General features: G+C 62.4%; 46 protein-coding genes and 4 tRNA genes (1 of these 50 running past the window's edge). 6 read left to right on the top strand and 44 right to left on the bottom strand.

The genetic code is table 11. The features are described from left to right. Positions 1 to 229: 229 nt before the first annotated feature. Both thrS and ACESUZ_RS03475 read right to left on the bottom strand, forming a co-directional pair. Positions 230 to 1,993 carry a threonine--tRNA ligase gene (gene thrS / locus ACESUZ_RS03470; protein ID WP_373198482.1) on the bottom strand — a complete coding sequence of 588 codons (1,764 nt, stop codon included), beginning with the start codon at positions 1,991 to 1,993 and terminating at the stop codon, positions 230 to 232. Between the two features lie 238 nt (positions 1,994 to 2,231). Beyond that, the gene (locus tag ACESUZ_RS03475) at positions 2,232 to 2,663 is read right to left on the bottom strand and encodes a double zinc ribbon domain-containing protein (RefSeq protein WP_055251579.1); all 432 of its coding nucleotides are present in this window, start codon (positions 2,661 to 2,663) and stop codon (positions 2,232 to 2,234) included. 887 nt (positions 2,664 to 3,550) lie between these two features. Here ACESUZ_RS03475 and ACESUZ_RS03480 point away from each other — a divergent pair. The 4 genes from ACESUZ_RS03480 (at position 3,551) to ACESUZ_RS03495 (ending at position 8,149) form a co-directional block, all read left to right on the top strand. Next, complete coding sequence (locus ACESUZ_RS03480) at positions 3,551 to 5,032, top strand: NAD(P)/FAD-dependent oxidoreductase (protein ID WP_373198484.1); 1,482 nt, start codon at positions 3,551 to 3,553, stop codon at positions 5,030 to 5,032. 1 nt (position 5,033) lies between these two features. Then, positions 5,034 to 6,419, top strand: coding sequence for an NAD(P)/FAD-dependent oxidoreductase (locus ACESUZ_RS03485; protein WP_373198486.1), 1,386 nt, complete (start codon positions 5,034 to 5,036; stop codon positions 6,417 to 6,419). A 3-nt stretch (positions 6,420 to 6,422) separates the two neighbouring features. Next, the gene (locus tag ACESUZ_RS03490; protein ID WP_373198488.1) at positions 6,423 to 6,833 is read left to right on the top strand and encodes a DUF1667 domain-containing protein; all 411 of its coding nucleotides are present in this window, start codon (positions 6,423 to 6,425) and stop codon (positions 6,831 to 6,833) included. A 227-nt stretch (positions 6,834 to 7,060) separates the two neighbouring features. Then, the gene (locus ACESUZ_RS03495; RefSeq protein ID WP_373198490.1) at positions 7,061 to 8,149 is read left to right on the top strand and encodes a M24 family metallopeptidase; all 1,089 of its coding nucleotides are present in this window, start codon (positions 7,061 to 7,063) and stop codon (positions 8,147 to 8,149) included. A 105-nt stretch (positions 8,150 to 8,254) separates the two neighbouring features. Here ACESUZ_RS03495 and ACESUZ_RS03500 read toward each other — a convergent pair whose 3' ends face one another. The 29 genes from ACESUZ_RS03500 to ACESUZ_RS03640 form a co-directional block, all read right to left on the bottom strand. Continuing rightward, positions 8,255 to 9,598: a bifunctional folylpolyglutamate synthase/dihydrofolate synthase gene (locus ACESUZ_RS03500; RefSeq protein WP_373198493.1), complete on the bottom strand. Its 1,344-nt coding sequence runs from the start codon at positions 9,596 to 9,598 to the stop codon at positions 8,255 to 8,257. Positions 9,599 to 9,872: 274 nt separating this feature from the next. Next, positions 9,873 to 12,569: a valine--tRNA ligase gene (locus ACESUZ_RS03505; protein WP_373198496.1), complete on the bottom strand. Its 2,697-nt coding sequence runs from the start codon at positions 12,567 to 12,569 to the stop codon at positions 9,873 to 9,875. A 338-nt stretch (positions 12,570 to 12,907) separates the two neighbouring features. Then, positions 12,908 to 14,314, bottom strand: a complete 1,407-nt coding sequence (gene clpX, locus ACESUZ_RS03510; protein WP_373198497.1) for an ATP-dependent Clp protease ATP-binding subunit ClpX — start codon at positions 14,312 to 14,314, stop codon at positions 12,908 to 12,910. Position 14,315: 1 nt separating this feature from the next. After that, on the bottom strand, positions 14,316 to 14,936 hold the full coding sequence (locus tag ACESUZ_RS03515; RefSeq protein WP_022095182.1) for an ATP-dependent Clp protease proteolytic subunit: 621 nt from the start codon (positions 14,934 to 14,936) through the stop codon (positions 14,316 to 14,318). Between the two features lie 163 nt (positions 14,937 to 15,099). After that, positions 15,100 to 16,401, bottom strand: coding sequence for a trigger factor (gene tig / locus ACESUZ_RS03520; RefSeq protein WP_270225965.1), 1,302 nt, complete (start codon positions 16,399 to 16,401; stop codon positions 15,100 to 15,102). 88 nt (positions 16,402 to 16,489) lie between these two features. Continuing rightward, positions 16,490 to 16,573, bottom strand: a tRNA-Leu gene (locus ACESUZ_RS03525). A gap of 140 nt (positions 16,574 to 16,713) precedes the next feature. Continuing rightward, entirely contained in the window at positions 16,714 to 19,545 is a 2,832-nt protein-coding gene (locus ACESUZ_RS03530) for a molybdopterin-dependent oxidoreductase (RefSeq protein ID WP_373198500.1), read from the bottom strand. Next, positions 19,545 to 20,447, bottom strand: coding sequence for an FAD binding domain-containing protein (locus ACESUZ_RS03535; RefSeq protein WP_199409459.1), 903 nt, complete (start codon positions 20,445 to 20,447; stop codon positions 19,545 to 19,547). Before ACESUZ_RS03535 ends, ACESUZ_RS03530 begins: the two co-directional genes overlap by 1 nt. Positions 20,448 to 20,689: 242 nt before the next feature. Continuing rightward, positions 20,690 to 22,045 carry an NADP-specific glutamate dehydrogenase gene (gene gdhA, locus ACESUZ_RS03540; protein WP_373198503.1) on the bottom strand — a complete coding sequence of 452 codons (1,356 nt, stop codon included), beginning with the start codon at positions 22,043 to 22,045 and terminating at the stop codon, positions 20,690 to 20,692. A 257-nt stretch (positions 22,046 to 22,302) separates the two neighbouring features. Then, positions 22,303 to 22,698, bottom strand: a complete 396-nt coding sequence (locus ACESUZ_RS03545; RefSeq protein ID WP_373198505.1) for a putative Se/S carrier protein — start codon at positions 22,696 to 22,698, stop codon at positions 22,303 to 22,305. A gap of 15 nt (positions 22,699 to 22,713) precedes the next feature. Then, the gene (mobA, locus tag ACESUZ_RS03550) at positions 22,714 to 23,346 is read right to left on the bottom strand and encodes a molybdenum cofactor guanylyltransferase (RefSeq protein WP_373198507.1); all 633 of its coding nucleotides are present in this window, start codon (positions 23,344 to 23,346) and stop codon (positions 22,714 to 22,716) included. A 155-nt stretch (positions 23,347 to 23,501) separates the two neighbouring features. After that, positions 23,502 to 23,598 (bottom strand) — tRNA-Sec (locus ACESUZ_RS03555). A 36-nt stretch (positions 23,599 to 23,634) separates the two neighbouring features. After that, positions 23,635 to 25,602 carry a selenocysteine-specific translation elongation factor gene (selB, locus tag ACESUZ_RS03560; RefSeq protein WP_373198508.1) on the bottom strand — a complete coding sequence of 656 codons (1,968 nt, stop codon included), beginning with the start codon at positions 25,600 to 25,602 and terminating at the stop codon, positions 23,635 to 23,637. After that, entirely contained in the window at positions 25,599 to 27,056 is a 1,458-nt protein-coding gene (gene selA, locus ACESUZ_RS03565) for an L-seryl-tRNA(Sec) selenium transferase (protein ID WP_373198511.1), read from the bottom strand. Before selA ends, selB begins: the two co-directional genes overlap by 4 nt. A 52-nt stretch (positions 27,057 to 27,108) precedes the next feature. Then, positions 27,109 to 29,226, bottom strand: coding sequence for a molybdopterin-containing oxidoreductase family protein (locus tag ACESUZ_RS03570; protein ID WP_373198513.1), 2,118 nt, complete (start codon positions 29,224 to 29,226; stop codon positions 27,109 to 27,111). Between the two features lie 122 nt (positions 29,227 to 29,348). Beyond that, complete coding sequence (locus ACESUZ_RS03575) at positions 29,349 to 30,188, bottom strand: formate/nitrite transporter family protein (protein ID WP_373198516.1); 840 nt, start codon at positions 30,186 to 30,188, stop codon at positions 29,349 to 29,351. Between the two features lie 39 nt (positions 30,189 to 30,227). After that, positions 30,228 to 30,731, bottom strand: a complete 504-nt coding sequence (hycI, locus tag ACESUZ_RS03580; RefSeq protein WP_195919717.1) for a hydrogenase maturation peptidase HycI — start codon at positions 30,729 to 30,731, stop codon at positions 30,228 to 30,230. Then, positions 30,731 to 31,312, bottom strand: a complete 582-nt coding sequence (locus ACESUZ_RS03585) for a formate hydrogenlyase maturation HycH family protein (protein ID WP_373198519.1) — start codon at positions 31,310 to 31,312, stop codon at positions 30,731 to 30,733. The genes hycI and ACESUZ_RS03585 overlap by 1 nt, the downstream gene beginning before the upstream one ends. Continuing rightward, positions 31,313 to 32,095 (bottom strand): NADH-quinone oxidoreductase subunit B family protein, encoded by a 783-nt coding sequence (locus ACESUZ_RS03590; RefSeq protein WP_006234107.1) that lies wholly within the window; start codon positions 32,093 to 32,095, stop codon positions 31,313 to 31,315. A 2-nt stretch (positions 32,096 to 32,097) separates the two neighbouring features. After that, on the bottom strand, positions 32,098 to 32,814 hold the full coding sequence (locus tag ACESUZ_RS03595) for a formate hydrogenlyase complex iron-sulfur subunit (protein WP_152067702.1): 717 nt from the start codon (positions 32,812 to 32,814) through the stop codon (positions 32,098 to 32,100). 1 nt (position 32,815) lies between these two features. Further along, complete coding sequence (locus ACESUZ_RS03600) at positions 32,816 to 34,588, bottom strand: hydrogenase large subunit (RefSeq protein WP_373198523.1); 1,773 nt, start codon at positions 34,586 to 34,588, stop codon at positions 32,816 to 32,818. 4 nt (positions 34,589 to 34,592) lie between these two features. Continuing rightward, positions 34,593 to 36,158, bottom strand: a complete 1,566-nt coding sequence (locus tag ACESUZ_RS03605) for a hydrogenase 4 subunit F (RefSeq protein ID WP_373198525.1) — start codon at positions 36,156 to 36,158, stop codon at positions 34,593 to 34,595. Between the two features lie 3 nt (positions 36,159 to 36,161). Beyond that, positions 36,162 to 36,815: a hydrogenase 4 membrane subunit gene (gene hyfE, locus ACESUZ_RS03610; RefSeq protein WP_035138044.1), complete on the bottom strand. Its 654-nt coding sequence runs from the start codon at positions 36,813 to 36,815 to the stop codon at positions 36,162 to 36,164. A 10-nt stretch (positions 36,816 to 36,825) separates the two neighbouring features. Beyond that, the gene (locus ACESUZ_RS03615) at positions 36,826 to 38,283 is read right to left on the bottom strand and encodes a hydrogenase 4 subunit D (protein ID WP_373198528.1); all 1,458 of its coding nucleotides are present in this window, start codon (positions 38,281 to 38,283) and stop codon (positions 36,826 to 36,828) included. 16 nt (positions 38,284 to 38,299) lie between these two features. Next, the gene (locus ACESUZ_RS03620) at positions 38,300 to 39,223 is read right to left on the bottom strand and encodes a respiratory chain complex I subunit 1 family protein (RefSeq protein WP_055309580.1); all 924 of its coding nucleotides are present in this window, start codon (positions 39,221 to 39,223) and stop codon (positions 38,300 to 38,302) included. Positions 39,224 to 39,240: 17 nt separating this feature from the next. Further along, positions 39,241 to 41,259: a hydrogenase 4 subunit B gene (hyfB, locus tag ACESUZ_RS03625; protein ID WP_195568229.1), complete on the bottom strand. Its 2,019-nt coding sequence runs from the start codon at positions 41,257 to 41,259 to the stop codon at positions 39,241 to 39,243. Next, on the bottom strand, positions 41,252 to 41,869 hold the full coding sequence (locus ACESUZ_RS03630; protein WP_373198529.1) for a 4Fe-4S dicluster domain-containing protein: 618 nt from the start codon (positions 41,867 to 41,869) through the stop codon (positions 41,252 to 41,254). Before ACESUZ_RS03630 ends, hyfB begins: the two co-directional genes overlap by 8 nt. A 78-nt stretch (positions 41,870 to 41,947) precedes the next feature. Beyond that, on the bottom strand, positions 41,948 to 44,170 hold the full coding sequence (gene fdhF / locus ACESUZ_RS03635; RefSeq protein WP_373198532.1) for a formate dehydrogenase subunit alpha: 2,223 nt from the start codon (positions 44,168 to 44,170) through the stop codon (positions 41,948 to 41,950). A gap of 74 nt (positions 44,171 to 44,244) precedes the next feature. After that, complete coding sequence (locus tag ACESUZ_RS03640) at positions 44,245 to 44,763, bottom strand: 4Fe-4S dicluster domain-containing protein (RefSeq protein ID WP_373198535.1); 519 nt, start codon at positions 44,761 to 44,763, stop codon at positions 44,245 to 44,247. Between the two features lie 429 nt (positions 44,764 to 45,192). Here ACESUZ_RS03640 and ACESUZ_RS03645 point away from each other — a divergent pair, with 429 nt between their 5' ends. Then, complete coding sequence (locus tag ACESUZ_RS03645) at positions 45,193 to 45,516, top strand: type II toxin-antitoxin system RelB/DinJ family antitoxin (RefSeq protein WP_373198537.1); 324 nt, start codon at positions 45,193 to 45,195, stop codon at positions 45,514 to 45,516. Then, complete coding sequence (locus ACESUZ_RS03650) at positions 45,509 to 45,985, top strand: type II toxin-antitoxin system VapC family toxin (protein ID WP_373198540.1); 477 nt, start codon at positions 45,509 to 45,511, stop codon at positions 45,983 to 45,985. The genes ACESUZ_RS03645 and ACESUZ_RS03650 overlap by 8 nt, the downstream gene beginning before the upstream one ends. Positions 45,986 to 46,126: 141 nt before the next feature. Here the strand turns inward: ACESUZ_RS03650 and ACESUZ_RS03655 are convergent, their stop codons facing one another. The 13 genes from ACESUZ_RS03655 to modB all read right to left on the bottom strand — a co-directional run. After that, complete coding sequence (locus ACESUZ_RS03655) at positions 46,127 to 47,128, bottom strand: hypothetical protein (protein WP_373198543.1); 1,002 nt, start codon at positions 47,126 to 47,128, stop codon at positions 46,127 to 46,129. Positions 47,129 to 47,460: 332 nt separating this feature from the next. Then, positions 47,461 to 47,534: transfer RNA gene (locus tag ACESUZ_RS03660), tRNA-Gly, on the bottom strand. 6 nt (positions 47,535 to 47,540) lie between these two features. Next, positions 47,541 to 47,617 (bottom strand) — tRNA-Pro (locus ACESUZ_RS03665). A 91-nt stretch (positions 47,618 to 47,708) separates the two neighbouring features. Then, positions 47,709 to 49,067, bottom strand: a complete 1,359-nt coding sequence (gene brnQ, locus ACESUZ_RS03670) for a branched-chain amino acid transport system II carrier protein (RefSeq protein WP_373198545.1) — start codon at positions 49,065 to 49,067, stop codon at positions 47,709 to 47,711. Positions 49,068 to 49,134: 67 nt separating this feature from the next. Continuing rightward, positions 49,135 to 50,274, bottom strand: coding sequence for an aminotransferase class V-fold PLP-dependent enzyme (locus tag ACESUZ_RS03675; RefSeq protein ID WP_138112246.1), 1,140 nt, complete (start codon positions 50,272 to 50,274; stop codon positions 49,135 to 49,137). Beyond that, positions 50,271 to 50,522, bottom strand: a complete 252-nt coding sequence (locus ACESUZ_RS03680) for a putative Se/S carrier protein (RefSeq protein ID WP_117847551.1) — start codon at positions 50,520 to 50,522, stop codon at positions 50,271 to 50,273. The genes ACESUZ_RS03675 and ACESUZ_RS03680 overlap by 4 nt, the downstream gene beginning before the upstream one ends. Positions 50,523 to 50,541: 19 nt before the next feature. After that, complete coding sequence (gene yedF / locus ACESUZ_RS03685; RefSeq protein ID WP_373198549.1) at positions 50,542 to 51,168, bottom strand: sulfurtransferase-like selenium metabolism protein YedF; 627 nt, start codon at positions 51,166 to 51,168, stop codon at positions 50,542 to 50,544. A 59-nt stretch (positions 51,169 to 51,227) separates the two neighbouring features. After that, positions 51,228 to 52,277: a selenide, water dikinase SelD gene (gene selD, locus ACESUZ_RS03690; protein ID WP_373198551.1), complete on the bottom strand. Its 1,050-nt coding sequence runs from the start codon at positions 52,275 to 52,277 to the stop codon at positions 51,228 to 51,230. Positions 52,278 to 52,347: 70 nt separating this feature from the next. Beyond that, positions 52,348 to 53,112 carry an acyl-CoA dehydratase activase gene (locus tag ACESUZ_RS03695; RefSeq protein WP_055286143.1) on the bottom strand — a complete coding sequence of 255 codons (765 nt, stop codon included), beginning with the start codon at positions 53,110 to 53,112 and terminating at the stop codon, positions 52,348 to 52,350. 155 nt (positions 53,113 to 53,267) lie between these two features. Next, entirely contained in the window at positions 53,268 to 54,431 is a 1,164-nt protein-coding gene (locus ACESUZ_RS03700) for a double-cubane-cluster-containing anaerobic reductase (protein ID WP_373198553.1), read from the bottom strand. 154 nt (positions 54,432 to 54,585) lie between these two features. Next, positions 54,586 to 55,869: a double-cubane-cluster-containing anaerobic reductase gene (locus ACESUZ_RS03705; protein ID WP_373198555.1), complete on the bottom strand. Its 1,284-nt coding sequence runs from the start codon at positions 55,867 to 55,869 to the stop codon at positions 54,586 to 54,588. Between the two features lie 429 nt (positions 55,870 to 56,298). Beyond that, positions 56,299 to 57,369, bottom strand: coding sequence for a sulfate/molybdate ABC transporter ATP-binding protein (locus ACESUZ_RS03710; RefSeq protein ID WP_138112235.1), 1,071 nt, complete (start codon positions 57,367 to 57,369; stop codon positions 56,299 to 56,301). A gap of 3 nt (positions 57,370 to 57,372) precedes the next feature. Next, positions 57,373 to 57,671, bottom strand: the 3' end of a protein-coding gene (gene modB / locus ACESUZ_RS03715) for a molybdate ABC transporter permease subunit (RefSeq protein ID WP_373198557.1). The gene runs 1,144 nt beyond the window's last position; the window shows 299 of its 1,443 coding nt (coding positions 1,145-1,443); its start codon lies off the right edge, out of view; its stop codon occupies positions 57,373 to 57,375.

Consider the following 57,671-nt stretch of genomic DNA (forward strand, 5'->3'; position numbering starts at 1 on the left):
GGAGCTATTTCCGCGTTGCGCTAGCTGCGGAAACGCGGGGTCCGTTCAGGCTGTTGCGTTGAGATTGAAAATCAACCAGTAGGTGCATCTCCATACTCCTCTACAAAAACCTGTACCTTTTTGTGCAACAAAAAAAGCCGCTCAACCAGCGGCTTTTCTTATTTTGGTAAGAAAAAAGGCGACCGCCCTTTGTGGACGGTCGCCTTTGTTAATTGTTGTGAAGCTTGCCTTAGGCGCGAGTCTTGATCTCCTCGAGCACCTTCGCAACAAACTCGTCAACACCCATCTGAACGGTCTCGTTAGAGCGATCGCGGACGGAGATGTTGCCGGCCTCGACCTCCTTCTCGCCCAGGATGAGCATGTAAGGCACGCGGTCGATGCTGCGGGCCTCGCGGATCTTGTAGCCGATCTTCTCGTCGCGGTCGTCGCAGACCACGCGAATGCCGGCATCCTCCAGCTTGGCGCACACCTCGTGGGCGTAGTCGCGGCTCTTCTCGGAAACCGGAAGGGCCTTGACCTGCACGGGAGCCAGCCAGGTGGGGAACTTGCCCGCAAAGTGTTCAATCAGAATACCGATGAAGCGCTCGATGGAGCCAAAGCACACGCGATGCAGCATGATGGGACGCTTCTTGGTACCGTCGGCGTCCACATACTCCAGGTCAAAGTTGAGCGGCATCTGGAAGTCGAGCTGGACGGTGCCGCACTGCCAGGTACGGCCGAGCGAGTCCTCCAGGTGGAAGTCGATCTTGGGGCCGTAGAAGGCGCCGTCGCCCTCGTTGACCTCGTAGTCCATGTGCAGCTGCTCCAGAGCGGTGCGCAGGCCCTCCTCGGCGCGTGCCCAGTCCTCGTCAGAGCCCATGGAGTCCTCGGGGCGGGTGGAAAGCTCAACGTGGTACTTAAAGCCAAACTTCTGGTACACGGAGTCGATAAGGTTGACCACACCCACGATCTCGTCGGTCAGCTGATCGGGACGCACAAACAGATGGGCGTCGTCCTGGTTAAAGCAGCGCACGCGGAACAGGCCGTGCAGGGCGCCGCGCAGCTCGTGGCGGTGCACCAGGCCAATCTCGCCGGCGCGAATGGGCAGCTCGCGATAGGAGTGCGGCTTGGAGGCGTACACCAGCACGCCGCCCGGGCAGTTCATGGGCTTAATGCAGTACTCTTCGTCGTCGATGACGGTGGAGTACATGTTGTCCTTGTAGTGGTCCCAGTGGCCCGAGGTCTTCCACAGCTGCTTGTTCATGATGAGCGGCGTGGAAATCTCCACGTAGCCGGCCTTGTGGTGGATCTCGCGCCAGTAGTCCAGCAGCGTGTTCTTAAGGATCATGCCGTTGGGCAGGAAGAACGGGAAGCCGGGGGCCTCGTCGCGCATCATAAAGAGGTCCATCTCGCGGCCGATCTTGCGGTGGTCGCGCTTCTTGGCCTCCTCCAGCATGTGCATGTGCTCGTCGAGCTCTTCCTTGGTGGCAAAGGCGACACCGTTGATGCGGGTGAGCATCTTGTTGTCCTTGTCGCCCTTCCAGTAGGCGCCCGAGACACCGGTGAGCTTAAAGGCCTTCAGAGCCTTGGTATAGCAGATATGGGGGCCGACGCACATGTCGATGTAGTCGCCCTGCTGGTAGAAGGTGATGCGGGCGTCGTCGTCCAGGTCGCCGATGTGCTCGACCTTGTACTTCTCGCCGCGCTCCTCCATAAGGGCGATGGCCTCGGCGCGGGGCTTCTCGTACACGGAAAACTTGAGGTTCTCCTTGACGATCTTCTTCATCTCGGCCTCGATCGCGGGGAAGTCGTCCTCGCTGATCTTGACGCCCTCGGGCAGGTCGACGTCGTAGTAGAAGCCGTTGTCGGTCGCGGGGCCGTAGGCAAAGTCGGCCTCGGGATAGAGGCGCTTGATGGCCTGCGCCATGATGTGCGCGGCGGAGTGGCGGATGACGTGCGTGACCTCGTCCTGCGGGAGCTCGGCCACCGAACCGTCATTGTAGAGTGCCTTCATGGGTATGTTTTCTCCTCTCGGATGCCTGATGCAAGTGCGTGCGATGCGCTCGGCGTTTTTGACTTGCATCATTATAGGCAGGTTGCCTTGGTATACAAGCGCCCGCCGCACCTTAATGGCACGGCGGGCGATTTTCTACGCATGCTTCATCGTGCGGGGGCGGGGCTGCGGGGCGCGCGTGCGGCTTGCGCGTAGTGCGCGGCGCCCGTGGCTTGCGGCCGGCCCGGCGATGGATGCGTTACTGGATGCGAGTTCGGCAGTAGGGGCAGACCTTCCAGTGCGCATCGAGCGGGCGATGGCAGCTGGGGCAGACATTGCGAACCTGGGTGTCGCACACCGGGCAGACGACGAAGTCCTTCTCGATGGGCGCGCCGCACTGCGGGCAGGTGCCGTACTGGGCAAGCTGGCGCTCGCGCAGGGCCATGTCCAGCTCCTGCTCCTCGCGGTCGGACGCGTAGGAGTGCGGGCGCAGGACCAGGTAGGCAATGAGGCCTACAAACGGGATGAGGGCGATGATGCCCCATGCCACGTAGGCGCTGGCGCCGCGGCGGCGAGCGTCGATGAACACATAGACGACCGACAGCACATACAGGGCGATGATAAAGCCAACGAAGGCATAGACGACGCCCATAAGCTGCGGCGACATGAGCTCGGAGATGTACTTGGACATTACGGGTACCTTTCGGGATATTAACAGTCCGGTCAAGTTTACCACGGGGTTTGTTTATATGGGACCACGGCTGGATACGGGGCTGGTGCGGACACAAACATCTCAATCTGTAACAGATACTCGGCAAATAAGGGTCTAGATGTTACAGATCGAGACACAGGGATCCCTCCCCGACTTCGATCTCGGTCTGTAACATCTTGGGCCCCAAAACCCCTCTTACTGTTACAGATCGAGACATTCAAAATCCGTCGGAAAGTTTGTCTCGATCTGTAACATCTACAACCCAAATCATCAGCTAACTGTTACAGATTGAGACAAAAGAAAACGTCCAGGCCGAATGTCTCAATCCGTAACAGTTACTCGGCAAAAACAGTCCCAGATGTTACAGATTTAGACAAACTATTCTTTCCCCGACTTAAATCTCAATCTGTAACAACAACTCGGTAAATACAGGTCTTACCGTTACAGATTAAGACATTCGAAACCGACTGATAGGTTCATCTAAATCTGTAACATCTAGACCCCAAAACGGTCCCCAGATGTTACAGATCGAGACAGAAGAATCTCTCCATGACTTTAAATCTCACTCTGTAACACTTAGGACCGATTATTCCCTCTAACTGTTACAGATCAAGACGAACGGAGGGGCCGTCTGGCAAACGTCTCGATCTGCAACATCTGGAACCCAGTTCTTCTGCTTACTGTTACAGATTGAGACAAATCTCGGACACCAAAGGTGGCAGACGAGGTTGTCGACGTTGTCGGGTCTCCCCTCGCCTGCCGTTGGCGGATGCTGCAGGGCTGTTCGCCGCATTGCCGCTGCGCTGGGGGCGTGCAGACCGTAGGATAGTCCTATTGACAGCCTGTCAACTCGTCTGGGAGGCACTGTGACGGAAACGTTTGATATCGCGATTGTGGGCGCGGGCATCACCGGGTGCGCCATCGCGCGGCAGCTCGCGCGCTATGACCTGTCCATTTGCGTGGTCGAGGCGGCCAACGACATCGCCCTGGGCGCCTCGAAGGCCAACGGCGGCCTGGTGCACGCCGGCTACGATCCGGCACCGGGCACCGTAAAGGCGCAGGTCAACGCCCGCGGCTGCGAGTTGTATGGCACCTGGGCCCAGGAGCTGGGCTTTTTGTTTTGCCGAACCGGTTCGATGGTGCTGGGATTTAGCGACGAGGACCGTGCGCAGTTAGAGAAGCTGCGCAGCAATGGCCACGCCAACGGCGTGCCCGAGCTGACGATCATTAGTCCCGAGCGCATCCACGAGCTGGAGCCGCGCGCGAGTGCTAAGGCGACGTGCGCGTTGTGGTGCCCTTCGACCGGTTACGTCGACCCATTTGAGGTCGCCATCGCCGCGCTGGAGAACGCGGTTGCTAACGGCGTGACGTTTATGCGCTCCGCACCGGTGGAGGCCATTGAAGTTGCCGGCGGCGCTGACGGGGGCACTGCCGCCGACGGCAAGGGCCGCGCGCGCTTTACGCTGGTGACGCCCGCCGGTAATGTGCGCTGCCGTTACCTGATCAACGCCGCGGGCAACGGTGCCGCGGACATCTCGCATATGGCGGGCGCCGAGGAGTTCCAGATGGTCTGGCGCCAGGGCAACATTGTGGTGCTGGACAAGGAGCCGCGCGCGCTCATGCCGCTCTACCCAGTGCCCACGCCAATTTCCAAGGGCGTCATTGTGACGGGAACCGTGCACGGCAACACCGTAATTACCGCGACGGCCGCCGAGCGCGAGCCCGGCGACACGCAGACCTATGCGGGCGACGTCAACGTGCTGCTGAGCGGCGCGCGCAAGCTGGTGCCCGATCTGGACACGCGCCGCGTGGTGCGCGCGTTTGCCGGCGGACGCCCGGTCATAAAGGGGACGAACGACTTTTTTATTGGGCAGTCGACCATGGTGCCGGGGCTGTTCCAGGCGGCGGGCATTCAGTCGCCGGGTGTGGCAAGCGCGCCGGCCATTGCCGAGCGCATGGAACAGGTGCTGCGCGAGACGGGCGTTGCTTTGCGCGAACGGGCCGATTGGGATCCCATCCGCCGCGCGCCAGACGACTTTGACCGCGCCCCGCTTGCGCGCAAGGAAGAGCTCATTAAGTCAGACCCCGCGTGGGGGCAAATCGTCTGCCGCTGCGAGACGGTGCCCGAGGCCGAGATCGTAGCCGCGATCCGACGCCGTCCGGGCGCGGTTTCGGTCGAGGGCGTCAAGCGCCGCTGTCGTGCCGGCATGGGTCGGTGCCAGAGCGGCTTTTGCCAGAGCCGCGTGGTAGCGATCCTGGCGCGAGAACTGGGCTGCGACCCCAGCGAGGTGTTGTTGGAGGATGCCGGATCTTGGTTGGTCGAGGGACCGCTGAAGGGGGTGCGCTAGGATGGCGACGTTGGATATGCGCGACGGACGCGCGGAAGCCGGAGCCGTAGCGTCGGTGTCGACGAAGGCCTTCGACGTGGTCGTCATCGGCGGCGGACCTGCTGGCATGGCGGCTGCGCTTGCCGCACATAAGGCCGGCGCCCACGTGGCCATCGTGGAGCGCGAGCAGCATCTAGGAGGAATCCTCCGCCAGTGCATCCACCCCGGTTTTGGCCTTTCACACTTTAAGCAGGAGCTCACCGGTCCCGAGTACGCGCAGCGCTTTATCGACCAGGTGCGCGCAACCGACATTGCGCTGTTCTTGGGCAGCATGGTGATTGGGATTGATTCGGGCGAGGGCGCTGGCGCGAGCGCGTCGGGCGTGGACGAGGCCTCGGGAGCCACCGCAGTCCATACCGTCACGCTCATGAGCCGCGCCGGCATGCTTCAGCTCACCGGACGCGCGGTCGTCCTTGCCATGGGATGCCGCGAGCGCACGCGCAGCGAGATTAAGATCCCCGGCAGCCGCCCCGCCGGCGTATTTACGGCGGGCCTAGCGCAGCGATACATCAATATCGAAAACCTCAAGCCCGGCTCGCGCGCCGTCATTTTGGGCTCGGGCGACATCGGGCTGATCATGGCGCGCCGCTGCACGCTCGAGGGGATTTCGGTCGAGGGCGTGTACGAACTCATGCCGTACGCCAACGGCCTGCGCCGCAATGTGAAGAACTGCCTGGAGGACTTTGGCATTCCGCTGCACCTGTCCACCACCGTGACGCGCGTGATCGGACACGACCGCGTTGAGGGCGTCGAGGTGAGCCAGGTCGACGAGCATCTGGCGCCCATTGCCGGGACGGAGCGCATCGTTCCGTGCGACACGCTTCTACTTTCGGTGGGCCTGATTCCCGAAAACGAGCTTTCGGTGGGCGCGGGCGTTGAGCTTGACCCACGCACGCGCGGCGCTGTGGTGGACCAGAGCCTTCAGACGGGCGTGCCGGGCATCTTTGCCTGCGGCAATGTGCTGCACGTGCACGACCTGGCGGACAATGTGACGACCGAGTCCGAGAGGGCTGGCGCAGCTGCGGCGGCGTACGCGCTGGGGACCGGCGCGGGCACCGTTCCGGACTGGGAGCTCACCGTCTCCCCAGCCGGCGTTGCGGGATACGCACTGCCGGGACGCATTACGGCCGTGGCGCTCACCAAGCTGAACTTCCGCGTGCGCCGTCCAGTCGATGCCGCCCGCGTGAGGATCTTGGCCGAAGGCGAAGAACTGCTCGCCGGTAAGGTCCGCGCGTTTAAACCGAGCGTCATGGAAAGCTTCCCTCTGCCGGCGAAGGTGATTCAGCGCGCACTCGACCTAGGTGCTAGAGAGATTATTCTGTCTGTCGATCCCATTGAGGAGGCATAGCTCATGAGCACGAACGCGACCGAGACGCTGCAGTTCAACTGCACCACCTGCCCATCCGAGTGTCTTCTGAACGTAGAGGTAGAGCGTGACGCAGACGGCGCCGTGGTAGAAGTGCGCTCCGTAACCGGCAACAACTGCCCGCGCGGCGATAAGTTCGCGCATCAGGAGCTCACCTGCCCCATGCGCGTGCTCACGACGACCGTGGCTGTATCCGGCGGCAACGAAGCTCTGCTCCCCGTGCGCACGGTCGAGGCAATCCCGCTAGAACTCCACGCCCAAACCATGGACCTCATCCGCGGCTTAGTCGTCAACGCCCCCATCCGCATGGGCGACGTCGTGCTCCCCAACCTCCTCAACACCAACATCAACCTGATCGCCAGCATGGACATCGACCGAGCCCAAGTAGCTAATTAAAGACGGGGCACTTTTAGCTACTCCACCATCCACCCGGTCCTCCTCCGCAGTTGCGGTGAAATACGGACCGTTTTATGGCTTCAGGCCGCTAAACAGTCCGTATTTCACCGCAGCTTATGAGGGCCGCATGGGATGCAAAGGAGTGTCCCAAGGTGCCGGCATAAAAGGAACGTCCCTATGTGCCGGGCTTGGGATACCATGGTGGCACCCTAGCGAAAGGACGATGTATGGCACATGTCGATGACCAGCGTGTGGCGCGCGTGCTAGATGCGCTCGAGGCTCAGCACCCCGGCGCACAGCTGCTCGTAAACGACCCGTGGTCGATTTACTATCTGACCGGTTTTTATGCCGATATGTTCGAGCGTTTTTGCGGTGTGCTGCTCGCGCGCGGTAGCGAGCCCGTGATCTTGGTCAACGCGCTGCATCAGCTGCCCGAGTACGACAATGCCCGCGTTGCCTACCACACCGATACCGACGTCGTGACCGACGCCATCGCGAGTGAGATCGATCCGACCAAACTGCTCGGCATCGATACCGTCATGCGCTCCGGCTTTTTGATGCCGCTCATGGAGCGCCACGCCGCAAGCGAGTTTTTCCTGGGCGACTTTGCCGTCACCGCCGCGCGCACCTACAAGGATGCCGCCGAGCAGGAACTCATGCGTGCATCTTCGGCCGCCAACGACGCCGTGATGGCCGACGCGATCAAGCTCGTCCACGAAGGTGTAACGGAGCGCGAAATTGCCGATCAGATGCTCGGTCTGTACCGCAAGAACGGCTGCGAGGGCTTTAGCTTTCCACCCATCGTGAGCTTTGGCGCCAACGCCGGCGACCCGCACCACGAGCCCGACGATACGGTACTCAAGCGTGGCGACGTGGTGCTGTTCGACATTGGTGGACGTCGCCGCAACTATTGCTCGGACATGACGCGCACGTTCTTTTGGGGCGAGCCGGACGAGGAGACGGCACGCATCTACGACATCGTGCGCCGTGCCAACGAGGCCGCCGAAGCGCTTATCGCGCCGGGCGTTCGTATGTGCGACCTGGACCGCGCCGCGCGCGACGTGATTGAGGATGCGGGCTATGGGCAGTACTTTACGCACCGCCTGGGACACTCGATCGGTCTGCAAGACCACGAGCCGGGCGACGTCTCACTCGTCAACGAGCAGGTCGTAGAGCCGGGCATGACGTTCTCCATCGAGCCGGGCATCTACCTCCCCGGCCGCACCGGCGTCCGCATCGAGGACTTGGCCCTGGTGACCGAGAAGGGCGTCGAGATTCTCAACGCCTACCCTCACGACCCATTCCGCCTAGACTAGCCTGGTCCCCAAGCCCCCAAACTAAGTTGCGGTGGAATAGTTCCTGGATGGGCTGCTAGAACCCAAAAACAGGAACTATTTCACCGCAACTGATGAGGGGATGGGTTAGCGCAGCAGACCGGCTACTTCGCCGGCTAGGGTGATGGTGCCGGCTGCTACGAAGGGCTCCCCCGCGGCCTCGAAAGCTGCAAGGGCCTCGGATACGCTGGGGTACACGCCCGCGAGCTTGTTGGCGTCCACGAGGGCAGCAAGCTCCTCTGACGGCAGGGCGCGATCGGAATCGGTCTGGGTCACGACCACGCGGGGGAATGCCGGAACCAGAACGTCAACGATACCCGCCACGTCCTTATCGGCCAGCGCGGCACACAGCAGCGTGGGGCGATTCTCGACGCACGGATCTATCTCGTCCAGCGCGCTCACAAAGTTTTCGCAGCTCTGAGGGTTATGGCAGGCGTCGATCAGCTTGAGCGGATCGGTGCCCAGCACATCAAATCGGCCCGGCGTGGGGCAGCCCATAAGCGACGCATCGAGCTTGTCATGATCGAGTTCGCGACCCAAATACCCCTCGCAAAGCATAATCGCGCACGCGGCATTCTGCGGCTGATAGGCCGGCTTGACCATGCTCGACGTATAGGTTGCACGCGGCGTGGTGCAGCTAAACTCAACCGTGTCGCCCACATGCGCCGGCACCTTGGTCGTGGCATGGTTCACTACGAGCGGCACAATGCCGCACTCGCGACAACGTGCATCCATCACGCGCTGAACACTTGCCTCATGCGTGCCCTCGCCCAAAACAACCAGGCGCCCAGGCTTAATAACCGCAGCCTTCTCCCCCGCAATGGCCTCGAGCGTATCGCCCAAAATACGTGTGTGATCGAGCCCAATGCCCGTAATGGCAACGGCGACGGGATCGGTCGCACTCGTAGCGTCCCAACGCCCGCCCATGCCAACCTCGAGCACGGCAACATCCACCGCGGCCTCAGCAAATACAACAAGTGCGGCAGCCGTCAACAGGTCAAACGGCGTGATGGTATAAGCGCGCTCCCCCGCCGCCACACGGTGCGCATTCACGCGGCGCCCCGCCTCGACAGCTGCCGAAACGCCACGGGCAAACGCCTCGTCGCTCACAACGCGCCCGTCAACCTCCATGCGCTCGGGATAGCGCACCAGCTGCGGCGATGTATACAGCGCGGTCTTGAGCCCCTCACCACGAAGAATGGCAGCCGAAAAACGCGTAGTCGAAGTCTTGCCATTGGTGCCGGCAACCTGAATGCAATCGAAATACTCGTCCGGACGCCCCAGCTCATCGAGCATATCGACAACCGTCTCGAGCAGAGGCCCAGCATCCCCAGAAATCCGCCCCGTATCAGCAGCCAGCCCAACAGCCTCATCAAACGAAAGCAACTCAAACGAGAAAGGAACGACATACGACCCAGAACGCTTAGCCATAACCCAAAGTCCCCTCAACATAAAAAGAGGCCCGAATCAACAACGAGCCCCTCCCATTCAAAATATCAGCCAAACACCGCTTTGCAGCGAGATCAAGGCCACAACCAAGTGGCCCTACCAGGCAGCGGACGCCCCCGTAACCGCTGTGGGAGCGGTTTGGGGCTTTACTCGATACAAGTTCCGCACGAGCCGAAGGCCACTTAATGTGGCCTTCGTGCGAGCAGGACTGTTCGCAGTAGCGAGCAAAGCCCCAAACCGCGTCCCCCAGTACCGCCTACGAGAAGTCAGCAACCTGAGCAGTCAGCGCCGCCAGGATCTCCTTGAGCTCAGCTGCACGGTCCCTCTTCTTCTGGACCACCGCGGGCGCGGCCTTGGCCACAAAGCCCTCGTTCGCGAGCGTCTTCTCGCAGCCGGCGAGCTCCTTCTGGGCCGCGGCAATCTCCTTCTCCAGGCGCGCCTTCTCGGCCGAAAGATCAACCTTGCCCTCGAGCACCACAAAGACCTCGACGCCGCTATCAACCACGGCGATGCTCGCGGCCGGCTTCTCGACGTCGGTACCCATGACCAGCGAAGCGGTGTTGGCCAGCGGCTCGATGGTCGAGCGCAGACTCTCGAGCTTCTCGATATCCTCGGCACCGGCGCGCACGACCACGTCGAGCTCGGCCTTGGGGCTCAAGCGATAACGCGAACGCGTGGCGCGGGCGGCAGACACGACGGCGCGGCACAGCTCAAACGCGCGCTCGGCGTCCTCGTCAACATACTTGGCGTAGTCGGCGGGCTCGGGCCACTTCGCGATCATGAGCGCCTCGGCGCGGTCCACGTTGCCCTCGGCGTCCAGATCGAGCACGCTCGCCGGCATGTTGTCCCAGATCTCCTCGGTGACAAACGGCATAAGCGGGTGCATCAGGCGAATGGAGGTGTCGAGCACAAAGATCAGGTTGCGCTGCGCCTGTAGACGGCCCTCGCCCTTCAGGCGGGCCTTGGTGACCTCGACGTACCAGTCGCAGACCTCGTTCCAGAAGAACTGCTGCACACCGCGGGCCATATCGCCAAAGGTGTAGTTCTCAATACCCTCGGTGACCATCTTCACGGCCTTGGCCAAGCGGCTGAACATCCAAGCGTCTGCCGGCGTTTCCACGACGGGCTCGCCGGGCGTGTAGCCCTCCATGTTCATGAGCAGGAAGCGGCTGGCGTTCCAGATCTTGGTCACAAACGACTTGGCCTGCTCGGTACGCGGACTGTCGATAAGCTTCTTAGTCTTCTTGTCGATGTTCGCGTCGAACTTGACGTCCTGGTTGTTGGTGCACAGCGTGAGCAGGTTGTAGCGCATGGCGTCGGCGCCGTACATGCCAATGAGGTCCATGGGGTCAACGCCGTTGCCCTTGGACTTGGACATACGGCTTCCGTCCTTGGCAAGAATCGTCGGGTAGATGACGACGTCCTTAAACGGCACCTCGTCCAGGAAGTACAGCGAGCTCATGACCATGCGGGCGACCCACAGCGCGATGATGTCGCGCGCGGTGACGAGCGCCGTCGTGGGGTGATGACCCTCGAGCAGCTCCGGCTTTTGCGGCCAGCCCTGCGTGGCGAAGGTCCACAGCTGCGAGCTGAACCAGGTGTCCAGCACGTTCTCGTCCTGATGCACGTGATGGCCGCCGCACTTAGGGCACACGTCGGTGTCCTCGGTAAGGGCGTCCTCCCAGCCGCAGTCCTCGCAGTAGAACACGGGGATGCGGTGGCCCCACCACAGCTGGCGCGAGATGCACCAGTCCTTGAGGTTTTCCATCCAGGTGGTGTAGGTCTGCGTCCAGCGCGCGGGGTGGAAGGTGACCTTGCCGGAGTTGACGGCGTCAAGCGCCGGCCCCTTGAGCTTGTCGACGGCCACGAACCACTGCTCGGACAGCCACGGCTCCAGGGCGGCATCGCAACGGTAGCAGTGCATGACGGAGTGATCGTGCTCCTCGACGTGATCGAGCAGGTCATGCTCCTCGAACCACTTGATGACGGCCTCGCGGGACTCGTCGCGGTTCATGCCGGTGAACTCGCCGTAGCCCTCGACGACCACCGCGTGCTCGTCGAAGATGTTGATCTGCGGCAGGTCGTGGGCCTGACCCATGGCGTAATCGTTGGGGTCGTGAGCAGGCGTAACCTTAACGAAGCCGGAGCCAAAGTTGGCGTCGACGTGCCAATCCTCAAAGATGGGGATCTCGCGGTCGACGATGGGGAGCTTAACGGTCTTGCCCACAAAGGCGGCCTTCTCGGGATCCTTCGGGGAGACGGCGACGCCCGTGTCACCGAGCATGGTCTCGGGTCGCGTGGTGGCAACGACGATGTAGTCCTGGCCGTTAACCGGCTCGGTCAGCGGGTAGCGCAGGTGCCACAGGTGGCCCTTCTCGTCCTTGTACTCGGCCTCGTCGTCCGAGATGGCGGTGGTGCAGTTGGGGCACCAGTTGACGATGCGCTTGCCGCGGTAGATCAGACCGTCGTGGTACCAGTCGCAGAAGACCTTGCGCACGGCCTGGGCGTAGTCCTCGTCCATGGTGAAGCGCTCGTTGTCGAAGTCGACGGAGCAGCCCATGCGCTTGATCTGCTCAACGATGATGCCGCCGTACTCGTGGGTCCAATCCCAGCAGGCGTCGACAAACTTGTCGCGACCGATCTCCAGGCGGCTGATGCCCTCACTCTTGAGCTTCTTGTCGACCTTAGTCTGCGTGGCGATACCGGCGTGGTCGGTGCCGAGCACCCAGCGCGTGGACTTGCCGCGCATACGGGCCATGCGGATGATGGCGTCCTGGATGGAGTCGTCGGTAGCGTGGCCCATGTGGAGCTTGCCGGTCACGTTGGGAGGCGGAATGGTGACGGTGCAGTCGCCCACGCCCTCACGGCGCTTGTAGTAGCCGCCGTCGAGCCACTTCTGCAGGATCGCCGGCTCGTTGGTCGACGGATCGTAGTTCTTGGGCATTTCTTCCATATATCTCTCCCTTGCCCGCCGGCGTGTCCGCCTGCTTGGTTTTCGCTCGGTCAGGTCCTGGGCTCGCACGAAGAGCACATTTAGTGCTCTTCGGCTCGTGCGGAATCTACGAAAACCAAGCAGGCGGACACGCCTTAGGTATCGATTACTTCAGTCTGAAGGTACTAACTTGACAATCTCACAGAATAGCACAGGCATACCTGCCGAAAAGGGACAGGTTTATTTTGGTAGGTTTTATCAGGGGAAACGGCATTTGCCCATATAAAACCGACCAAAATAAACCTGTCCCTAAATGGCAGGCCCCGCGGTGGTTGCCGCGGGGCCTGGATTCAAGCTATTTAACCGTAGATGCGTTGGGGCTGTTCTTCGCCCTTTACGGAGGCTTCGGTCACAACGACCTTGGCAACGCCTTCCTCGCTGGGGAGGTCGAACATCGTCTGCTGCAGCACGTCCTCGCAGATGGAGCGCAGGCCGCGGGCGCCGGTCTTGCGGGCGAGCGCCATGCGGGCGATCTCGTGCAGGGCCGCGTCCTCAAACTCAAGCTCAACATCCTCGAGCTGGAACATCTTACGGTACTGGCGCACCACGGCGTTCTTGGGTTCGGTCAGGATCGACACCAGGTCATCCTCGTCGAGCGCCTGCGTCTGGGTGACGACGGGCGTACGTCCCACAAACTCGGGGATCATGCCAAAGGCGTTGAGGTCCTGCGGGAGCACCTGGCGCAGCAGGTCGTTCTCGTCGACCGAGGTGGGGCCGGCAATCTCGGAGTTAAAGCCCACGCCCTTGTTGCCCACGCGATCGGCGATGATCTTGTCCAGACCCACAAAGGCACCACCGCAGATAAACAGGATGTTGGTCGTGTCGATCTGCAGCAGCTCCTGCTGGGGATGCTTGCGGCCGCCGGTGGGCGGAACGCTTGCCACCGTGCCCTCAAGGATCTTAAGCAGCGCCTGCTGAACGCCCTCGCCCGAAACGTCGCGGGTAATGGAGAGGTTCTCGGCCTTGCGGGCGATCTTGTCGATCTCGTCCACGTAGATAATGCCAACCTGCGCGCGCTCGATATCGCCGTCGGCGGCATTGATGAGCTTAAGCAGGATGTTCTCCACGTCCTCGCCCACGTAGCCGGCCTCGGTGAGCGCTGTGGCGTCGGCGATGGCAAACGGCACCTCGAGAATGCGCGCGAGCGTCTGGGCAAGCAGGGTCTTACCGGTACCGGTGGGACCGAGCAGCAAAATATTGGACTTGGCGAGCTCCACCTCGTCCATATCATCGTCGAGCTGCGAGTCCATGTCGTCGTCAAAGGCAGACACCGCAGCGCCGCCCTCGATCACGCGGCGATAGTGGTTGTACACGGCAACCGACATGGCACGCTTGGCGTCCTCCTGACCCATAACATAGGCCGAAAGCTCGTCATAGATCTCGTGCGGCGTCGGCACGTGCGTGATGACCTGGCGGTCGTCCTCGAGCTCAAAGCCCTCGGCCTCGGGGTCCACGGCGGGCTGCCCGGCAGCCTGACCATGGTCGTTGAGGAAGCCCGGCAGCTTACCGTTGCGGGCGGCGTCCATAAAGTCCGAAGCCAGCGACTCCTCAAGGATCTCGGAGCAGGCGGCGACGCACTCGTCACAGATAAAGATGTTGGTCGGGCCCTTTACGAGACGACGGACCTGGCCCTGCTCTTTTCCGCAAAAGGAGCAGCGGATGGGGTTGCCGTTCTCGTCAAAGTTGTCCTGCATGTTACCTGCCATCCTAGGCGTCCTTCGCGGCGAGATCGCGCGAGGTGACGATACGGTCGATCAGACCGTAGTCGAGGGCCTCGGCAGCGGTCAGGTAGTTGTCGCGCTCGGTGTCGGCCTGGACCTTCTCGATGGGCTGGCCCGAGGCGTCGGACAAGATCTGGTTGAGCTCGCGGCGAGTCTTCTTAATCTCCTCGGCAACGATCTCAATCTCGGTCTGCTGACCCTGGGCACCGCCACTGGGCTGGTGAATCATAACCTTGGAGTGCGGCAGGCAGAAGCGCTTGCCCTTGGCGCCAGCCGAAAGCAGCACGGCGGCCATAGACGCGGCCATACCGACGCAAATGGTCGAGACCTGCGGCTTGATGAAGTTCATAGTGTCAAGAATCGCCAGGCCGGAGTAGACCTCGCCACCGGGCGAATTGATGTAGAGCGAGATATCCTTCTCGGCATCCTGGCTCTCAAGATGCAGCAGCTGGGCAACGACCAGGTTGGCGCTGACGGAGTTGATCTCCTCGCCCAAGAAGATGATGCGGTCGTTGAGCAGGCGCGAATAGATATCGTAGCTGCGCTCGCCGCGCGGCGTCTGCTCGATAACGTATGGCACGAGGGCGGAATCGAACTTGGCGATCATACGCATCTCCATTTCTCTCTTGCGGACCAAATTGGTTCTAGATAAACGTACGGTGCCCGCATGCTATGCATTGGCTGGCACCGTACGAAGCAACCGGATAACCGGTGTATAACTTTACCCCATCACGGGCGCACGCATGCGCTCGCGGGCAAGGTGGCGAGAATTACTCGGCGTCCTTGGCGGTCTCGTCGACCTCGGTCACCTTGGCGTTCTCGACCAGGTGGTCGACGGCCTTGGAGCGACGGATGGACTCGCGGACGGCAGGCATGCGGCCATCGGCGATGAACTCGGCCTTGGAAGCCTCGACGTCCTTGACGCCAGCCTTCTCGAACTCGGCGTTGACGTCGTCCTCGGTAACCTCAATCTTGAGCTCGCGGGCGAGGGCGTCCAGAGCCAGGGACTCACGGGCAACGTCGTTGGCCTGCTTGTGCAGGTCGCCGATGAACTGCTCCATGGTCAGACCGGAAGCGGGCAGCCAGGTGTCCAGGGTCATGCCGCGGGCAGCGAGGTTGGACAGGAAGTTCTGGCCAAGCTCCTCAAAGACGGACTGCTCGTAGTCGGCGTCCATCTCGTCGAGCTGCAGGCGCTCGGCGAGAGCGGAGACGCAACGGTTCTCCTTCTCGGCCGGGAGGCGGGAAGCCTTGTCCTGCTCGATCTCGATCTTGATGGCGTCGCGCATAGCGTCGATGCTGTCGAAGCCGAAGTCGGACTTGACGAGCTCGTCGGTGAGCTCGGGGGTGTTGCGGACCTTGATGCCCTTGACGGTGACCTCGACGGTGTGGGTCTCGGCCTCCTCGCCCTCCTCGACCTCGTCGGTCCAGGTGACGGTCTTGACGTCGTCAACGTTAGCGCCGATCAGGGCCTCGTTGAACTCCTTGGGGTTGCTGTCGCTACCGGCGATGAGCATGCGGCCCTCGGCGGCAAAGTTGTCGGCGTTCTCGACGGCCTTGAGGTCGACGGTAACGTAGTCCTCGGCCTCAACAGCGCGGCCCTCGACGTCCTCGAAGGTGGCACGGTAGTTGAGGAGCATCTCGACCTGGTTGTTGATCTCGGACTCGGTGACCTCCGCAGGGGGCATCTCGATCTCGACAGCGTCGAAGGAGGAGAGCTCAGCGGCGGGACGCAGGGAGAACTCGACGGTGTAGGTGTAGTCCTCGTGATCCTTGGCGAGGTCGAGCTCCTTGTAGTCACCGTTCTTGGTGGGGACGATGTCCAGCTCGTTGAGGACGGCGGGCTCGTTGGCGGCGATCAGGTCGTTGGTGGCCTGAGCGAGGGTAGCCTCGGCGCCAAGTGCGGAGTCGATGACCGGACGGGGGGCCTTACCGGCGCGGAAGCCCGGGAAGCGGTACTTCTTGGCGGTGTCCTTGTAGGCCTTCTTGATCGCGGCGTCGACGTCGGCGGCCGGGATGGTGACCGTAGCGGTGAGCTTGGCGTCCTTGACGTCAGAAGCGGTGATGTTCAACACGTTCCTCCTCATACTGCCCAGCTTATCTGAGGTGCTGGTACCTTTATGCAACAAAGTGTCGCGACGGCCAGGGCCGACGCAGGTGCGATGGTGCGGGCGAAAGGACTCGAACCTTCACGGGAATCCCACCAGAACCTAAATCTGGCGCGTCTACCAATTCCGCCACGCCCGCATGAGCGCACAGACTAGGAATGATAGCAGATACGAACGACAAGCGCACGCACACCTTTTACAGGCTCACGACCTCACCACGAGTACAAAAGGCGGGGCGAGTTACCCCGCCCCGCCAATTACGACTTGCTCGCTGATCCACTACTCCCCCAGCAGCGCTTTCTCGGGCGTGATGGGCAGTGAGCGAACCTGATGTCCGGTGGCGTGTGCCACGGCCGAGGCAACGGCGGCGAGTGGCGTGTTGATGACGACCTCGCCGATCGACTTGGCACCAAACGGACCCGTCGGCTCGTAGCTCGGCTCAAAGGCCACGCGAATGCTACCGATATCCAGGCGCGTGGGCAGCTTGTAGCTCATGAAGTTGCCGGTGCGCAGACGGCCGCGCTCATCGTGCTCGACGATCTCGTAGAGCGCGTGACCGATACCCTGGGCAATGCCGCCCTCGGCCTGGACGCGCGCGAGCGCCTCGTTGATAACGGTGCCGCAGTCCACAGCCGCCACGTAGTCCACCACGGTCACCTTGCCGGTGGCCTTGTCGACCTCAACCTCGGCAATGCCGGCCATAAACGGCGGGGGCGAAACGGGCAGGCAGGCAGAGGCATGCGAGGTGAGCGCGTCGCCGCCCGCGATGTTCTTTACGCACAGGTTGGCAAAGTCGCGCAGCGTGAGGTAGCGGTTCTGCTCGCGCGCGGCACGTTCGTCGGACAGGCGCACGTACTGGCCATCGAAGACCACGTCGGCGGCGTCCACGTCCCACATCTGGGCGGCCTTGGCGCAGATCTTCTCGCGCAGCTCGGTCGCGGCGTTCTTGGCTGCCAGGCCCGTCACGTACGTGCCCGAGCTCGCGTACGAGCCGGCATCGAACGGCGACACATCGGTGTCCACGCCGCGCACCACGATCAGCGAGCTCTCCACGCCCAGCTCCTCGGCGGCAATCTGCGCCAGGATTGTGTCGACGCCCATGCCGTTATCGGTGGCACCGGTGCCGATGGTAATGAAGCCGTCCTCTTCCAGGCGCATGTCGATGCCGGCGATGTCCACGTTGGAGATGCCCGAGCCCTGCATGGTGAGCGCGCAGCCCAGGGCTCGCACGCGGTCGCCCAGGTCCACGGCCAGCGGCTTGTCGCGCCAGCCGATCATGTCCATCGCGCGCAGCAGGCAGCGGTCGAGCGCGCAGGCGTTGAGCTTCTCGTTGTAGTACTGCGGCATGACCTCGCCCTCGCGCACGATGTTCTTAAGGCGCAGGTCGGCGGGGTCCATGTGCAGCATGTCGGCGAGCTCGTTGACGGCGCTCTCCACGGCAAACTGGCCCTGGGTGGCACCGTAGCCACGATACGCGCCGCCGCGGTTGGTGTTGGTGTAGACGGAATCCCAGCTAAAGCGGCTCGCCTTCACGTGGTTGTAGATGGGCAGGCTCTTGTGGCCCGAGAGGCCGATCGTCGTGGTGGCATGCTCGCCATAGGCGCCGGCGTTGGACAGCGTGTGCAGGTCGATGGCCGTGATGGTGCCGTCGTTCATGGCGCCCAACTTGACGGTCATCTGCATCTGATGTCGCGAGTTGCCCGCGGTGATGGTCTCCTCACGGGAGTAGCAGCAGTAGCTCGGACGGCCGGTCTGCTGCGTCACGAACGCCACGAAGATCTCGCAGCAGCCCGTCTGCTTGGACCCAAAGCCGCCGCCGATACGCGGCTTAATTACCTGCACCTGCGACTGCGGAATATCGAGCGACTGCGCGACCATGCGGCGCACGTGGAAGGGCACCTGCGTGGAGGTGGTCACCGAGATACGCCCGAACGCGTCGGTCGTCGCGAAGGCTCGGAAAGTTTCCATGGGCGCGGTCTGCGTGGCCTGGCTGGTGTAGGTGCGGGTGAAGACGATGTCGCTCTGGGCAAAGGCCTCGTCCAAGTCGCCAAAGTCGCTCGTGCCGCTGCATACCAAGTTGCGCGGGACGTCGCCGCCCTGCGGAAACATAAAGGTCACGTCGCCCTCGGGGTGAACCACGATGTCGTTATCGAGTGCCTTGGTAAAGTCGAGCAGGGGCTCAAGCACCTCGTAGTCGACCTTGATGAGCTTGAGCGCCTTGTCGGCGGCCTCCTCAGTCTCGGCGGCGACGATCGCCACCTCCTCGTTTTGGTAACGGACGAGGTTCTCAAGAATCAGGCGGTCGTAGGGACTCGGCTGCGGATAGCTCTGACCGGCGATGGTAAAGCGGCGCTTGGGCACGTCCTCGTAGGTGTAGACGCCCACGACGCCGGGCACCTTCAGTGCGCGCGACGTATCGATGGAGCGGATCTTGGCGCGGGCATAGGGGCTGCGCTTGAGTTTGACGATGAGCGCACCGGCGGGCACCATATCGCCGGTGTAGACGGGACGACCCTCGAGCAGGGCCTTCGAGTCCTTCTTGGGCTGCTTGTGGGTGATCTGCTTGTACGCGACACCGTCGGAGCTCGTCTCGTTGACGGGCAGCTCGGGCATCTCGAAGCCCACCTGCACGCCGGACTCGTTGAGGAAGCGCACGATAGCGCGCAGCTGGCTCTCGTAGCCGCTGCAGCGGCAGAGGTTACCGGCAAGCTGGCGCGAGAGCTCCTCACGCGTGGCGACGAGACTCGGGTCCTCCTTGGCGGCGCGGGCAAGCGCCAGCACGTTCATGATAAGGCCAGGGGCGCAAAAACCGCACTGCTCGGCGCCTTCGGCAGCCATCGCACGGGCAAGCGCCTCGGACTCGGCCTTGAGGCCCTCGAGCGTGGTGATGGAGCGGCCCTCGACGCGCGCGGCGGGAACCGAGCAGCTCAGCACCGGATCGCCATCGAGCCACACCGTGCACAGGCCGCAGTTGGTGGTCTCGCAGGCGCAGCGCACCGACGCGCAGCCCTGCTCGCGCAGCAGCGCAAAGAGCATAGTGTCGGGGGCAATCTGAACCTTGACCTTACGGCCGTTGAGCGTAAAGGAAAGATCGATGAGTTTGGCAGCCATTAGCGCACCTCGCTAGAATCGACGCCGGGCACGCGGCGGCAGGAATACTCGTCCGTGGCAAATTTAGGCACCTGCACGGTCTCGAGCTCGCGGGCAAGCGCGGCCGAAAGCTCGATACCGGCGGCGCGGCGCACGGCCTGAATCGCCAGCGGGGCCGAGATGCGGCGGCGGTAGTCGGCCGAGCCCCACAGGTTGGTGCCGTAGCTCAGCGCGCGTACGGACGCGGCCAGGGCACGCAGCTCGTTTTCGCAAGGACGCTCATTCACCAGGCCGCACGCCTCGCCCTGCAGCAGGGTCGCGCGCAGCGGGCGGGCACCCACGGTGACATGCCAGGAGCCGTCCCACCAGGCGGCGGTAACGTTCAGCGAGGGAAAGTCGGTCGCGGCCTTGCGCACGGCCTCGTAGCTCGCACGGTAATCGTGCTTGACGACCACGACATGCTCAATAACGTCGCGCACGTAGCCCATGTCAACGAACTCCGCGAGCGGCACGCGGCCGGCGCCCGTCAGCTCAACGTAAGAATCGAGCGCGAGGAAGGCGGAGAGAACGTCCGAGAAGCCAAAGCGGCCGTAGATGCTGCCGCCCACCGTGGCGGTATTGCGCAGCTGCACGCCCACGATGTCGTGGACGGCGAACTCAAAGACATGGTTGACAAGCGCGTTGAGCCCGGCATGACGCTCGAGCTGGCGCAGGGTGCACATGGCACCGATGCGAAACTCGGTCTCGGTCTCCTCGATCTGATCGAGTCCGCAGGCCGAAAGGTCAATCGCCGTCGCCACGCGACGCGAACCCAGGCGCATCCAGATGCCGCCGCCCACAATCTTGTTGTTGCGGTTCTTCTGCAAGAGCTCATAGGCTTCGGCCGCGTTTCCAACACGGACGTAGGTACCGAACTTGAGCACGTTCTCCCCCATCTCTTCACTTGTCCAGTACTTTTAAGTTTACCAAACGAGGAGCCGCACACCGTTTTAGGACAAAATCCACCCACCCATCCATAACTTGCGGTGATATACGGACTGATTAGCCGTTCTGGGGCGCTAAACAGTCCGTATTTCACCGCAAGATATGAGGAGTCCTCCGGGATAGAAAAGGCTCCCAGCCGGAATGGCTGGGAGCCTCATCACATGCTATTTCGAACGAAGATTTAGCAGACGCCCTGGGCGAGCATGGCGTCAGCGACCTTCAGGAAGCCGGCGATGTTGGCGCCCATGACGAAGTTGCCCTCCTGGCCGTACTCCTTGGCGGTGTCGTCCACGTTGTGGAACATGCCGCGCATGAGCTGCTCGAGCTTGCCGTCGACCTCCTCGAAGGTCCAGGACAGGTGCTCGGCGTTCTGGCTCATCTCCAGGCCGGACACGAGCACGCCGCCGGCGTTGGCAGCCTTACCGGGCATAAAGGCAACGCCGTTCTCCTGGAAGTAGGTCGTGGCCTCGATGGTCGTGGGCATGTTCGCGCCCTCGCCGACCACCTTGCAGCCGTTGGCGACGAGCGCCTGGGCGTCCTCGAGCAGCAGCGTGTTCTCGCGAGCGCAGGGCAGCGCGATGTCGCAGGGCAGCTGCCAAACGCCACGGCCGTCGCCCTCGTGCCGCACGGCGTTGGGCTTCTCGTCAACGTACATAGCGAGCGTAACGCCCTTGTCGTGGCCAGAGCGCTTCTTGTTGTAGACGTGCTCGAGCACAGTGTAGTCGATGCCGTCGGGATCCTCGACCCAGCCGTGAGTATCGGAGCAGGCCAGCACCTTGCCGCCGAGCTGGGAGACCTTCTGAACGGCGTAGATAGCGACGTTGCCGGAGCCGTGCACGACGACGTTCTTGCCCTCGAAGGAGTCGCCGCGGCTCTTGAGGTACTCGTCCACAAAGTAGGCCAGACCGTAGCCGGTGGCCTCGGTACGGGCGAGCGAGCCGCCAAAGGAGAGGCCCTTGCCGGTGAGGACGCCGGTCCACTCGTTGGTCAGGCGCTTGTACTGACCGAACAGGTAGGCAACCTCGCGGCCGCCAACGCCCAGGTCGCCGGCAGGAACGTCGGTGTTGGGGCCGATGTGGCGATAGAGCTCGGTCATGAAGGACTGGCAGAAGTGCATGATCTCGTTGTTGGACTTGCCCTTGGGGTCAAAGTCGGAGCCGCCCTTGCCGCCGCCCATGGGAAGGGTGGTCAGGCTGTTCTTGAGGATCTGCTCCAGGCCCAGGAACTTGAGCATACCCAGGGTGACCGTCGGGTTAAAGCGCAGGCCGCCCTTGTAGGGTCCAATGGCAGAGTTGAACTCGACGCGATAGCCGCGGTTGACCTGAACCTTGCCCTGGTCGTCGACCCAGGGAACACGGAACATGACGATGCGCTCGGGCTCGACGAGGCGCTCCAGCAGGGCAGCCTCCTCGTACTCGGGGTGGGCGTCGAGCGCCGGCTGGATGGTGCCGAGGATCTCGGTCGCGGCCTGGATGAACTCAGGCTGCTCGGGATAGCGGGCCTTGAGCTCTTCGAGAACTTTCTGCGTGTAGCTCATGCTTCCTCCAATGATGGGAAACGAAAAATGTTGATCGCGGCACCCTATGCGCCGCGAACTTTATCGTGTATGGATAATATCGCACTGTTGCGGGAAAGTTTCGCATAAGCAGACGGGCAGATGTTTCGTTTTGATTACGATGCAGGTAGAAGCGTTTTTGAGTGCCTGACATGCAAAACCCGTGTTTCAAACCTGTTTCGTCCACATGTTCCAAACCACCACATTGGGGACAGGCACCTTTGTGGTGATGTTGGTGGTTAGAGGACGAGCTGATGATAGTCGGCAGGGGTTATGCGGCCCTCGGTGGCGGCGCGGAAGGCGGCGAGCGCATCGCCCGAGAACGGCATGGCCCAGCACAGGCCGCAGCCGGCGGTAATGGAGCCTGGCAATGGCATAATGCGCCCAGGCACACCGGCATCCAGGCACAGCTGCTCGCATTCCATCACATCGAAGGTGCTGTCAAACGACACGATAATCTTGCGCTCATGGTCGAGGGCATCACCGGACGGGCCGCCGCGGTGTGCCTCACGATACGCCGCGGCGGCCGCTTCCTCTTCCGCGGTATGCCCGCAGCCTCCGCAGCCGCAGGTACAGAGTTCGGACCCGTCGCAAGTGCAAGGCTCTCCCGTGTCGGGGCAAATATCGTGAGACATGGCATCTCCCATCGTCTAGGCGAGCAACTCGGCCGCCGCAAACTCTTCGGGTGTATTGACGTTTTCGAAGCAGAGCGTGGAGCCCGCGGCCTTAACGATCTGCGACTCATCCATATAACCGGCCTGAACGCGATTGATCAGGCAGCGAATGCGCTGGCGGTCGCAGGCGAGCAGCTCTTGGGCAACCGGCGCACACGCGTCACGGCGCCAGACGGCGCAAAGCGGCTCAATCCCCCGCTCCTCGCGCGGCACGCACACGTCGAGCGCCTCGGCCTCAACACGATCGGCGAGCGCGCCGATGAGTTCCGGCGAGACAAACGGCATATCACAGGCGACGATAGCCGCGAGAGGAAGCCGAGCCGCAGCCAACGAACTCGCGATGCCGCGCATGGCGCCCGCCGACCCTTCAAGGTCCGCCACCACACGCGGCACCAGGCCGCCAAACGCGCGCTCCTCAAGGTAGGCCAACTCGCTGGGACGCGAAGTCGTCACGACCAACTCGCCGGCAACTGGCGCCAGCCGACCCAGCACGCGCTCGATGAGCGGTTCGCCGCAAAACGTCATGCGCGCCTTATCGCGGCCCATGCGTGAGGACAGCCCGCCCGCTTGGACGACGCAAGAAAGATCGACCCGTCTTACGGTAGTCATACGGCAAAACACCTCCATCGGCATGCTCGAAACCCGACACACGAAGCCAGATACCGTCGCCGATAAAGCGGGCGGCACGGCAAACCCACGCAAAAACAAAACAGCGCCTTTGCGGCACGCAGCAAGACCGCGAGCACAAAAGCGCTGGTAGCGTATGGCGGGAACGTATGTGAATCGAACACATCCAAGACGTTTTGCACGCCTCGCAACGGTTTTGAGGACCGCGGAGCCCACCGGAGCCCATCCGTTCCCAAGTGCGGCGGTATTTTACCAAACCGAGCAGCCAATCTAGCGCAGGGAGCGCAGGCCGCCAGAATCCTTGTCGAGCACCGTAAAGCGCACGGCATCTAGATGCTCCAAGATGCTGATTGCACGTTTGCGCGACACACCCAGGGCCTCGCGCAGCACGCTCGTGGTGGCTGCGCCGCCGGCTGCCTCAATGGCAGCGGCGACGAGCTCGCGCGCATGGACCTCGGCGGTAGCAGACAGGGCAACGTCGCGCTCGACCTTAACGATCGAGCGGCTGAGCGAAAGCTCGCGCAGGGCACGCGTCATGGTGTCGCGACCGAGCTGCAGCTGTTCGCCCACCTCGGGAAGCGCCGGTGCATCCAGGCCAGCCTCGTCAAGCAGCGCGACGATGCGCTCGCAAGCCTCTCGCACCACGCGTGCCGCCGCGGCGGCCGAATGCGGATCGAATACCTCGGCGCCCTCGGCGGCGCACACGCCACGGGAGCAGCCCTCGGCAATCAGGGCCGCGGCAACGCCTTCATCAGCGGCAGGCCACGCAGCATGGGCAACGGCACCAGGCGTAAAGCCCGTCTCCTTGGGAGCCGTCGCGTGCATGGCTGACAAGGTCGCCGCCAGTGCATCCATCGCGGCGTCGAGCACGACGGCGTCCGCAAAGAGGCCCTCATCACCCACGGCAAGCTTGCGAACGGAGTCCTGCGCCACCAACCCGCGCAGTGCAGCATCGACATCGCCGACGCCAAGATCCAAAGCGTCGGCAACATCAACCGCCGTAACCGGCAGCGTCTGCAGCGCCAGCCAAGCGCCCACACCGCCCGCGATATCGCCGGACTCGATCGCCGCATACAGCGCACGCTCCCCTTCGGCAAGCTCGCGCGAGCGACGGCAGCGCGAAAGCAGCACACGCCCGCCACCAATAAGCATCACGGGCGAATAGGACAGCACCACGGCATGGTCCCCGGCACGCAGCGGCAGCGAGTTTTCCAAGCGCACCTGAACAATACGGGTCTCGCCCACCGCCATGGGGGCCTCGCCCTCCATGAACATGATGCGACCAACAACCTCGGCTGTACCCGCCATCACGTGCACACGCGCACCCGACTCGAGCACACGCGGCTTGGCTCCCTCGCGACCCAAATACGTAAACGCCATCATAAATCGCATCGTCTGGCCAAAGCGGCCCGCCACGCCGAGCATCTCACCGCGATCGAGCGCGGCGACGGCATCGCCCACCAAGTTGAGTGCCACGCGTTGCCCAGGCAGCGCGCGCGGCGTATCGCCATGCACCTGAATCCCGCGCACACGACAGACCGTACGCAACGGCAAAGCCATCAGCTCGTCGCCCACCGTAACCGGCGCATCATGCAGCGTTCCCGTCACGACGGTGCCGACGCCCTTGATCGTAAAGCAGCGGTCGATGGGCAGACGCGGCGCGGCATCGGTGAGCTCGGAACGGTCGCGGCAAGCATCCCAGCAGGCACTTACCTGCTCGTCGAGCACCGCAAGCAGCCCGTCAATCCCCTCGCCTGTCTTGGACGACACAGGCACGATCGGCGCGCCCGCAAACACGGTACCCGACAAAAAGTCATCGACATCAAGCTCGGCAAGCTCGGTCATCTCGGCATCGGCCAGGTCGCACATCGTCAGCGCCACCACCATGTGTGTGACGCCCAGCAGCTCCAGCACATGCACGTGCTCGCGGGTCTGCGGCATCACGCCCTCAACGGCAGAGACCACCAGCACGGCCACATCGATGCCCGTGGCACCCTGCACCATGGCGCGCAGGTAATGCGCGTGGCCCGGCACGTCGACCAGGCCAACGATCTTGCCACTCGGCAGCGCCAGCTCGCCAAAGCCCAGCTCAACGGTCATGCCGCGGCGACGCTCAACCTCCAGACGGTCGGGATTCTTGCCGGTCAGTGCCTCGATCAGTGCCGACTTACCGTGGTCGACGTGGCCCGCCGTACCAACGATAACGGGACACTCCACCAGCGCTTTAACCTCACTCATCGAACAATCGCCTTCTCAACGCACGCGACGAGCGTCGATGCCGCCGTCTCGATATCGCGATCGCCCACGAGCGTACGGACGTCAAACAAAATGCGATCGTGCGAGGTTCGCGTGACGACCGGCGTGTCGAAGTCCTGGACAAGAGAGCGCTTGAGCGCATCGACCGTCAGGCGCTCGTCAACAAGACGCACGGCAACGCACATCGTGGGCAGCTCCACGGTAGGCAGCGAACCGCCACCGGGGGTCGACGACTCCTCGACGATTTCCACCTGCACGGCGCACGGGCAACCGGCCTTATCGAGCCCGGAGACCATACGATCGCGCAGCTTGCGGGCACGTCGTTCCAAATGGGCCTGCGGCAGCGTAAGCATGCTGAGCACCGGCACCTCGCGATGGGCCACGTCCGCCCCGTCCATGTAGATGCGCAGCGTGGCCTCGAGCGCCGTGAGCGCCAACTTGCCCGGGCGCAGGGCGCGCATAAGCGGATGCGACCCACAGGCCTGGACCAGATCGCGACGACCCATGATAATGCCCGCCTGTGCGGCACCGAGCAGTTTATCGCCCGAGCACGACACCAGATCGAGCCCTGCCGAAACCGAAGCCGGCGTGGTTTCTTCGCCGCCGCGCACCAAGATGTCGTCGGGCAACAGCGCGCCCGAGCCCTGGTCCTCGTAGAACAGCAGGCCATGCTTGTGACCAAGCGCCGCAAGCTCCCGAGAGCCCACCTCCTCGTGAAAGCCCTCGATGCGATAGTTGGAAGGATGGACCTTGAGGATCATGGCCGTATCGGGCGTGATGGCGCGCTCGTAGTCCGACAGGTGCGTGCGGTTGGTGGCCCCGACCTCGACGAGTTTGGCGCCCGAGGCCTCCATGACGTCGGGGATACGGAAGCTGCCGCCGATCTCGACGAGCTCGCCACGGCTCACGATGACCTCTTTGCCCGCGGCATGGGTGGCAAGCACCAACAGCACCGCGGCGGCGTTGTTGTTGACGACCAGCGCGTCCTCGGCACCGGTGAGCGAGCGGATCAGTTGCGCGGCGTGCTCCTTGCGCGACCCGCGCGAACAGGTGTCGACGCTGTACTCGAGCGTGCTATACCCGCGCGCAACCTCGGCCACTGCCTTTGCCGCCGACTCCGCGAGCGGGGCACGGCCCAGATTGGTATGGATGACCACACCCGTGGCGTTGACGGCGGGGCGCAGGCTCGGCAGCGCGGAGCGATGCGCACGCCACTCGATGGCCGAGGCCAGCTCGCGCTTGGAACGCGGGGCGGCACCGGCGCGAATGGCGGCGCGCTCCTCGTCGAGCTCGGCCGTCACGGCAGCATGGACCACCGCGTCGCAGGTCTCCCCCGCCGCCTTCACAACCGGCCACTCGGCAAGCAGCTCATTGACGGAAGGAATGGCGCGCAGGCGGGCGCGCACCTCATCGGACATGTTCTGGCTATCGCTCATGTGCGGCCTTTCAAAAGAAACGTGGATCAGTCGAATACATCAGCTGAGTCAATTACTCGTCATTATCCCCGCACGCGACGATCTTTTCCACGCGAACGGCGTTTTCCTGGGTGAGCGCGGCACCCGTCAACGGGTCCCAACGCAACGGCGTATGGTCGAGCGGGCCCACGCCCAAGCCTTGAGCGCCACCGGCATCGGCGCCAAACGAACGCCCACCGGGGGCGGCCGAGGTGAAGATGCACGCCGGATGCAGATACGGCGTCGTCTCCACACGCACGCGGTCGCGGCCCATATCGCTCACGAGTTCGACGATCTCGCCGTCGGCGATGCCCATGTGCGCAGCAGCATCGGCATTCATCTGCACGGCATCCAGGTCCGACCCAGCCTCAGCGGCACCTTGGGCTGCAAGCCTTCGCGAGGTATGCGACTCAAAGGGACGGTTGCCGCTAATGAGGCGAAACATCCCCGGGCCAGGCTCCACCATGGGAGCGATCCAGTTGGGCACGCGACCCAGACCGGAGCGTTCCCATACGTCGCTTGCCAGCGCGATCCTGCCGCCGTTCAAGGGAATCACCGGCTCGCCCGTACGCGACGGCAACGCAGCACCCGTGTCGGCCCAGCCGCGCTCCTTGAGCTCGTCCAGATTGATCCCAAAAGGCGCCACCTGGGCAGCCGCCAGATCGTCAGATGTAAACTGGAAGTACTCGCCCGCGCCACACGCATGCGCCAGACCGGCAAAAATCTCCCGACCGGGACGTGTGTCGTCATGCTGCACAGGCAGCACGGCGTTGCGGTAGAACACCCGCGAATCGTTGACGCCCACAGCCGTGCCCACGCCGCGGTCGGCCTCCAGATACGTCACGTCGGGCAGCACGAAGTCAGAAGCACGCGCCGTCTCGGACCAGCGAATATCAATCGTCACGAGCAAGTCGAGCTGCTGCAAAATACCCAGCCAAGCCTGTGCATTGCCATAGCCCGCACCGGGGTTACTGGCATAGACGATGAGCCCACACAAATCGCCGGCAAGAATCGACTGACCGATGGTCGTGCACAGGCCGCGCACCGGATCGACCAGCGGATAACGCTCGGACCCCAGCTTGGGCCTGCGCGGCACCGGCGGCGTCGCAAAACGTGCGGGATCGAGATCGCCCAACACAAGCGGCGTGGGCGGATTGAGCGCACCGCCCTCATGCCCGATGCAGCCCAGAAGCACATCGACCAAGCAAATAGCGCGCGCGGTCTGGGTGCTATTGGCATACGCGATACCGATGCCGCCATGAAAGCCCGCATCCACCACAGCGGCAGGCGCTGCGGCAGCGAGATCGCGCGCCGTGGCGACAATCTCTGCGGCCGGCACGTCGCACATCGACTCGGCCCACTCGGGCGTCCAAGCACTGGCCGCCTGCGCCAGCTCATCAAAACCCGTGGTATAGCGGGCAACGAACTCGTGATCGTACAGGTCCTCGGCTACCAGCACATGTGCGATACCCAGCAGCAACGCCAGATCGCATCCGGGACGCACGCGCAGCCAGCGGTTGGCAAGCGCGGCCGAACCGCTGCGCCGGGGGTCAACCACGATGATCTTCGCCCCGCGCCGGCGCGCATCGTTGAGCGCGTCAACGGCCCCCATCGTCGACGAATCGACAATGGAACGCCCCAGGTACATGATGCAGTCGGTATGCGCCAGGTCGGAGGCGGGACTATAGCCCAGGCTGTGCTCCCAACCGGTAAGCCGGCTTACCTCGCAGGCGCCATCGGCACCGTACACGTTGGGCGAACCCAGCGCATGCATAAAACGATACGCCCAGTAGCGGTCGAACGAGGGCACGCCGAGCGTCATGCCCAGCGCACGAGGCCCGCGCTCGTCAACAATCCCCAAAAGGCGCTCGGCAATCTGAGCAAACGCCTCATCCCAGGAAATCGCATCAAACCCCGAGTCATCACGACGACGGCGCATGGGGTGCAAAATCCGGTCGCGCTCGTCAAACGGCATGTCCAAGCGATGGCGCCCGCGGGCGCACAGGGCACGCGCCGCGCACGGATGCCCCGGCACCGGCAACTCGGCCACCACGCGACCGTCCTCAACGCGTGCCGCAAAGGCACAATCGGCATAGCATCCCCCGCATGTGGTCACCACGGCGCGACCGTCACGCTTCACAGCAGATGCCATCTCGATTACCCCCTTCATCAGCCAAACACAACAGGCCAACAGCCCGGCAACGGGCCCCAGACCCAAAAAGCCTCCCGCACGGCAACGCCCCGCGGGAGGCCCAACGTCAAACAGACGGTACCTTACGCCTCGGACTTCTTGGCGTAGATAAACCAGTAGCCGAGCGCGATCAGAACCGCGCCGCCCACGATGTTGCCCAGCGTGGCGGCGGATAGGTTAAACGCAATGCCCGCGACGTTGAGTGCATCGGCCCCGGCAACCTCGGCACCATAACCGCATGCATGCATCACGGCACCCATGGGCAAAAAGTACATGTTGGCAATGCAGTGCTCAAACCCGCAGGCAACAAAGGCTGCGATGGGCAGCAGAATGCCCACGACCTTATCGACCACGGTCTTGCCGGCAGTACCGATCCACACGGCCAGGCACACAAAGATGTTGCACAGGATGCCGCGGAAGAAAATCGTCACCCAGTCGATCGTCACCTTGCCGGCGGCGACGCTCACCATGGAGTTGGCGACCGCCTCGCCGTTGAGCTTATAGATGCCGGCCATGTACACCAAAAAGACGATGAACAGGGCACCGACAAAAATGCCGACCCACACGACGACCCAGGCCTTGAGCATCTGGGCCAGAGTGATCTTTTTGCTCTTGAGCGCGCAGACCATAAGCGAATTGCCGGTAAACAGCTCGGCGCCGCAAACCAGCACCAGCACCAGGCCCAGGCAAAAGCACAGGCCGCCCACGACGCGCTGGGCACCCCAGCCCAGCGTGCTGTCGCTCAAAAACACCGTAAAGAACAGGCCGCCGAAGGCGATAAACGCACCGGCGAACATTGCCAACAGAAAGGCCTTAGCGACCGGCAGGTTAGCCTTGGTCACGCCGGCGGTCTCGGTCTTGGCCTCGATCGCGGCGGGCGCCAGGCAATCGGGAGCGGGGTACTCCACCTTGGAATCTGCCATGTCAATCACCTCTTTCCTATTCAGCAGAGGCAAGCGCTGCTATAGCTCCTGCCCCAAGCGGACAAAGTGGGAAAAGTCGTTGGCGGCCACGGCGTCGTACACGGCGTCGACGGCCTCAAAGACCTCCGGGGACATGGGGTTATAGAACTCCGTATCGCCCGGCTGAATCCCTATGAAGACGATATCTTCGCACGATTGCTCAATCTCTTCGATCAGAATCGACAAAGGGAGCGAATGCGTGGTGAACATCGACTTGCGGGCCACATCACGTTTGTCGAGCAGGCGAATGGCGCCGACGGGCAGCGCCATATCGGCGGCATCGACCAAAACCAAACGCGGCGGACGCTCACGCTTGACCTCGATGATGTCATCCTCGGGCGTCTGACCGCCATCGATGGTGTACCAGCCGGCAAGCGGCGCGTCCTCCATCTTTTTGGAGAGCACGGGGCCGGCGGCATCGTCAGCACGCAGCACGCTTCCCGCCGTGAGCACAATGCCCGCAAACGGGGCGCCGTTCACACGACCATCCACAACGCGACCCATTACTGCAACCTCCCCGTCAGATACACGCCCGACACATCGCGCACGCGTTCAATCAGATCGCGAAACTTCATTAAGAACGCGACCTGCTGGGCATGCAGGCCAAAGTCGTCATCGAACACCGAGATGCCGGCCTTGGCCGAACCGCGAAAACCGCGATCGTCGAGCAGCGTGTCGCAGGCCTCGAGCAGCGACGGCACCGCCGCCTTGTCGAGCTGGCACTCGCCAAAGGAGCGGATGGCCTCGAACTTGGTCTTGGCCTCCCCCTCCGGCAGCGCGTCGACGAGCGAATAGAACACGTTCACCGGCACCGACAGGCGCGGCTCAAAGCAGTCGAGCACGCCGGTGTGGTGGCCCACGGCGAGCGTGTAGTACAGCACGTCGCAGGCCTCCTGGGGAACGTCTTCCTCGGTCTCCACAAACTTACGCGTGAGCTCATAGAAGACCACCTGGTCGGGCGTACGGCCCAGGCAGGGGTCGGCGACGCCCTCGGCGGCCTCGTCGCTTGCGCGCGAGGCATCGCCAAAAGAGCCGCCGAGCATGCCGGGGCCCGCAAAGTAACCAGAGCGGTCCGTGAGCTCCATCTAGCGACCTCCGGCCAACACCAGATCCTGTAACGCCGAGTACACCTCAACGCGGCGAGGATCATCCTGCTTGTCGATGAGCAGCGCCATGGCGCCGCGGATATCGCCCTTGGGCGCGCCCTCGAGCGTATCCATAAACTCGTTGGCCAGGTCACGGCCGTAGCGGTAGCCGCTCATGGCGCGAGCCTCACGCTCGATGGCCACACGCAGCTTGTACGGCACGCCGGGGTGCAGGATATCGGCCTGCTCGCCGGCGGCCTCCACCGTGGTCTCGGCATGGAGCTTTTGGTCCAGCAGGCCAAGTGCCATGGCAAAGCCGTAGACGGTCTGCGCGGGGCTGGGCGGGCAGCCGGGGATATAGACATCGACCGGCAAGATCTTGTCCGTGCCGCCCCAGACGCAGTAGTTGTCGTAGAAGATGCCGCCGGTGCAGCCGCACGCGCCATAGGACACCACGATCTTGGGATCGGGTGCGGCCTCAAAGGCGCGCAGGGCCGGCATGCGCATGGCACGCGTCACGGCACCGGTGTACAGCAGCACATCGGCGTGACGGGGCGAGGGCACGACCTTGATGCCAAAGCGCTCGACGTCGAAGACGGGCGTGATGGAACCGAAGATCTCGATCTCGCAGCCGTTACAGCCGCCGCAGTCAACACGGTAGACGTACACCGAGCGCTTGATCTTCTTAAGAAGGGTCGCCTTGGCCTTCTCGATGCTCTCGTCGAGCTCGATCTTGGTCGGGCGGTACTGAAGCCGCTCGGGCAAAAGCGTGGGTTCGGCCATGGTTACTCCTCCTTCGTTTCAAAATCCATGATGATGCCCTCGACCGGCGCCGGACCGGCGGGAATCTCGGGCGCATCGGGGTTGAGCTCGCGGTCGATATACTCCGGGTTCACGCCGTGGCCGCCCAGATACTCCATGCCGGGGCCCTGGGGCTCGCCGGACGCAAGCGTCTCGTTGGCAGCCATGCCGGCAGCGTTGCCGGTCTTTACGGCCGAGGCGGCGCGCAGGGCGTCGAGCTCGCGCTTGCACTCCTGGCACATACCGACGGTACGGGCGGCCTGCTCGGCCTCCATGCCGCCGGCCTTTTGCAACAGGCGCTTAGCGTAGTCGATTTCCTTGTGCGGGGCAAACGGCTTGCCGCAGCGCGAGCAGTGCTCGAGCGTGTAGACGCTCTTGCTGGTGAGGTCGTCTTTGCTCATGACGGCCAGCTCAAACTCCTCGGTGAGCTTGATGGCCTCCATGGGGCAGGCCTCCTCGCAGCGGCCGCAGAAGATGCAGCGACCGTAGTCGATCGACCAGGTGATGGTATCGTCCGCAAGGTCGGTGTCCATACGAATGGCATCGGCCGGGCACGCCACGCCGCAGGCACCGCAGGCGATGCAGAGCTCGGCATTGTGCTCGGGCTTGCCGCGCATGTCCTTGTTGGTGGGAAACGGCGCAAACGGGTACTTGACCGTCGCGTCGCCGGCCTTGGCGTTAACCTTCCAAAGCTTCAGCATATTAGAGCGCCTCCTCATCGAGCGGGGCGGCCATGGTGCCCTCGCCCGCAAGCGGCGACTTGTCGCGCCAGACGTTTTCGAACTGCTCCTTGTCGAGCACGTGGTCGCGCTTGGCGGCGACATCGGTCACCGTCACGCGGTCGGTGCAGGAGTAGCACGGGTCGAGCGAACCGACGATCAGCGCAGCGTCGCCCACGGTGTTGCCGCGGAACATGTAGCGCAGGACCGGCCAGTTGCTGTACGTGGCCGCCTTGGCGCGCCAGCGGTAGCACTTCTGGTTGTTGCCGAGCATGGCCCAGTGCACGTCCTCGCCGCGCGGCGCCTCGGTGGCGCCGATGGCGTACTTGTGCGGGGTGTACTCCCAATCCGTGGTGAGGATGGGGCCCGACGGGCAGTTCTCGAGCATGGTCTCGATCATGTCGATCGAATCGTAGACCTCCTGGATGCGAACGGCGGTACAGCCGAAGGCATCGCAGGTGTCGGCCGTAGCGGCGTGCATCTTTTGAACGTCCGGATCGGCGTAGCCGTCGAAGGGATGGTCAAAGCGCACGTCGCGGGCATAGCCAGAGCCACGCATGAGCGGGCCGACCGGCGAAAAGTCGCGAGCGATCTTACGGTCGAGAATGCCGATGCCGCTCGTGCGCTCAATAAAGTTGGGCGTGGAGAGCAAAACGTCGACGAGCTCCTGGACCTCGGAGCGCAGCTGATGGATGGTCGTGAGCGTGGAGAGCTTCTGCTCGGCCAGGATGTCGCGACGCACGCCACCGATCACATTGAGGCCATAGGTCTTACGGTGGCCGGAGAGTTTCTCGGCCAGGTCCATGGACTTCTCGCGAACGCGGAAGAACTGCTGGAAGCCGGAATCGAAGCCGGTGTAGTGCGATGCGAGGCCAATGTTGAGCAGGTGCGAGTGCAGGCGCTCGACCTCGAGCATGATGGCGCGGATGTACTGCGCGCGCGGCGGGACGTGAATGCCCTGGGCGCGCTCGACAGCCTCGGCGTAGGCCACCGAGTGGGCGCAGCCGCAGATGCCGCAGATGCGGTCGGCAAGGAACGTGACGGCATCATAGTTCAGGCGCGTCTCGGCGACCTTCTCCATGCCGCGGTGCACGTAGAACAGACGATAGTCGGCGTCGACGATCGTCTCGCCCTCGACGAACAGGCGGAAGTGGCCGGGCTCGTCGGAGGTAATGTGCAGCGGGCCCATGGGGACGAGCGTGGTCTCCTTGCCCTTGGTGTCGGCCAAGAACTCGTAGTTTTCCATGTCGCTCGCGGGAGCGGGACGGAAACGGTAATCCATCGAATCCTTGCGCAACGGGTACAGCCCGCTGGGCCAATCATCGGGCAGCACGAGGCGACGACGGTCGGGCAGACCCTCGGGGATCAGGCCGAACATGTCGCGCAGCTCGCGCTCGCCCCACACGCAGGCGGGGACGAACGGCGTCACGGACGGGAACGTCATCTTGGCGGGATCGACCTCGGTGCGCACGGTCACCCAGCCGGGATCCTCCCCCTCCATGGAGATGACGTAGTACACGGCGTAACGGCCGCACAGGCTGCGCTCATCGTTGCCGATGATCACGGGAATCCAGCCGTAGCGCTCGTAGTACAGGTAGTGGACGGCCTCGGGCAGCTTGTCCTGCTTGACGGTAATCGTCAGCTGGTCCTCGCACTGCCACTCAACCTTCTCGATAGCGCCCGGCACTGCGGCGCGCAGGGCCTCGACGTGGCTTTCGCAACGACGAGCGTAGTCCTTCTTTTCAGGTTCTGCCATGGTGCTAATTCACCTCGCTTGTCTTGGTCTGGGAACTGAACACCATGCGGTAGAGAGGAGCCTCGTGGAGCTCTTCGACGCTCTGGTTCAAAACGACGGACGTTGCATCCTCGACGCCGCTCGTGATGGCGACCGGGGTGGCGATACCGAACCACATGACCACGATCGCGAGGGCGATCTCGGGGATGATCATGAGGGCGGGCACCTCGTGGCGCTTCATGCCCTCGGGCGCCTTGCCGAAGATGGACTTGAGCGCGATGCCGGTAAGGGCAAAGTACACGCCGGTGAGGCCAATGGCCACGAGCACGACCACCCAGATGGGACCGGACTGGACGCCGGCCACGAAGGTGAGGAACTCGGAGATGAACAGGGCGAACGGCGGGAAGGCGGCGAGCGCGAGCAGGGCGATGATGGTGAGCGCTGCCGTGACGGGAGCGATCTCGACGACGCCCTTGATCTTGTTCAGGTCGCGGGTGTGGTAGATGTGCTGGATGTTACCGGCCATGCAGAAGGCGAGCGCCTTCGTGAAACCGTGGAAGATGCAGTGCAGCAGGCAGGCGGCGATACCGAGCGGACCACCGATACCCAGGCACAGTGCGACCACGCCGACGTTGTCGACGGAGGAGCACGCGAAGCGGCGCTTGATATCGTCCTGCTTAAAGATGCACAGGGCGGCCACCAGGATGGACAGCGTGCCCAGGATGAGCAGGAGCGTACGCGGATAGGTGTCGCCCACCGTGATGATGGACAGGGAGTAGAAGCGGATGATCACCAGCATGGCGCACTTGAGCAGCACGCCCGAGAGCAGCGCGGAGACCGGGCTCGGAGCCTGGGAGTGCGCGTCGGGCAGCCAAGTGTGCATGGGGAACAGGCCCGCCTTGGTGCCGAAGCCGATGACGATGAACGCGAACGCGAGGCGCACGAGCATCGGGTCGAACTGGTCGGCGTAGGGCATGATGGAGGTGAGGAAGGCTGCCTCATGCGCGTTGGGCATGATATCGGCGGCGTTCGCGTAGATGAGCAGCGTGCCGAACAGGCCGAAGGCCACGCCGGCGGTGCAGACCATCGCGTACTTCCAAGACGCCTCGAGCGCCTGCTTGTTCTTGTAGATGCCCACGAGGAACACGGTCGACAGCGTGGTGGCCTCGACCGCCGCCCAGGTGAGGATGATGTTGTTGGACAGGCAGGCGAGCAGCATCGTGAAAACGAACAGGCTAAACAGCGCGTAGTACTGCTTGGTGCGCTCGGCCGGCATGGTCTTCTCCTCGATATCGATCTTGATATAGGAGATGGAGTACACGCCGGTGATGAACCCGATGATGCCTACCAGAAGGACGAAGATCGACGAGAGCGAATCGAGATGGAGCCACAGGCCCAAAGCGTCGATATTCTGCCCGCTCGAGAGCATGGTTCCCGCGGTGACGACCGAAAGGACGAGGGTCGCCGCGACGGAGATGGTGTTGAGCCCCGCAAAGACGCTGTAGGACGTCGTCTTGGGGAGCGCAGCCATAATCAGGGAGAACACGAGGGGACAAGCGAGCAGGGCGACCGTCAGCATTGAAACATCCATGGCCTACCCCTTCAATTCGGTCAGGTCGTGGGAGTCGAGCGACTTGGTGTCGTTCCAGATCCTCACGACGACGGCGGACATGATGATGACGGCGAAAATGGCGTCGGTGGCGATGCCGATCTCGATGATCTCGGGGGCCGTGGGCGCGAGCAGGGCGAGCGTCACGTGGCTACCGTTCTCCATAAGGCAGTACCCGAAGATTTGCTTGAGGATGTTGCGCTGGGAGATGATGCACGTGAGGCCGACGAAGAAGTGCGCGAAGCTGATGGCGAGGGCCGGAGTAGCCACCTCAGCGGTGGGCAGGCTCAGGCGCGTGACCACCGCGAAGCAGATGGCCACCTCCAGACCGGTGAGGATGATGGTCCAGGCCGGCTTGATGGAGGAGGTCAGCGTGCTATCGGCAGGCGAACCCATCTTTTTGTAGGCACGGTTGAGAATGAACGGAACGAGGATCACCTTGGTGACGAAGGCCGACGCGGCCCACATGAGAAGCTCGGTGGCACCGGTGGTGAGGCCCAGGGTGAGCAGCACGCCCACCAGGACAACCGACTGGATCGCGTACCACTTAATGGCGGACGGGATGGTCTTCGAGACGACCACCATGGTGGAGGTCACGATCAGAAGACCGCCCAGGATATTGACTAACGAATAACCCATGTCCTACCTCCTAACCCATCCAACTAGAGGACAGAGGACCGGCGACGACGACCATGATCATGAGGACGACGAACACGAACGCCATGGCGCGCGGAAGGGGCTGGCCGGCGGCCACGGTCTCGCTCGGCTCACCGGGCAGGACCTTACCCATCCAACGCAGGAACCATGCGAAGGTGGCGACGGTCTCGACGACCATGACGCACACGAGGACGAAGATGACCGTGTTGGAAGCACCAACCGCGAAGCCACCGGAAATAATCTGGAACTTGGAGAAGAACGTGCTCATGGGGGGCACGCCGGCGATAGCGGTCGCGGCGACCGCGAAGCCCACGCCCGTGACCGGGTACTTCTTCATGAGGCCCTGGATCTTGGGCAACATACGGGTTCCCAGCGTGAAGCTGAGGGAGCCGGCGATGAGGAAGAACAGGGTCTTGGTGAACGCGTGGTTGAAGATGTGCTCGACGGCGCCGTTGAACGCCATCTGGCTTCCGAACACGGAGAGGCCCAGGCCGAAGAACACGTAGGCGAGCTGCGCGATCGTCGAGAAGGCGAGCAGGCGCTTCATATCCTTCTGGGGCAGGTACATGAGGAAGCCGAAGAGCATGGTCACGACGGCGTCGATGATGGCGACCCAACCGACGATCTCGGGGATATCGCCGGCACTCGCAAGAGCGCGGGCGAACACGCACACGCCGACCTTCACCATGGACGCGCCATGGAGGTAGGCGGAAACGGGCGTGGGGGCCTCCATTGCGGAGGGCAGCCACATGTAGAGCGGGAACTGGGCGGACTTGGCCCAAGCGGCGAACAGGATGAGCAGCAGCACGACGGTCTTCATACCGGAATCGAGCTGGGAGATCGCGCTCAGCGCGAACGTGCCGGTTCCGGCGAACAGGAAGGCCGCGCCGATGTAGAGTCCCAGAGCGCCGATATGGGTGATGATGAGCGCCTTCATACCGGCCTTCTTGGCCGTGGGCGTCATGTAGTAGCTAATGAGGCCCCAGGAGCACACGCCGGTGATCTCGAAGAAAACGAGCTGGCCGACGATGGTGGAGCTGTAGGCGAGACCGGCCATGGCGCCGATGAACGTGGAGAAGTACACGTAGAAGCGGCGACGGGGCGCGTCGGGATGCTCCTTGTTCTTATCGCTCATGTACGGGCACGAATAGATGACGACGAGCAGGCCGATAGCGACGAACGCGGGTGCGAGCAGCGTGCTCATCCGGTCGAATATGAAGCCCATGACCAAGGTCTGGCCCATACTCGCCCAGGTTACATCGACCGCGTTCATGCCGTTTCCGGCAAACGTCGCGGCCAAGCCAACGGAAGCGACCGTGGCGATGCCGCCGGCAAAGGCGCAGATCCATTTAGCGTAGGGACGCGGCAGCATGACGATGAGCAGGGAGCCCAGCATGGGGACGGCGATCGCCACCATGGCAAAGAGGGACAAGCTCGATTCGATTGACATAGTTTCTCCCTTCTCCCTACACGCCTACGACGACGAAGACGAACGCGAGGACCGCGATGCCGACGACGGCCCAGGTCTGGTTACCGAGCACCTTGAAGCGCGAACGGGAAACGGAGTTCTCGAGCACGCCGCAGACAACGAAATCGACCAGGCACTTGACAAGGAAGACGACGGCGCCCACGAGAGCGGTGACGCCGATGGTCGCGGGCTCTCCCCAGGGGATGAAGATGGAGGTGAACCAAGCGACGACCACGACCTGCTTCATGCCCATGGCGAGCTTCATCATGGCCAGGGACGGGCCGGAGAGCTCGGCGAGCGGGCCCTCCTGGAGCTCCTGCTCGGCTTCGGCCTGATCGAACGGAAGCTTGCCGAGCTCCATATAGCAGGCGGCCGCGAAGGCGACGCCGGCGAGGATGACGGCGACGACGCTCGAGACGTTGCCCGTAACGATGTGCTGACCCATGGTCGCAATGTCCGTGGAGCCGCACACGATGGCGACGGTAAACAGCGCGATGAGCATGGACGGCTCGATGAGCACGCTCATGAGGAGCTCGCGGATACCGCCGAAGCCCGCGTAGGCGTTGGAGGAATCCACGCCGGACAGCGCGAAGAAGAAACGGGACAGCGCGAGCGCGTACATGATGGTGATGGCGTCACCAAAGACGGGCATGGGGCTCTCGAGCGTGAACATGGGCAGGCCCATGGCGAGCATGAACGACACCGCGAGGAACAGCGGCGGCATGATGCGCAGCACGAAGCTCGAGTCGGAACTCACGGACTCGGGACGCGCCATGAGCTTCGCGAGGTCCCGGTAATCCTGAAGGATGGACGGACCGCGGCGATTGTGCATCTTCGCGCGAATCACACGGGCGAGGCCGGAGAAGAAGGGCGCGACCAGCATGACCACGAGGCCCTGCGCTATCGCAAGAACGATGTTCATAATATCCTCTCCCCTCTCTAGACCATGACCACGGCGAGCACGAGGAAGACCACGAGCGCCGCGACGATGTAGCAGATGTATACGGAGTAGTTGCCGCCCTCGATCTTGGAGGCGAGGCCGGCCAGCTTATCGGCACCCTCGCTCGGTGCATCGACCAGGAAGCGGTCGGGCAGGGGCTCAACGCCCTGGGCGACACCGGTGAGCTTCTGGAACACGTGCGCGATGGACCAGCAGATCTTGGTGCATACCTCGCGCAGGGTGTAGAGCGGGCCCATGAAGAGCTCTACGTCTGACGCGAAGCTCGTGGCGACGACGGGCATGTGCTCGTTGGGCTCGTAGCCGCACGCCCAAGGGTCGGTCTTCTTAGCGGGGGCCTTGGTGCCGAGGCAGGACCTCAACACGAACGCGAGGCCGGTGAGGACCACGAGCGCGATGGCGATCGCGGGGGTGGAGGTGGCGGCACCGGAAATCTCGTTCACCAGAGACACGCCCGAGGTGGCTGTGACGGCAGAGCCGGCAAGCACGCTCTGGGCGACGTCGCCCAGAACCGGGGCGATGACGGGAGAGCCGATTCCCAGCACCACGCAGATGGCCGCGAGGAGCATCTGCGAGAACAACATCGGAGCCGGGGACTCCTTGGCGTTCGCGGCCTCCTGGGAACGAGGGCTGCTCGCGAACGAGACGCCGTAGGCCTTCACGAAGCACGTGACGGCTAGGGCACCGGTGATGGCGAGGGCGGCCGCGGAGGCGACGGCGAACACCATGACGACCGGGTCGGAGAGCGTCGAGATGTTGAACAGGGACTGGTAGGTGAACCACTCGGAAACGAAGCCGTTGAGCGGCGGGATAGCCGAGATGGCAAGGGCACCGATGAGGAAGCAGACGGCCGTGACCGGCATACGGCGGAACAGGCCGCCCATCTTCTCCATGTTGCGCGTACCCGTGGCATAGAGCAGGGAGCCCGCGCCGAGGAACAGCTCGCCCTTGAACATGGCGTGGTTGAGCGTGTGGTAGAGGGCGGCCATGAGCGCGATCGTCGCGATGACGTCGTTGCCCAGGGCGTGCGCCGTCATGGACGCGCCGACACCGAGCAAGATGATGCCGATGTTCTCGACGGAGTGGTAGGCCAGCAGGCGCTTAATGTCGTGCTCGTGGAGGGCGTAGACGACGCCCAGGACCGACGAGATGGATCCAAAGACCAGGACCATGAGGCCCCACCAGAGCTGGACGCCCGAACCCGCGAGCAGGTCGAGACCGACCTTGAGGATTCCCAGGATGCCGATCTTGATCATGCCGCCGGACATGAGGGCGGACACGTTGGACGGCGCCTCGGGGTGCGCCTGGGGCAGCCAGGAGTGCAGCGGGATGATACCGGCCTTTGCGCCGAATCCGAAGAACGCGAGGACGAAGCACGCGGAGGAGACGGCGGGTCCAAAGTCATGCGTACGGAAATCACTGAAGCTGAAGGAACCGCCCACGCCGTTGGTCATGAGCAGGAAGCTCGCCATGATAAGGACAAAGCCCACGTGCGCGATGACGAAGTAGAGCCAACCGCCCCTAATGGAGTTCTTGTTCTCCTCGATAACGACAAGGAAGTAGCTCGTAAGGGACATGAGCTCAAAGGCGACCAGGAACCAGAACACGTTGTCGGCGGTGATGACGAGCATCATCGAGGCGACGAAGGTGTTCATGAAGAAACCGGCGCGCCCGACCTTGCCCGGGTACTCATCGAAGTAGGACAGACCGTAGATGAAGCCCGCAAAGGCGAGGATTGAGATGAGGACCACGATCAGGCCCGCAAGGCCGTTGAGCAAGAGCTCGAGACGGGCGAACGGGAAAAAGAAGACCGTGTTGAGGGACGAAACGTCGCCAAGCACGGCCTCGAGGCCCGCGATGAACGACAGCACGGCCGCGACGGCGCCGATCAGGCAGCCGGCGGTCTTGGCGGCGTTATCGGCCTTAATCAGCAGAACCGAGGCGAGCGCACCGATGCACGAGACGGCAAGCGATGCGATAAACAGCGTCATGCTATCCATTGTTTACGCTCCCTTCTGCTTTCTCGGACAGACCCTGGGCCACAGCCGCCACGTCGACGGCAGGGCCGTTCTGAATCGAACGCAGGCGCTTGGCCTCGTCGAGTTCGCGATCTGCCGCGCCGCCCATGACGGTGAGCGCCTTGGTGGGGCAAGCCGCCACGCAGTGCGGACCCTCGGGGTCGAAGGCGCACAGGTCGCACTTGACGGCACAGGTGTACTGGCCGGGCGCCCACGTAAGCAGGCTGCTCAGGGACTTAGGGTACGAAGGCGTCGGGACGCACATGCCTGCGACACCGGCAATAGACGTGCCGTCCGGATGGATGGCGCCGAAGGGGCACGCGATGGCGCACAGCCTGCACCCGATGCACTCCTGCTCCTTAACGTGGATGCGGTCGCCATCGTGCTCGATGGCGTTCACCGGGCAGACCTCGGCGCAAGGGGCACCCTCGCAATGGTGGCAGGCCAGGGCGGCCGAAATGCCGCCGGTCTTCACGAGCGCCAGACGCGGCGTGTCCTGAAGACCCTGCATCCGGTGGGCATCTGCACAGGCGGACTGGCATGTTCCGCAGCCGATGCACCTCTCCGGGTTGATATCGATGAAGCGGTTCATCCCCACTTCCTTTCAAAATAACGGGCCGGGCGTCCGATGCGCTTGGACGCCCGGCCCAAAAAGCCAACGAGAACGGGACTACACGATTTGGTTCACGTGCGTCTCGTCGTCGAACTTGGCGGCGCCGGGCTCAACATCCTGGGGAGCGGCAGCGTCCACCAGAGCCTGCTTGAGCTCGGTGTACTGACGCTCCACCTCGCCCTCGGCCCACACCTGGTCGGCGATGGCGTCGACCTGGCAGGCAGAGAACTTGTCCTCGGGCGTGTGCGAGACCGGGTCGACCTTGTGCATGGTCAGCTCATTGCACTTGCCGATCCACCACTGGTAGGTCATATAGACCGTGCCCTTGTTGATACGGTCGCTCACGTCCGCGCGGCTGTAAACCTGGCCGCGGCGGCTGTGAACCGAGACGATGTCGCCGTTCTTGATGCCGCGGGCCTTCGCGTCCGCGGGATTCATGCGAACGAAACCGGGCTCGTCGGCAAGCAGGGCCAGCGTCTTGCAGTTACCGGTCATCGAACGGCAGCTGTAGTGGCCGACCTCGCGGACGGTGCACAAGATGAGCGGGTACTCATCGTCGGGAAGCTCGGAGGGCGCCTCCCAGTCGTGCGCCATCAGGTTGGCACGGCCGTCCTTGGTGGTGAACTTGCCGCCCGCGAACATGTCGGCCGTGCCGTAGTCGTTCACATCGGTGCTCTTGACCGGCCACTGGGCGTAACCGCCCTCGGGAGCCATCTTCTCGTAGGTCGCGCCCACAAAGTTGGGGCACAGGCTAATGCACTCGTTCCAGATCTGCTCGGTGTTGTCGTAGTGCATGGGGTAGCCCATGCGCGTGGACAGATCGGCAAAGATCTCCCAGTCGTGACGGCACTCGCCCTTGGGCGGAACAGCCGCGTCAAAGTGCTGGAAGCTACGGTCGGATGCGGTAAAGACACCCTCGTGCTCACCCCAAGAGGTAGCAGGCAGGATGACGTCGGCGAGCATGGTCGTCTGCGTCATAAAGATGTCCTGGCAAATGAACAGATCCAGCTCGGAGAGCGTCTTGCGCATACCGGCCGAATCGGGCTCGGTCTGCACCGGGTCCTCGCCGTAGTTGTAGAAGCAGTGCACCTTGCCCTCGTCGACCAGGTGGCACAGGTCGGTGAGCTTGTAGCCCTCCTCGAGCGGGAGCTTTTCCTCGGGCACGCCCCAAGCCTTTGCAAACTTGGCGCGCACGGCGGGGTCGGTGACTTTCTGGTAGCCAGGGTACAGGTTAGGCAGCATGCCCATATCGCAGGAGCCCTGGACGTTGTTCTGACCACGCACGGGCGCGAGGCCGGAATTGGGTTTGCCGATCTGGCCGGCAACGCAGGCGATGGAGGCGATGGTGTGCACCGTCTTCAGGTTCTGCTTCTGCTGGCATACGCCCATGCCCCAGCCAATGATGGCGGAGGGCTTCGCCGTGGCGTACATCTCGGCAGCTTGGTGGATCAACGCGGGCTCGACACCCGTGATGTCCTGTACGGATTCGGGAGTGTAGTTCTTGATGGTCTCCCACCACTCGTCAAAGCCGTTCGTGTGCTCGGCGACGAATTCCTTGTCGTAGAGGCCATCGTTGACCAAGCAGTTGGCAAAGGCGTTGAGGAACGCGACGTTGCAACCGTTCTTGATCGGAAGGTAGAGATCGGCGATACGCGCGGTTTCGATATGGCGCGGATCGGCGACGATGATCTTGCAACCCTTTTCTTTGGCTCGCACGATACGCCTTGCGACGATGGGGTGCGAATCGGCAGGGTTATAGCCGAAGAGGAAAATGCAGCCCGCATCCTCCATACCGGGGATGGAGCATGACATGCAACCTGAACCAACCGTGTCCATCAGACCGAGGACAGTAGGGCCGTGTCAAGTACGGGCGCAGTTGTCCACGCTGTGGGTGCCGATGCACGCACGCGTAAACTTCTGCATGACGTAGTTCGCCTCATTGCCGCCGCCTCGCGAAGAGCCGGTGGTCATGACAGCGTTAGGACCATATTCGTCAATTATGGCCTGCATCTTAGATGCGGTGAAATCCAGTGCCTCGTCCCAGCTTACGCGCTCAAGATCCGCGCCCTTAGTGCGGCGGATCATCGGGTGCAGTACGCGAGGAGTCAAGATCTTGGTGTCGTTGATGAAGTCGTAGCCGCTCATGCCCTTAAGGCACAGCTCGCTCTGGTTGGTGATGCCGTTGAGCGGTTCGGTACCCACGACCTGGCCGTTTTGGACCAGGAGGTTAAACTGGCAACCGGCGCCGCAGTACGGGCAGATCACTTTATGCTTCTCCATGACACCCTCCTTCCTTTCTCTGCTACCGAATACTCGGTACTTATTTGACAATCATTGGGCCTGTCGCCCGACGCTTACGCCTCGTTTTCGGTGGTGGCGCGGGCACGCTCGGCAGTCAGTTCTGCCAGGCGCTCCTCGTCAACCAGGGTGAGGCCCTTGGTCGGGCACGCCTCGGCACACGCCGGACCGCCGGGACGGTCCACGCACAGGTCGCACTTGAGCACGAAGCTCTTGGTCTGCGAACCCACGCGAACGTCGCCCATCAAGACCGGAACCTGCGTGGTCGCCACGCTCACGGCGCCAAAGGGGCATGCCATGACGCAGCTCTTGCAGCCGATGCAGTTGTCCTCGTTGACGCCTATACGATGGTTCTTTGGATCAAAGAACAAGGCGCCCGTAGGACAGGCCTTCGCGCACGGGGCATCCTCGCAGTGATGGCAAGCCACCGGTGCGGAGATCTCGTACGTACGCGTCACGCGCAGGCGCGGCGCGACGATGTTGCCGGGGATGTCGTGCGCCTCGATGCACGCCGCCATACAGGTTTGGCACCCAATGCAGCGTGAGGAATCGGCTACGACTCGTTTATTGCCCATGTTGTTCACTCCCTCCTGAATCCCATGCCGGAGAGACCCTGTCGACGTTGCCCCGGACCGCCCGTGGTCCGGCATCGGCGTATCGAGTGCATGCGGCGAAACAGGCACTTCGATAGAATTCCTCCAACGATATACAGGTGAAATATACGCAGTTGCAGGTGGCAAACTTGAGCATAGGCCCTGCAATACGGGTGTATTGCAGGGGTTTTGGCAGGTTGGAATTATTCTCTAGAAGCTATAAAGGTGAGTGTATTACATGCGTACATCCAAGGGAGATTTCACGCTCGTTTCTGAAGGATGTAGTACGTTTGTAATATCGTTTACACTCAATTACTCTAGTGCAATAAAGTAGTGGTTGTAAGATTGGCTATTATTAGCCGATGTTGTATTTGACTATTCAAATTGCACGCTCATTAAGGGAGGCCAGTGATGTCATCGACTCAAAAACGAGCCATCCTGCAGGTGCGCATTCGCGAGGAAGACAAGCAGCATGCCGAGCGTCTCTACGACGCAATGGGCACATCGCTCGCCGAGGCTGTCTGTCTATTTGTCGCGCAGAGTATTTTGATGCGCAAGCTCCCCTTTCAGCCGGTCGCCGTGCGCTCCAAGGACGGCACGGCCGCCTATGGACTGCTCAAAGCATATGGGGACCCCAATCGCCGCTCCGAGGAGCGCAATGCCTGGATTGAATACCTAGCCACAGAAAGCGACGAGTCGGTTTTGGGTCCCGAGGAAGTAGATATCCATGAGTAGCACCATCATCGACGAGACCGTCATCCTGCGCTACCTGCTTAACGACGACGAGGTCCTGTCGCCGCGCGCCGCCAAGGTCATCGCCACGCGCACCGCTCGCGTCTACCCCGAAATCATCACGCGCGTCGTGGTCACGCTGCGCGACGTCTATAAGGTTCCCCGAGTTGAAATCGCGTCGGCCATGACCAAGCTGCTCGATGACGTCATGGTCGACGAGCCCACCGTTGTCGCCCTTGCCGTCAAACTCTTTGGCAAGACCCATATGGACTTTACCGATTGCCTCCTCGCAGCCCGAACCGCCATCTACAACGATGATGTCGTGAGCTTTGGCAAGCCCATCATCCAAGGCATGATCGATTACCGCCGCAAGCGCCAAACCGCTGCCGACGCCCGCGACCGCGCCGCCGAAGCCCGCAGCCGAAGCACCGACTCCACCATCGACAAGCTCCGCCACCACGGTCGCCACTAACCGACAGGCAACGGCATCGCCCGTCCCTCAACCCCATCCCCTCTTAAGTTGCGGTGAAATACGGACTGTTTCATGCCTTTAAAGGCCTCAACAGTCCGTATTTCACCGCAACTTATTGAAGGTTGGCTGCGAACGATTTCGCTATCGGGAGTCGGCGTAGGGTTTTGTTGTCGGAATGCCGTAACCGCGCATCATGGCACCGAACGATTCTACGTCGTAGGTGTCCGAAAGTTTGAAATGAATGACGTTGTGGGCCATGGCACGAAGGTTCGCGTCGCGCATGAGGGCCGCTCGATAGGTTTTTGCCGCCGCTTGCTCTGGATCATCTTGAGCTTCGTCTTCAAACTTACCCAGCCCATGCAGCTCTGCCAGCGTCCATGATCCGTCTGGCATCTGCCAGCCATAATCTGCTAGATAATAACCAGCGTTTCCCGGTCGCGTTATCTCAACTTGAAGCTCAGGCGCGGCAACCCCAGCGAGAATCATCGCTGCTCTCGCCTCGGACTCGCCGCCATTGTCTGACCTGCAGTCCATATGCTCAAAAACGTCAAAAGCACGCGCGATGCCATGCAGCCCTCGGCAATTTGCCTGCGCATATGCTCGCAGCTCTTCGCGTTCGACATCGTACTCACGGGCCAAGCCATCGACATAGCCCAGCGCATAGCGAAAGGCGCTCGTTCGGGCGATATCAACAACCGTTCGATACGGATCCGTCAGCGTAAACAGACCGAGCCGCCACACTTCGCCCGCCCGCCAGCGCTTGTATTCAACGAACTCATACGTATCACGCCTTGTAGACCGCGGCAGCAGCACTTGCACTTTATCCAGTAGCGTATACGCAGAGCCGATGCCGTAGAGCAGCGCTGCCGTCGATCCGCAAAACACAGCATCCGGTTCAACGACCGCAATAGCGGATGCCAGCTGAAAGATGCGATCTTCAACCCCAAGATTATTCCAATAGACCGGATCCGCATACACATGGTTGTAAAGACGAAGCATGAGCTCTTCCTGCATAAGCTCGCGCGCACGGCGTTCATCCCAAGGATCAATTGTTATAAGCAGCTGTCCATCTTGATGAATTCCAAGGGCCGAGAATAGCATCCTTGCATATGACTGCGGAATATGTTTGCCTTTATCGAGCATGGCCAACCCCATAACCGTCACGGCGGAGAGAATACCATTACGCTATCGCATGCTTCCGTCCGTAGGCCTTGCCAAAAGCTGACCAAAAGCTTGACGTCGCAGGTCAGAGGTTCAAAAAATATTTACACTCTCGGTAGACGGTCGCTACGACCCTCCCAACGGCATCGGAATCCAACCTTACAAATAGTTGCGGTGAAATACGGACTACATGGGCCATAAAAGCCGGAAAACAGTCCGTATTTCACCGCAACTTAGGAGGGGATGGGGGTCCCGGCATGTATATGAAAACGGCTCTGGCACCAAATAGAGCCAAAGCCGTTAAAACTATCCTATGGAGCGGGCGACGGGAATCGAACCCGCGTCATCAGCTTGGAAGGCTGGGATTCTACCATTGAACTACGCCCGCAAGATATGGTCGGGACGACAGGATTTGAACCTGCGACATCCTGCTCCCAAAGCAGGCGCGCTACCAAACTGCGCCACGTCCCGAAGGTGTTGAGCAGCTAAGGTCTAAACCTTGCGTGTCCCAAAGCGAAGGAAATTATAGGGGAGACTCCCCGCCTGTGCAAGCATTGATGCCTTAGCTCCTCGAATGTGCGACAAAACGACTATGGAGCAAACCGATCACAAACGCCGCCACGGCAACCGGCGCCCACGCGGCACCGATATCCGCCAGCGGAAGAACATCAAACGGTAGCCACGCGCCCGCAAAGAACGCATCGCGGACCGAGGTGATCACACTCTGCACAGCAACCACGCCGCCGACCCACACCCACACCTGCGGATGAGCGTCGCAAAAGCCGTGCACCAGGCCCATCAGTACCAGTACGATGGCAACGGGATACAAGGCGTTGAGCATAGGCACCGAGAACATGAGGATCACGTCGAGGCCCACGTTGGAGAGCAGGCACGAAAACGCCGCGAACACAAAGGCGAGGATCGCGAAGGGGCGGCGCATGGCCTCCTCGGAGGCCTCCGCTCCCCCTTCAACCACGTACGTCTCACAGAAATAGCGCGCGCAGCAACTAATGAGGCCAATGCACACGTTCATGCAGGCGAGGAAGAAGATGGCGAAGACCACGACCGTGCCGGCAAGGCCAAAGTGCATGGAGGCCGAGCGAGCAAGGATTGCAGCGCCGTTGGTGGCGTCGGGCATCACGGTGCCGAGCTGCATACCGGCAAGGGCCAAGCCGCAATAGATAATGGCCATGAGCACGCCGGCGATCACACCGGAACGCGAAATCTCGAAGGCCATGCGCTTGTCATCGGTAACGCCCAGTTCGTGAATGGTCTCGGCGATGATAATGCCAAAGGCGAGCGATGCGAGCAGGTCCATGGTCTGATAGCCAGTCAGAAAGCCCTGCACGGCGGCGCCTGCATCGTAGGGAGCCTGAGGCGCGGCAGCCGGTCCCAGTGGCGAGATCACGGCAGCACCCACGACCAGTACGATGAGCGCAATGAGCGCGGGGCCCGTAATGCGACCGAGTACGCGTGTAATGACACCCGGGCGCAGCGTGAGCGCAAACGCGATGATGAAGAACCCGATGGCAAACGCCAGACGTGCCGTGCCGAGCGAAACGCCCTCGGGCAGCAGCGGCACCAGCATCTCGAAGGCCGTGGAGCTTGTGCGCGGAATAGCCAGGCACGGGCCGATGGCCAGGTAGACCGCCGCAACGAAGAATTCGCCAAACTTAGGATGCACGCGGCCGGCAAGCTCGCGCGCCGTTCCGGCAAGTGCCACGGCGATAAAACCCATGACGGGCAGGCCGATGGCGGCAATCAGAAAGCCGAGCATGGCGACCGGCGTGGCAGAACCAGCCTGCAGCGCCAGCAGCGGCGGAATAATGAGGTTGCCGGCGCCAAAGAGCATCGAGAACAGCGCAATGCCGACGGTAACGACATGGTCGGAGCGCAAACCGCGCGGAGCGGATGAGGCCATATGCACACCTTTCGGGTCGAAACAAAAACGGGACGGGCAAAAGACCCGTCCCGCAAGTATATACGCTCTAGCAGGCTAAATCGCGCAAAGCGTCAATCGCGGTGTCGACTTCCTCGTCCGTGTTGAAATACCCAAACGAGAAGCGGACGACGCCCTGGCGCTCGGTCCCCAGCGCGCGGTGCATGAGCGGAGCGCAATGGGCACCGGGGCGCGTCGCAATCCCCCACCCTTGCATGAGCGCGTCCGAAATCTCGGCAGAGTCGATATCGGCTACGTTGAGCGACACAATCGCAGAGCGCGCCTGCTGGTCAAAGGCACCGTAGAGCTTAATCCCCGGAATCTTGCGCACACCGGCAAGGAAGCGATCAGCGAGCGCACGCTCGTGGGCAGCAATCGCCTCGACCCCACCCTGGGCCTCGATAAAGTCGAGACCAGCGGAAAGTCCCGCGATGCCATGACCGTTGAGCGTGCCCGCCTCAAGGCGCGTGGGCCACTCAAGCGGCTGCAGCGCATCGAAGCTGTGCACGCCCGTGCCGCCCATGGCCCACGGAGCCACGTCAATGCCCTCCGCCACGGCCAGGCCGCCGGTGCCTTGAGGTCCCATGAGCCCCTTATGGCCGGTAAAGCACACAATGTCGAGCCCCATGGCCTGCATATCGATATGCATCGCGCCGGCAGACTGCGAGGCGTCGACGATCACCAGCGCGCCGGCCGCATGCGCGATGGCAGCCACGCGCGCAATGTCGACCGCGTTGCCGGTCACATTGGAGGCGTGCGTCACCACCACGGCACGCGTGCCCGGCGTGACCAACCGCTCGAGCTCGTCGTAGTCGAGCACACCGTTCGCGTCGCAGCCCGCATGCTCAACGGTCACGCCCTGCTCTGCCGCCAAGCGGTTGAGCGGACGTAGCACCGAGTTGTGCTCAAGCACCGTCGTGACCACGCGGTCGCCGGGGCGCACCACGCCATTGATAACGGTGTTGAGCGCCGCGGTGGAGTTGGGCGTAAAACAAACATGGTCAGCACGCGGGCAGCCCAGCAAGCGCGCAAGCTTGGCGCGGCAGCCGTGGATGGTACGTGCCGCATCGAGCGCACCCGAGGTGGCACCGCGCCCAGCATTGCCGAGCGAGCACATCGCTTGCGTCACGGCGTCGATGACCGCCTGCGGCTTGTGCATGGTCGTCGCCGCGTTATCCAGGTAGATCATCGCACGACCTCCCACATGTCGATCACCGTAAAGCCCTCGGTGGGAACGCCCGCCGCGGCGAGTTCGCCGCGCAGCAGCTCCTCATCGGCAGGCAACGCCTTCCACGCCAAACCGCAGCCGGCAGCGACCTCCCCGGGCACGGGAATCGTCCGCCCGGGAAGACCGCGCTCGATGCACAGGGACTCGCAACCCATGGCGGCCGCCGTGGTGGGAAACGTGATGACAAGCGCCGGGCGCTTCTCCCTCATGGCAACTCCAACCAATACGCTACGGGCGCACGACGCGCGCGGCCTGCTCCATCTTCTCCACGATCACGTACATGTTGGTGACCTCGCCCACCGCAAGCTGGTCTTTAATGCCATAGTGGTCGAGGCAGGTACCGCAGGTGAGAATCTCGACACCCTGCTCCGCCAAGCCCTTCAGGTCATCGAGCACCGGCGAGCCCTCGACGGTGAGCTTGGCACCGCCGTTGTAGAAAAGCATAGTCGCGGGCAGCTCCTCCTGCTGCGTCACGGCAAAGACAAACGCCTTCATGAGCTTGTGGCCCAGCTCGTCGTCGCCACGGCCCATGCAATCGGTATAGACGGAAATGACAAGTTTGCCCTTGCCGGCGCTGCCGTCGCAGAAAGCAGCGCCGTCCTGCTCGGGGTCCGCAACGGCCACGGCACCGGCGGTCGCGACGGTCACGCGCCACTCAGCGTCAGAAACCTTCTCGACTGAGGCCGTGCAGCCCTTCTCCTGCGCCATCTTGGAGATGTTCTTGACGGCGGTCTCGTTGTCGACCGAGGTCACGACTGTGCCCTCGCCATCGAGCTGCTTCAGGGCTTTGAGCGTCTTGACGACGGGCAGCGGGCAGGCATCGCCCATGGCATTGACTTCAATTTTGGTAGACATAGTTTTTCCTTTCAAAAGGGACCGCCCAGAACGGTAGGCGGTCGCATAAACGGTTTTCCTTAATGCACAACGCGAACGGCAGGACCGCCCGGCTCCGCCTCGCACACGCGCCCGACAACGGCGGCAACGCGCCCCTCGGCATGCAGACGGCGCGCAAGCTCATCCACATCGGCAGCAGGTGCCGCGATAAGCAGGCCGCCCGAGGTCTGCGGATCGTACAGCGCGTCGAGCATGCCCGGCTCCAGGTCCTCGTCGGCAGCCACGCGCGGGCCAAAGAAGTCCTGGTTGCGGTAGGAGCCCGCGGGGATAATGCCCAGACGCGCCATGTCGAGCACCTGGTCAAAGAGCGGCACCGCCCCCGACGCAAGCTCAACCTGCACGCCCGAGCCCTCGGCCATCTCGCACGCATGCCCGATCAGGCCAAAGCCCGTAATGTCGGTGCAGCCGTGAAGCCCGAGTCCCTCGGCCAGACGAATCGGGGCTTCGTTGAGGGCGCGCATCGAGTCAAACATGGCTGCGGCCTCGTCCTGCTCGATAAGCTCGCCCTTAATGGCCGTGGTGATGATGCCCGAGCCGATCGCCTTGGTCAGCAGCAGAACATCGCCCACGTGCGCGCCGCTGTTGGCGAGCATACGGTCGAGCGCGACAAAACCGCTCACGGACAGGCCGTACTTGGGCTCGTCGTCGTTGATGGTGTGACCGCCCGCGATGGAGCAACCCGCCTCGACGCACTTGTCGGCGCCACCTGCCAGAATCTGGCCGGCGACCTCGACGCCCAGGCAGCTCGGGATGCACAGCAAGTTCATGGCATGGCTCGGCCGCCCGCCCATGGCGTAAATGTCCGACAGCGAGTTGGCTGCGGCGATCTGGCCGAACAGATAGGGATCGTCGACCATCGGCGGGAAGAAGTCGACGGACTGCACGAGGCCCAGGTTTTCGCCAACACGAAAGACACTCGCATCGTCGGAGGTATCGAACCCCACGAGCAGGTTGTCGTTATGCACATTGGGTAAGTCGCCCAGGACCTGGGCGAGGGCTCCGGGAGCCAACTTAGCGGCTCAACCGCTCGCGGCAGTCATAGACGTGAGCTTAATCTGATCGTCAGCCATCGATACCTCCTCTCATCGGTCAATCATTTTCTCCCAGTATACGCATGAATGCGAGCCTGCGGCGGATGCATTAATTGAGCGCCTGTGCGCGAATCGCCGCGCCGATGGCACCGGCAAAGCGAGCCTGGGGCGAGGTGGTCACCGGCGACCCCAGCAGCTCGCCCAACCGCTCCACCACGAAGGCGTTCTCGCACAGGCCACCGGTCAGGTAGTACGGGGCGCCCGCGGCCTGCCCGGCCATGGTCGCCACGCGCGAGACCACGCTGTCGATCACGCCACGCGCAATGTTCTCGCGCGGCTCACCGCGACCGATCAGGCTGATAACCTCGCTTTCGGCAAACACCGTGCACATGCTGCTGATCTTGGTGGGCTCGCCGGAACGCGCCAGGTCAGCCATCTGCTGCTGGGAAATGCCTAGGCGGTCGGCCATGATCTCCAAAAAGCGCCCCGTACCGGCAGCGCACTTGTCGTTCATGGCGAACTTGGCCACGCGGCCACTTTTAAGCTGAATGACCTTGGTGTCCTGGCCGCCCACGTCAATCACCGTGCCGTGATCGCCAAACAGGCGCACGGCACCGGTACCGTGGCAGGTGATCTCGGTCACGACCTTGTGCGCATAGGGCACGGCGACACGGCCGTAGCCAGTCGCGACCACGCGCACGTCGTCGGCAGCCACGTCATAACCCGCCGCTGCCAGTGCCTCGCGCAGCCGCTCGGAAGCATCGACCGAGGAGAACCCGGTTGGCTGCACGCACGTCCACGCCACCGAACCCTCCCCGTCGACCACAGCAGCCTTAGCCGCCGTAGACCCGATATCGATCCCGATCCCTATCATGGCTCTCTCCCAATCTAAACATCAAAGACAGTGGCACGTTCAGGCGCCTTAGCTCTAGGTTTCTCAGGTGCCGGAGATTGCCCCGAAAGAGGAGCGCAGCGTACTTTGGGTACGCAAGCGACGGTTTGAGGAGCAAGATCCGGTGCCTGAGGAAGCTAGAGGGTTTCGATGAAGGCGGCGATGCGGGTCTCGATCTGGCCCATGTCACCGTTGCTGTAGTCGGTCTCGATCTTCATATACGGAATACCCGCACCCTCGACAGCCTCCTGCATGCGCGCGCTCTCAACGTTGAAGGTGTGGCAGGCCTGTAGCACGCTCTCTACCACGCCATCGACATGGTACTTCTCGCACATGGTCAGTGTGTTCTCCATGCGGCCGTCGTTAGGCGTCATGACCGAGCAGTTGATATCCAGGTAGCGGTCGGCGATGGCGCGCAGAATGTCGGGCGCGTCCGGGTCGATCATCATGGCGGCCGTACGCTCGCCCGAGCAGTCATCCATGCACACGACCACGCCGCCGTTGGACTCGATGGTGCGACCGATCTTGTTGATCACACCGCCTACCGGGCAGCCGGTGATCAGAATGCGCTTGGCATCCGCCGCGACCGGGCGCTCGCCTGCGTCATAGGCCTCGCGCAGCTTGGCAACCTTTTGCTCCAGCTGCTGCGTATAGGCCTCGATATCAAAGCTGAACGTGCCGGCAAACATGGTGCTCATCAGGTCGACGCCGCTCATGGCCGCCGGCTGGTTGGCCTGCAGCGCAAACATCTCGAGCTGGGCCGCACGCAAGCGGTTGCGACGACGGACGGCAGCGCGCAGGTCATCGTCGGTAATCGTGATGCCGTAGAAGTTCTCGAGCTCCTCCTTGAGCAGGCAGCACTCCTCGTACCAGCCTTCACGCTCGTAGGCGCGATCGCGACCCTGCGGAAGATGCAGAATGTGCGTGCGCTTGAGCTCGTTGAGTAGCTCGTACATCTTCTTCTTGCCGTCGCAGGTGGTCTCACCGATGATCATGTCGCTAAAGTACGTAAACGGGCACTTTTGCGAATAGGCAAAACCATACGTCGACTTGATGAGCGGACACAGATTTGCCGGCAGCACCTTCTCGGCCTCGGGAATCACCTCATCGGACGTACCGCAAAGGGCCACGCTCGAGGCGCCCGCGGCATCGATAATCTCGAGCGGCGTATAGTTGCACAAAAAGCCGACCAGACGATTGCCCGCCTGCTTGTAATCCTTGACACGAATAAACGCCGCCTTGCGCTGCTCGTTGAACTCCTCAAACGTGGATGGCAACGGCTGCTCCATATTTTCCGACATATAACTCCTTAACAAACCTTTTGACCAACCAAGGAAACGGCTTTCCCAGGTGCCCGAGGTTGCCGTGAAAGAGAAGCGCCGCGTACTTTGGTACGCAAACGATGGTTTGAACGGCAAGATCGGGTGCCTGGGGAAGCCGCCGGGACGGATACCCCTAAATGGTTTCCAAGAAAGCCTCAATCCTGGTTTGCAGTTGGCCTGCATCCTCGCCGGCGTAGTCGGTCGTGATGTGCATAAACGGAATGCCGGCCTCCTCGGCAGCCTTCTCCACGGCAAACGACTCCATCTCGTAGAGCGTGCAGAACTGCAGGGCCACGTCGACGATGCCGTCGGCATGCAAGTCCTTGGCCATCTGGACAATGTCCTTCATACGCTGATCGTTGGGCGTAAAGACGGCGCAGTTAATCTTAAAGTAGCGCTCGGCGATGGCGTCGAGCATCTCGTCGACCGTCTCACCGGACTCGTCGACCAGGTCCTTGTAGTGGCGCGAGCCCGTGCAGGACTCCTCGCCTACCACAACGCCGCCGGCCTTCTCGATAAGGTTGAACAGCTTCCAGTTGGGCACGGCCATGGGCGTGCCGGTGTACAGGATGCGCTTGGCCCCCTTGGGCGCCACGCCCTCGCCGGCCTCAACGCGCTGCTCGCACTCGGCGGCCATCTCGTTGATGGCTCCGGTCAGACGCGGCGTGTCGTCCATAAAGGCGGCCTGAACGGTCAGCAGGCTGTCGAGACCGCTGATGGGCGCCGGATCGGCAGCGCGCGTGGCAGCCAGACGCTGCAGGGCGCGACGCTTCTCGTTGACGGCGTGGATGGCAGCCTTCAGGCGCTCGGGCGTAATCTTGACGCCGCACTCTTCCTCGATCTTGGCGGCAAGCTTTTTAACCTCGGCCTTCCAGGTCACGAGCGTCGACTCGTCGTGCACGTTGGGGATATCCATGACGTACATGTTCTTTTGCGTGGCAAAGAACTCGTAGGCCTTCTTCTTGCCATCGCAGGTGTTCTCGCCCACCACCAGATCACTCGACTCAATGTAGGGGCAGACCTCGCCCAGCTTAAAGCCGGCAAAGCTCTTGATGAGCGGGCAGGTGTTGCGCGGCAGATGCTCCTCGACCTTGTCGGTCGCCCAGTCGGCACCCGAGCACAGGCCAACGGGGATGCCATCGCAGGCAAGCACGATCTCCTCGGGCACGTACACACAGAACGAACCGACGATCTTGGTGGCCTCGCCGGCCTCCTTCTTGTCGAGCATCTCCTTAATACGGCCGCTGTGGATGTTGGTGGCGACAAAATCCAGGTAGGACGTGGACTTGGGGCGATTGTTCTGCGTCAGGAACATATCGCCGTACATCTGGCCCACAGCGCCCAGCAGCATGTCGTGATCGGCAAGATTCATGCCGAGGCTCTCCCACATCGGATGGAAATCGAATTCTTCAGCCATGACGGTTCCCCTCTCGAACCAAATACGGATAACTACGGTATTGCTGCACGGTGGGCGGCGAAAACCCAGCCGTGCCTAAACCCGGAATTTTGGGGAACCTGCTTTGCGGTCGATTATTTAGTTGTGCGTCGTCTCTCCCGGAGCCGTGAACATACCTGCTCATATGCGACTCCGAGCCATATACAGGGCGCGCGCGGCAACGCGGCGAATGTATGTCGTCTGCGGCATGTGCGCGTCCTCCTTTACAAGTTAAGGTCAACTATATCAACGGTCGTCGACCATGCGAACACCGTTGACATTCGTACGACAGCGTCGTGTGCCGCCGTTTAATAAATAATTATCTGTGTTGATAAGAGTTTGTCATTCCCCATTAGGCGAACGGCAAGACAAAGCCGCCGAGACTTATATCCCCGACGGCATTACCCGGCGCTACCGACAAACCAGATGGATCCTGCTGGCATCAAAATGCATACGCAGGGTCTCGCCTTCTTGCGGTAACCCATCCGCTGGTACGCTCAATTTGTTGACCTTCCACTGCAGACGCGTTGGCGCATCGGCCCGCGGCGCATCCAACAGCACCAGGCGCTCAAAACGCGAATCGCTCACGCGCGCCACGTGCAGGTCGTAGCTGTTGCGACCCCGCTCGGCACGGTTGTCCACATGGAAGTAGCTCGCGCGAATGCCCAGGTACGCCACATTATCGGGAACCTCGCGACCCACGTTAAAGGTCATGCCCCAATCGAGCGCCTCAACTTCTTCGTCGCCGATCTTGCGCGCCCGGCTTGTGTTCTTGCAGCCCGTCAGGCGCAGCGCCGCCAGCGTCTGCGGACGGCGGACCACGTCCTCGACGGAGCCGATCTCCTCAACATGCCCGTCGTGCATCACGCAGATGCGCTGGCACAGGCGGCACGCTTCGTCGATGTCGTGGCTCACATAGAGCACGGTGCGGTTGCATACATCGAACAGGTCGAGCATGTTCTGTTCGAGGGCGCTCTTAAGATAGGAATCGAGTGCGCTCATGGGCTCGTCGAACATAAAGATGCCCGGGTGAGCCGCCACCATACGGGCAAGCGCCACACGTTGCTGCTGACCGCCCGAGAGGCGCGCGGGATAGCGGTCGGCAAAATCGGCTAGGCCAAAGATGCCCAGGTAGCGCTCGGCAAGTTTTTTACGCGCCGCGGCGTCGCCCGCGTCCTTTACGCCGGCACATACGTTATCGGCCACCGTCATGTTGGGAAACAGCTGATAGTTTTGGAACAGCAGGGCGCATTTGCGCTCCTGGGGCGACAGGTTGATGCCCGCCGCCGAGTCAAAAAAGGTCACGCCGTTGACGACGATCTTGCCCTCGTCGGGCGTCTCCACACCGGCAATGCAGCGCAAGGTGCAGCTCTTGCCGCAACCCGAGGCACCGAGCAGCGCCACACGCTCCTCGCCGGCCTCAAGCTGCATGTCGAGCATAAACCCGGGATAGCGCTTTTTAATATCCAGAACGAGCGACATGGCCTATCGACCTCCCTGCGAAGCGGCATCCTCGCGCATGAGCTCGGCCAGCGCCTCGCGATCGATACGCAGGGCGTCGCCGCCCACCGGGTCGAGCGAATCGCCCTGTCCGGCGAGCTCTTTGGCCTGCTTGTGCTTCGCACGCGAAAGGCCCCGCTCGCGATACTTTTGCGAATGCGCGGTGTACATGTTGATGAACAGGATGACCAGGAAACTAAACACAATCACAACGGCGACCCAAAAGAGGGCCACCGAGGTGTTGCCGCCCATCCACTCAAAGTAGATGGCGATGGGGATGGTCT

This window comes from Collinsella aerofaciens ATCC 25986 (genome assembly GCF_964239575.1).
GTDB classification, from domain to species: Bacteria; Actinomycetota; Coriobacteriia; order Coriobacteriales; family Coriobacteriaceae; genus Collinsella; species Collinsella aerofaciens_BQ.

Bases quoted from the DNA above. Each gene is read 5' to 3' on its own strand.
- selA (WP_373198511.1), bottom strand. From the start codon at position 27,056: ATGAGCGATAGCCAGAACATGTCCGATGAGGTGCGCGCCCGCCTGCGC.
- ACESUZ_RS03490 (WP_373198488.1), top strand. From the start codon at position 6,423: ATGAGCACGAACGCGACCGAGACGCTGCAGTTCAACTGCACCACCTGC.
- ACESUZ_RS03680 (WP_117847551.1), bottom strand. From the start codon at position 50,522: ATGAGGGAGAAGCGCCCGGCGCTTGTCATCACGTTTCCCACCACGGCG.
- clpX (WP_373198497.1), bottom strand. From the start codon at position 14,314: ATGGCAGGTAACATGCAGGACAACTTTGACGAGAACGGCAACCCCATC.
- ACESUZ_RS03515 (WP_022095182.1), bottom strand. From the start codon at position 14,936: ATGATCGCCAAGTTCGATTCCGCCCTCGTGCCATACGTTATCGAGCAG.
- ACESUZ_RS03615 (WP_373198528.1), bottom strand. From the start codon at position 38,283: ATGTCAATCGAATCGAGCTTGTCCCTCTTTGCCATGGTGGCGATCGCC.
- ACESUZ_RS03640 (WP_373198535.1), bottom strand. From the start codon at position 44,763: ATGGGCAATAAACGAGTCGTAGCCGATTCCTCACGCTGCATTGGGTGC.
- ACESUZ_RS03475 (WP_055251579.1), bottom strand. From the start codon at position 2,663: ATGTCCAAGTACATCTCCGAGCTCATGTCGCCGCAGCTTATGGGCGTC.
- selB (WP_373198508.1), bottom strand. From the start codon at position 25,602: ATGAGTGAGGTTAAAGCGCTGGTGGAGTGTCCCGTTATCGTTGGTACG.
- gdhA (WP_373198503.1), bottom strand. From the start codon at position 22,045: ATGAGCTACACGCAGAAAGTTCTCGAAGAGCTCAAGGCCCGCTATCCC.
- hycI (WP_195919717.1), bottom strand. From the start codon at position 30,731: ATGGGTCGCGTTGTGGATGGTCGTGTGAACGGCGCCCCGTTTGCGGGC.
- ACESUZ_RS03530 (WP_373198500.1), bottom strand. From the start codon at position 19,545: ATGGCTGCCAAACTCATCGATCTTTCCTTTACGCTCAACGGCCGTAAG.
- ACESUZ_RS03605 (WP_373198525.1), bottom strand. From the start codon at position 36,158: ATGGATGTTTCAATGCTGACGGTCGCCCTGCTCGCTTGTCCCCTCGTG.
- ACESUZ_RS03655 (WP_373198543.1), bottom strand. From the start codon at position 47,128: ATGCTCGATAAAGGCAAACATATTCCGCAGTCATATGCAAGGATGCTA.
- ACESUZ_RS03630 (WP_373198529.1), bottom strand. From the start codon at position 41,869: ATGAACCGCTTCATCGATATCAACCCGGAGAGGTGCATCGGCTGCGGA.
- ACESUZ_RS03675 (WP_138112246.1), bottom strand. From the start codon at position 50,274: ATGATCTACCTGGATAACGCGGCGACGACCATGCACAAGCCGCAGGCG.
- ACESUZ_RS03650 (WP_373198540.1), top strand. From the start codon at position 45,509: ATGAGTAGCACCATCATCGACGAGACCGTCATCCTGCGCTACCTGCTT.
- hyfE (WP_035138044.1), bottom strand. From the start codon at position 36,815: ATGGGTTATTCGTTAGTCAATATCCTGGGCGGTCTTCTGATCGTGACC.
- ACESUZ_RS03700 (WP_373198553.1), bottom strand. From the start codon at position 54,431: ATGTCGGAAAATATGGAGCAGCCGTTGCCATCCACGTTTGAGGAGTTC.
- brnQ (WP_373198545.1), bottom strand. From the start codon at position 49,067: ATGGCCTCATCCGCTCCGCGCGGTTTGCGCTCCGACCATGTCGTTACC.
- ACESUZ_RS03705 (WP_373198555.1), bottom strand. From the start codon at position 55,869: ATGGCTGAAGAATTCGATTTCCATCCGATGTGGGAGAGCCTCGGCATG.
- ACESUZ_RS03600 (WP_373198523.1), bottom strand. From the start codon at position 34,588: ATGGCAGAACCTGAAAAGAAGGACTACGCTCGTCGTTGCGAAAGCCAC.
- yedF (WP_373198549.1), bottom strand. From the start codon at position 51,168: ATGTCTACCAAAATTGAAGTCAATGCCATGGGCGATGCCTGCCCGCTG.
- ACESUZ_RS03570 (WP_373198513.1), bottom strand. From the start codon at position 29,226: ATGGCATCTGCTGTGAAGCGTGACGGTCGCGCCGTGGTGACCACATGC.
- ACESUZ_RS03485 (WP_373198486.1), top strand. From the start codon at position 5,034: ATGGCGACGTTGGATATGCGCGACGGACGCGCGGAAGCCGGAGCCGTA.
- ACESUZ_RS03495 (WP_373198490.1), top strand. From the start codon at position 7,061: ATGGCACATGTCGATGACCAGCGTGTGGCGCGCGTGCTAGATGCGCTC.
- ACESUZ_RS03500 (WP_373198493.1), bottom strand. From the start codon at position 9,598: ATGGCTAAGCGTTCTGGGTCGTATGTCGTTCCTTTCTCGTTTGAGTTG.
- ACESUZ_RS03505 (WP_373198496.1), bottom strand. From the start codon at position 12,569: ATGGAAGAAATGCCCAAGAACTACGATCCGTCGACCAACGAGCCGGCG.
- ACESUZ_RS03585 (WP_373198519.1), bottom strand. From the start codon at position 31,312: ATGGAGCTCACGGACCGCTCTGGTTACTTTGCGGGCCCCGGCATGCTC.
- ACESUZ_RS03575 (WP_373198516.1), bottom strand. From the start codon at position 30,188: ATGGCAGATTCCAAGGTGGAGTACCCCGCTCCCGATTGCCTGGCGCCC.
- ACESUZ_RS03620 (WP_055309580.1), bottom strand. From the start codon at position 39,223: ATGAACATCGTTCTTGCGATAGCGCAGGGCCTCGTGGTCATGCTGGTC.
- ACESUZ_RS03595 (WP_152067702.1), bottom strand. From the start codon at position 32,814: ATGCTGAAGCTTTGGAAGGTTAACGCCAAGGCCGGCGACGCGACGGTC.
- ACESUZ_RS03710 (WP_138112235.1), bottom strand. From the start codon at position 57,369: ATGTCGCTCGTTCTGGATATTAAAAAGCGCTATCCCGGGTTTATGCTC.
- hyfB (WP_195568229.1), bottom strand. From the start codon at position 41,259: ATGGATAGCATGACGCTGTTTATCGCATCGCTTGCCGTCTCGTGCATC.
- thrS (WP_373198482.1), bottom strand. From the start codon at position 1,993: ATGAAGGCACTCTACAATGACGGTTCGGTGGCCGAGCTCCCGCAGGAC.
- ACESUZ_RS03590 (WP_006234107.1), bottom strand. From the start codon at position 32,095: ATGGCCGAACCCACGCTTTTGCCCGAGCGGCTTCAGTACCGCCCGACC.
- ACESUZ_RS03645 (WP_373198537.1), top strand. From the start codon at position 45,193: ATGTCATCGACTCAAAAACGAGCCATCCTGCAGGTGCGCATTCGCGAG.
- ACESUZ_RS03695 (WP_055286143.1), bottom strand. From the start codon at position 53,112: ATGATAGGGATCGGGATCGATATCGGGTCTACGGCGGCTAAGGCTGCT.
- ACESUZ_RS03545 (WP_373198505.1), bottom strand. From the start codon at position 22,698: ATGTCTCACGATATTTGCCCCGACACGGGAGAGCCTTGCACTTGCGAC.
- mobA (WP_373198507.1), bottom strand. From the start codon at position 23,346: ATGACTACCGTAAGACGGGTCGATCTTTCTTGCGTCGTCCAAGCGGGC.